This is a genomic window from Franzmannia pantelleriensis (genome assembly GCF_900102875.1).
Taxonomy (GTDB): domain Bacteria; phylum Pseudomonadota; class Gammaproteobacteria; order Pseudomonadales; family Halomonadaceae; genus Franzmannia; species Franzmannia pantelleriensis.
Genome location: NZ_FNGH01000011.1, coordinates 55,364 through 99,963 on the forward strand (window position 1 = coordinate 55,364; position 44,600 = coordinate 99,963).

A 44,600-nucleotide genomic window follows, 5' to 3' on the forward strand; every position below is an offset into this window, starting at 1 on the left:
CCGACCTGCGTCGCGAGGACTTCGTCGGGCGTCGTCGTGAGCGTTTTGACGTCTGCCTGGCACAGCTCGAAGAGGGCAGCTATGCCGCGACCATACGACGTCACTGGCACACCAAGCATGGCCTGGCATCGCCCTTCGTCGACTGGCAGGTGCTCGACGAGACGCTGCTGGAGCGCGCCCTGGCCTGCTTGCCGGCGGCCCACCTCGAACGGCTGTTCGTGCGGCTGCTGGCCGATATCGGCACCAACCGTGCGGGGCTGCCGGACCTGATCCAGTTCCTCCCAGAGGCGACCCAGGGCCCGCGCTATCGACTGATCGAGGTCAAGGGTCCCGGTGATCGCCTGCAGGACAACCAGCGTCGCTGGATGGCCTATTTCCACACCCACGGCATCCCGGCCTCGGTGTGTCGGGTGCGCTGGCAGACACCACCGTGAGCGATGCGCCGGTGGCTAGCCCCTGCTACCGGGTGGCGGTAAGGGCGCTGTGCGACTTCACCGCCCGAGCCGGTGACCTGGACCACCGCTTTACGCCGTCACCCACTGCCCAGCAGGGCATCGAAGGGCACCAGCTGATCGCCGAGCGGCGCGGGGCGGGCTACGAGAGTGAACTGAGTCTGCACGGGGAGGTGGTGGTGCCAGGCGCACGGCTGCTGGTCAGCGGGCGCGCTGACGGGTTCGATCCCTCTGCCGGGCGTCTCGAGGAGGTCAAGACCCACCGCGGCAGCCTGGCGCGGATGGGCGCCAATCAGCGCGCCCTGCACTGGGCTCAGGTCAAGGTCTATGGCGCCCTGCTGTGCCGGGCCCGCCAGCTCGAGCGGGTCGAGCTGGCGCTGGTCTATCTGGATATCGACAGCGGTGCGGAAACCCGCTTCAACGAAGCGGCCACAGCCTGCGAGCTGGAGGCCTTCTTCGTCGACCAGTGCCAACGTTTTCTGGCCTGGGCCGAACAGGAAGCGGATCACCGTCGCCGCCGAGACACAGCCCTGGCCGCGCTGCGTTTTCCCCATGCCGACTTCCGCCGGGGCCAGCGTGAACTGGCCGAAGTGGTGTACAAGGCGGCCGGCACCGGCCGTCAGCTGTTGCTGCAGGCGCCTACCGGGATCGGCAAGACGCTTGGCACGCTGTTCCCGATGCTTGCCGCGATGCCTCGTCAGGCGCTCGATCGGGTGTTCTTCCTGACCATGAAGACCCCGGGGCGGCGCTTGGCGCTCGAGGCGCTGCGGACCCTGGGCGTCAGCGGTACGCCCGAGTCAGCACTGCCGCTGAGGGTACTGGAGCTGGTGGCCCGTGATACCGCCTGCGAGCATCCCGACAAGGCCTGCCACGGCGATGCCTGCCCGCTGGCTCAGGGCTTCTACGACCGCCTGCCGGCGGCGCGCCAGGCGGCGGTGGAGCGTGGCGGTGTGCTCGACCGGGAGGCGCTGCGCGAGCTGGCACGGACGCATGCCATCTGCCCCTACTACCTTGGCCAGGAGCTGGTGCGCTGGTGCGATCTGACGGTAGGCGATGTCAACCACTACTTCGATACCAGTGCGCTGCTGTTTGCGGCCGCCCAGGCACAGGAGTGGCGGGTGGCGGTGCTGGTCGACGAAGCCCATAACCTGGTGGAGCGGGCGCGGGGCATGTATAGCGCCAGCCTCGACCAGCAGCGCTGTAACGCCGTCCAGCGGCGCGCGCCTCCGGCTCTGGCAAGGCCGCTGGGGCGCGTGGCCAGGCAGTGGCGGGCGCTGCTCGCCGCCGACAGCGCGGATCAGGGCGTTGAGGATGAGGCGCCACGCCTGCTCGAGACGCTGCCGGGGGGGCTTATCCAGGCACTGCAGCAGGCGGTCTCGGCGGTCGGCGACTACCTGGCCGAGCATCCTGTTGGCGAGGCCGATGAGCTGCAGGCGTTCATGTTCGAGGCGTTGGCACTCTGCCGGCTGGCGGAGTCCTTCGACGACCACTCGATCTGTACCCTGACCCGCCACGGGCGAGGCCGCGCGACCCTGGCACTGCGTAACCTGATCCCCGCCGACTTCCTGACGCCGCGGCTGGCGGCGAGTCACACCACGGTGCTGTTCTCTGCCACCCTGAGCCCGGCCGACTACTACCGCGACCTGCTGGGGCTGGCGCCCGAGGCGGTATGGTGGGAGGTGGCGTCGCCATTCAGCGGTGCACAGCTCGAGGTGCGCCTGGCGCGTCACCTTTCGACCCGCTGGCGCGACCGTGACCGATCGCTGGATGGCCTGGTGGCCGTGATCGCCGAGCAGTACCACCGTGCACCCGGCAACTACCTGGCGTTCTTCAGCAGCTTTGCGTACTTGGAGTCAGCGCTGACGCGTCTGGCCCACGAGTACCCCGAGATCCCCGTCCGCAGCCAGCGCCGCGGGATGGCTGAGACAGCGCGTCAGGCCTTCGTCGATGACTTCGTCGCCGGCGGTCGCGGGATTGGCTTCGCGGTGCTCGGCGGCGCCTTCGCCGAGGGCATCGACCTGCCTGGAGAACGCCTGGTAGGGGCCTTTATCGCCACCCTCGGCATGCCACCGATCAGCGCGGAGAATGAGATTCTCAAGGCGCGCCTGGATGCGCGCTTCGGTCGAGGCTTCGACTATGCCTATCGCTACCCCGGGCTGACCAAGGTGGTACAGGCCGCCGGCCGGGTGATTCGTGGCCCTGAGGATCGCGGCGTGGTGGTACTGCTCGACGACCGTTTCGGAGAGGCCCGCAACCTGGCGCTGCTGCCGGCCTGGTGGCAGCCGGACGTGGCCTCAATGTCTGCCGCAGTCGCACGGTCCGAGGGGGCGGCTAGCCGGCCTGCGGGGAGAGCTTCGCCTGCAGGCGCTCCAGCACATTCACGCCGATGAACCCGCTCAGTGCGCCGCTCAGGAAGGCGCCGGCCTCGGTGGCCACCACGGCCATGGGCAGTGCCAGATAGCCGACCCCGAGGACCCCGGCGACGTAGGCGATCAGGGCCACGATGATGCCCTCCAGCAGGCGTAGCGGCGTCGGCGCCTTGGGGGCTCCCTTGACGAAGCGGCGGCCGAATCCCCCCAGGGCACCACCCAGCAGGGCGGCGAGGATCGGTCCCCAGGGCACGCGCTGCTGGATGGTCGCTTCTCCTCTCAGGCTGCCGGCCACTGCGCTGACGGTAAGCGGAGCGAGGCCGGAGGAGCGCAGTTCCAGGGATGCCATGGACGCGTCCGGTTCGATCCGCAGCTCGCTGGGATCGGGCGTGGCGGGGCCAGCGACCGTCACGGCCACGCGGGTAGGGCGGGTGGCGCGCAGTGGCTCACCATGGGGCGACACCTGCTCGACGTTGATGGCCATCCGAGCCAGCCCGAGCCCTACCATGCTGGTCGATTGCGGACGGACTTCCAGACGGGGGAGCGCCTCGAGCGCCAGATTGACGTCCGAGAGGGTGGAATTGACCTCCAGGGTGGGGGTCGCCGTCGAGGGCATGAAATCGAGCATCAGGGATTGCTCGTTGGCTAATCCCGGGGCTTCGATCAGCAGGGGAGGCACTACCTCACGGGTGGTGAGGCCGCGCAGCCTCACCCTGATCTCGATGGGTTGCTCGAGAGGCTGATCAGGGGAAAAGTGCTGATCATCCGAGGGATAGACGCCGAAGCTGAGCCGGGTGTGGTAGCTGCCGTTCAACGGGTTCCAGGTCGCGGGAGCCGGGCTGGCCACCACGGTTAGGCGCAGCCAGGTGGACGGTCTGGGGGGCAGCGGCGGCAGCGGCGAGATGCCGAGCCCCGGGGGGATGATGACCTCATCGGTTGCGGAGGTGGCGGGGAGAAAGAGCCCGCCCGGCAGCACCTGCCGTTCTTCGCTGGTGAGCCGGCGGGTCTCGACCTCGTCACCCTTGACCACAAAGGGGGCCTGCGATGGGACACTGAGGCTAATTCGCCCCGATGCTTCGCGTGCCTCGACCTCGGCGTCGATTTCCCGACCGTCGAGATCCAGAACCCTCAGACTCTCGACGCTGCGATCCCAGTCGAATGCCACCCGCTCAACGGATCGGGGCTCCGCTGCCGTCTCGTCGGAGAGGGTGGGCGCCTGGGCCGAGGCGTCGACGGCGAGACCGGACACCAGCAGCAACGCGGGCCAGACGCGGTGGGCATATCGGGGCATGACGGCTCCGCCAGTCAGGTCGGGCAGAGTTTCAGTATAGTCGAGCCCCGGTAGGGGGGATGCCAGCCCCTGGCTACAGGATGTGGCGTTAACGCGCCTCGTGCTGAGAGGGGGCGCCGCGGGCGGGGGTGGCGATATCTTCGTCCGCCTCGTAGAGCGCCTCCAGCTCGCGGGCGGCCTCCTGTACGGTCTGAATCTGCTGCTTCTCGTTGCCAAATACCTCGAGCTGACGCATCAGGGTGCGTTCATCGTGCTCGCGGAAGGTATCAATGGTGTGCTGCGCCTGGTCCTGGGGCAGGCCCAGCTCGATCAGCAGCTCGCGGGTCAGCTCCAGGCTGGACGGCAGCATCTCGCGGATCAGCCGGTGGATGCCGGCGCGCATCAGGCGGTGGGCATGATAGCGATTACGCGCGCGGGCGTAGAGCCGCAGATGCGGGAATTGGCGTCGCACGCGCTCGGCGATACGCATCGACGCCTCGATATCGCCCACCGCAATCACCAGGATGCGCGCCTTGTCGGCGCCGGCAGCGCGCAGCAGGTCACTGCGCGAGGCGTCGCCGAAATAGACCTTGTTGCCGTAGCGACGTACGAAGTCGACCTGGTCGGCGTTGATGTCGAGTACGGTGTAGGGAATCTTCAACCCCTGCAGCACACGGCCCATGATCTGGCCGAAGCGCCCAAATCCGGCGATGATCACCCGCGGCGAGTCGTCGCGCGGGCTATCGTAGGCGGGTCGCGGTTTGGTGGCGTCAAAGCGTGGCCGAAGCCAGCGTACATGGAGCAGAAATAGCAGTGGGGTGGTGGCCATCGACAGCGAGATCACCAGAATCAGCATCTGCACCAGGCCGGCATCGAGCAGTGCCGCGGCGGCCGCGGCGGTCAGCAGCACAAAGGCGAACTCGCCGCCCTGAGAGAGCAGCACACCGAGGTTGCTGGCCTCCTTCCAGGAGGTACCGTAGAGCCGTGCAGCGATAAGCACACTGGCGCCCTTGAGCAGCAGCAGGCCAGCCGTCAGCCCCAGGATGGTCAGCGGCTGCTCGGCGAGCAGGCCGATCTGCGCCATCATCCCCACGGCCATGAAGAACAGCCCCAGCAGCAGCCCGCGGTAGGGTTCGATATCGGCTTCGATGTTGTGGCGATACTCGGAGTCGGCGAGCAGTACCCCGGCGATAAAGGCGCCCAGCGCCATGGATAGTCCGGCCAGTTCCATCAGCAGCGCGGCGCCAATCACCACCAGCAGGGTGGTGCCGGCAAACACCTCGCGGCTCGCAGTACCGGCGGCCATGCGAAACAGCGGCCGTAGCAGCAGCCGACCGCCGACGATCAGCACCGCGAAAGCCGCTGCGGCAAACGCCACCTCGCGCAGTAGGGGAGCGGCGCCATCGGCCAGCAGTGACCCCGCGGCGAGGATCGGGATTGCCGCCAGCACGGGAATGGCCGCCAGATCCTGGAACAGCAGCAGGGCGAAAGCGTTGCGGCCGTGGCGTGTCTGCAGCTCCTTGCGTTCGCCGAGTAGCTGCAGTACCAGCGGAGTGGAACACAGGCCCAGACTGAACCCCACCACCAGCGCGGCGGCCGGCGCCAGCCCTAGCCACCAGCCGCCCAGCGACAGCACCGTGCTGGTCACCGCGACCTGCAGGCTGCCGAAGCCGAACACCGCATGGCGCATTACCTTGAGGCGTGCTGGCTTGAGTTCCAGGCCGATCACGAACAGCAGCAGCACGATGCCTACCTGGGAGAACTGCAGTACGCCCTCGGCGTCAGGCACCAGCGCCAGCACCGAGGGTCCGATGACCACCCCGGCGGCCAGATAGCCGAGCACTTCGCCGAGGCCAAGCCGTTTGAATAGCGGCACGATCAGTACCGCGGCGGCGAGAAATATCAGTACGTTGTAGAGCAGGTCGGTGGCCAAGGTAGCATCCGTTCAGCGGTCAGCAGGGCAAGAGCTACCATGATAACCCGCCAGCGCCGCGTCACCAGATGGTGAGCACACGGCTGTGCAAGTCGGCTCGTCTATGCTTACCATGCACAGGGAAGCCCGTTTAACTGCAAAGGAGAGTGCACTATGGGAATCGAAGTCGGTGGCCTGCTGGGCCTGATCTGGTTGATCATCGTGATATGGGCCGTGGTCAAGGTGGCCAAAAGCTCGGCGGGGCCGGTGTCCAAGCTACTGTGGATCCTGATCCTGCTGTTCTTCCCGCTGATCGGGTTAATCTTCTGGTTGCTGTTGGGGCCCAAGGGGTAGCCTAGCGAGCGGGCGGGTTGGTCGGCCCCCAGAGAGCCTCGCTGGTACTTTTCTCCGCCGTTACCACCCGATTCTTGCCGCGCCGTTTGGCCAGGTACATGGCATCGTCAGCACGTTCGATCAGTTGACGGTGCCCCAAGCCAGGCTGCCAGCGCGCCACGCCAATACTGATCGTGATGCGGCATGCGTGAGTGGGGCAGGGCGTTCGGGCGATGTCGGCACGCAGTCGCTCGGCCATCCCGCGAGCGTGCTCGGCGGTACCTCCCGAGAGAATGACCATGAACTCCTCCCCGCCCCAGCGCCCCCAGCTATCCTGGCGACGTAGGCAGCGTTTTATCAAACTGGCGACGTGGACGATCACGTCGTCGCCCACGCTGTGGCCATAGTGATCGTTGATCGACTTGAAATCATCGATATCCATCAGCAGCAAGAACAACGGATCGCCACGATAGGCGCTTTGCGCCATGGCCTCGGAGAGGGCGACATCCAGGCGATAGCGATTCCAGCAGCCCGTCAGCGGATCGCGGTGAGCCAGTCGTTTCCAGCGGTCATTGGTGCTGATCAGCTTTCGATTGGCGTGCATGATGTCGATGACCGACAGTGCAACCCCGATGTCATCAGCGAGGTCCTGGGCGATTTGCGTATCGCTCGCCAGCCAAGCGGCATGCTGGTGGCTATTGTCGTTCACGGAGGGAGGGGGCGGCTCATTCAGTCTGAAGAGTGCCAGCCAGCCCAGCGTCTTCTCATTGACGGTCATGCGTACGGCAAGCAAGTCGCCATATCTTGAGCGCGGCAACGCTGCCGCCATCTCGTTGGGCAACTCGCTTACACTGGCGGTACGTCTTGTCTGCGGCATCGCATCCAGGGCCGATTTCAGCTGCAACAGCGTCGCTGCCGAGGGCGTCTCCCCACTTGCCACTTGCTGGTCATTCAGCAGCATGACAACGCCCTGGGCATTCATCAGCGAGAGCCAGTGGCCGCCGTGGCGGTTGATCAGCTCGTAGGCATCACGCATCTGGCGTATCTCGCTGATGATGAGGCGGCGCTTGGCCTTGAGCTGTTCGCGGTGACGCTCGTAGTGCAGTGATTTCAAGTAGCGCAAGCGCTGGCCGGCGATATTCAGCATCAAGGTCAACACCTGCCGCGTCTCGAGGGCCAGCCCTACCGTGTGGCATCGCACATAGCCCCAATGGGGTGCGTCGCTGGGGAGGCGCAGCGGGCGATCAGGGCCGATGGCAAGGCTCTCTGGCGTCGCTGTGGACGTCCCCCACGGTGCAGATGCCAAGTGATGAATGAGGTGAGATTGACCGTTCGGGTGGTAGCGATATAACGCCACGGGGTGGCCGGTCAGCTCGGCGAGCAGCTCCCCCAGGCGCTGGAGAATGGCATCCTGTTCGGTTGCCGAGCCGAGCCATGTCAGTTCCGGGAGCAGGGCCGCCAGGTCACCAAGGCGAGGCTGAGGTAGCGAAGGGTCTACACTCATATCCATCCATTCATCCCCCCGGCGCGAAGCCGACACCGCGTTTACCTGTGCATTGGGTACAACGAGCGGATTGAACCAGTAGTTTAATCCTAAATTGAATTGAAGTTCAACCTGGGTTGAACCAATGCTTCACATTCGCGGCATGGATGATAAAAGACGATTTGCCGAGCGGTTGAAGCAGGCCATGCGGGAGGCGGGGTATGATCCCAGGCCTTCAATACTGGAGCGCGAGTTCAATTTGCGCTTCTGGGGAAAGCCCATCACTTTTCAGGGGGTGCGTCGTTGGCTGCGCGGCGAGTCCATGCCGAGCCAGGATAAGCTGATGGTCCTGGCACAGTGGCTGCAGGTGGAGCCGCAGCAGTTACGTTATGGGGCAGCGGACGACCCGGGCGTCGGTGAGCCGCCGGCTGCCTGGAGAGCCGAAATAAGTGATGAGGAACGCGAGCTGTTGGACACCTACCGGGCGCTGCCTGAGCAGCAACGCGATACGCTTCGCGAGGTGGTGACTGCGTTGGCCGTGGCGTCCGGCGTCAAGCCACGCTGATCGGGGTACGGAGGGCCCGGTGGCTAGCGTGGCGGTATCGCTCAGTCGGTCGTGGGCTTCCTGTAATGCCCGGGAATCTTGACGCGTTCGCCATTGGGGAGCTGACGCACGTGGGTAGGAACATAGACGCGTTCGATGATGCTCTTGCTCATGGTGATATGGCCTCCTAACTCAGTCGTGCCCCTCGCTGAGGGCAGTGATCACGATGACTGACAGCCTCGTTAGTCTGCGCCTGAAAGCGGCGATATTTCAATATCCGCTTGCGACACTTGAGACGCATTCGTGACGACCCAGGGCAGTACCTTATGCCGGGTCAGGGGGGCCAGCGCCAGGCCAAGCGCCTGGTGTGGCGTCACCCAGCGCACTTCGGCGATTTCGGCGGCGGGTGTCACGCCACCGGCGATGTCGACCCGGAACAGCTGGGCACGAACGTGCAGGCCGGGCTCATTCGCCGCGGGGGCTTGGTACTCTCCCAGGTAGGCGAGACGCGCTGGTCGCTGTGACAACTCCTCGTAAAGTTCTCGTCTGAGTGCCGCGGCTGCCGACTCGCCGGGTTCGATCTTGCCCCCCGCTTGCATGAAGGCCTGGGTGCCGCGTTTGCGCACCAGCAGCAGGCGTCCCGTATCATCGACGATGATCGCAGCCGCGATATGCAGGGAGCGGGTAGCGCTTACCGGATGCTTCACGGAAGCCCCTCGTCGTTCAATGCAGCGATGACGCGTAGCGCTGGAAGCGCACCGGTGGCCTGTATTTGTCGCTGGGCGACGCCTGACGCGACGGCAGCACTCGCCAGCCGCGCTCGCTGGCCCAGGCCTTGAGCGAGCGGAAATCGATCAGCGGATTGGTGTCGCTGGTATAGGGAGTGGTCGCGGGGAAGGCCAGCGCGATGTAGGTATAGTAGGCGGTCGCGCTTTCCTGCTCGTGGGCCGCCAGGGCGCGGTCCAGCGCGTGTTGCCACTGTCGGGAAACGTCCTGCTCGATTGCCAGAGGTGCGCTCATGGCAGTGCCCTCCATTGGGGTGGTCGGCATTCGTAGGGGCTAACGCATGGTGGTAGGGGCAGAGCAGCCCTCCCCGCGAGGAGGGCGCCTTCACGCTAGGGCTCAATCCCAGCTCAGCGCGCCGCCCACCTGGTACTCGGTGACGCGGGTCTCGAAGAAGTTCTTCTCCTTGCGCAGGTCGATGATCTCGCTCATCCACGGGAAGGGGTTCTTGGCACCGGGGTACTGCTCTTTCAAGCCGATCTGCGCCAGGCGGCGGTTGCAGATGAAGTGCAGGTACTCCTCCATGATCGCCGCGTTCATGCCCAGCACGCCGCGGGGCATGGTGTCGCGGGCGTAGGCGATTTCCAGCTCGGTGCCCTCGATGATCATCTGGGTTACCTCGTCCTGGAACTCGGGTGTCCACAGGTTCGGGTTCTCGATCTTGATCTGGTTGATCATGTCGATGCCGAAGTTCAGGTGCATCGACTCGTCGCGCAGGATGTATTGGAACTGCTCGGCAACGCCGGTCATCTTGTTGCGGCGGCCCATGGAGAGGATCTGGCTGAAGCCGCAGTAGAAGAAGATGCCTTCGGTGACGCAGTAGAAGGCCACCAGATTGCGCAGCAGCTCCTGGTCGGTTTCCGGGGTGCCGGTCTGGAAGTCGGGGCGCGACAGCGACTGGGTGTGCTTGAGGCTCCAGGCCGATTTGGCCGCTACCGAGGGCACTTCGCGGTACATGTTGAAGACCGCGCCCTCGTCCATGCTCAGCGACTCTACGCAGTACTGGTAGGCGTGGGTGTGGATGGCTTCCTCGAAGGCCTGGCGCAGCAGGTACTGGCGGCACTCGGGGTTGGTGATCAGGCGGTAGAGCGCCAGCACCAGGTTGTTGGCGACCAGCGAGTCGGCGGTGGAAAAATAGCCGAGGCTGCGCTCGACGATACGCCGCTCGTCGGCGGTCAGGCCGTCCTGGCTCTTCCACAGCGCGATGTCGGCGTTCATGTTCACTTCCTGGGGCATCCAGTGGTTGGCGCTGCCGTCCAGGTACTTCTGCCAGGCCCACTCGTACTTGAACGGCACCAGCTGGTTCAAGTCGGCGCGGGCGTTGATCATCTGCTTGTCGTCGACCTCGATGCGCGCCGCCCCCATCTCGAGCTCTTCGAGGCCGGCGGCCACGTCGAGCTCATCGAGGGACTTGCGGGCTCGCGCCAAGCGCTCATCGTCTGCAGTCTGGTAGCGATTGCCAGTGCCGCCCTCAGGGGCCTCTTCGGCGCTTGGTTCCGCAGCGGGTTTGGCCGGCGCCGGCTTGGGCGCCGCATACTGCGGGCTGGATTCAGCGACTGCGCTGTCGTCCTCGTGGAATTCGTCCCAGTTCAGCATGTTGTCCTCGTTCCTCGGAATAGATGGAAGAGATGAGAAGGAAGCGCCCTTCGGGCGGAAGAGGGGAGTACCGCCATGCTCTTTCCTCTTCATCGGCGCGCAGCGCCGTCTTCCTTCTTCGCTCTTGGTCGTTACTGGCAGGCTTCGCAGCCTAGCTCGTCGAGATCGCCGGCCGAGGGCGCGCGTGAGCCGCTGCCTGCCTTGCCGCTCAGAAAGTCCTCGACGCCGCGCGGCTCGGCGGTGTCTGACGGGGCGGCGGCCGGCGCGGGTGCCGCTGACGGTGCGCCACTGCCCACGGCGTTGTGGCTGCCGCGCTCGACGGTGGACTTCTCCACCGAGGTGGCGCCCAGGGCACGCAGGTAGTAGGTGGTCTTGAGCCCCAGGTACCAGGCCATGCGATAGGTCACGTCGAGCTTCTTGCCCGAGACCCCCTTGATATACAGGTTCAGTGACTGGGCCTGATCGATCCACTTCTGGCGCCGCGAGGCGGCCTCCACCAGCCACTTGGGCTCGACCTCGAAGGCGGTGGCGTACTTGGCCTTGAGGTCCTCGGGGACCCGCTCAATCGGCTGCACGCTACCGTCGTAGTATTTGAGGTCGTTGATCATCACCTCGTCCCACAGGCCGCGCTCCTTGAGGTCGTTGACCATGTAGGCGTTGACCACGGTGAACTCGCCCGACAGGTTCGATTTCACATAGAGGTTCTGGTAGGTGGGCTCGATCGACTGCGACACGCCGCAGATGTTGGAGATCGTCGCCGTGGGGGCGATCGCCATGACGTTGGAGTTGCGCATGCCCTGCTCGGCGACCTTGGCTCGGATCTGGCTCCAGTCCTGGGTCGTCGAGGTGTCCACGGCGATGTACTTGTCGCCGCGCTCCTGCTTGAGCTTGTCGATGGAGTCGATGGGCAGCACGCCCTGGCTCCACAGCGAGCCCTCGAAGCTCTGGTAGCGGCCGCGTTCGGCGGCCAGATCCGAGGAGGCCTCGATGGCGTGGTAGCTGACCAGCTCCATGGAGCGGTCGGCAAAGGTCACCGCCTCCTCGCTGGCATAGGCGATGCCGTGGGCGTAGAGCGCGTCCTGGAAGCCCATGATGCCGAGCCCCACCGGGCGATGCTTCATGTTCGACTGGCGTGCCTGGGGCACCGCGTAGTAGTTGATGTCGATGACGTTGTCGAGCATGCGCACGGCGGTGCGCACGGTGCGCTTGAGCTTGGCGTCATCGAGCTGGCCGTCGACCACGTGCTGGGCCAGGTTCACCGAGCCCAGGTTGCACACCGCGATCTCGTCGGGGCTGGTGTTGAGGGTGATCTCGGTGCACAGGTTGGAGGAGTGCACCACCCCGGTATGCTGCTGCGGGCTGCGCAGGTTGCAGGGGTCCTTGAAGGTGATCCAGGGGTGGCCGGTCTCGAACAGCATCGAGAGCATCTTGCGCCACAGATCCTTGGCCTTGACGCGCTTGTAGAGCTTGAGCTGGCCGGTGCGGGTCATCTCCTCATACTCTTCGTAGCGCTGTTCGAAGGCGGCGCCGTAGAGGTCGTGGAGATCCGGGCAGGTGGCCGGCGAGAACAGGGTCCACTCCTTGTCGTCGAAGACCCGCTTCATGAACAGGTCCGGCACCCAGTTGGCGGTATTCATGTCGTGGGTGCGGCGGCGATCGTCGCCGGTGTTCTTGCGCAGCTCGAGGAACTCTTCGATGTCGAGGTGCCAGGACTCGAGGTAGGCGCACACCGCGCCCTTGCGCTTGCCACCCTGGTTGACCGCCACGGCGGTGTCGTTGACCACCTTGAGGAAGGGCACCACACCCTGGGATTTGCCGTTGGTCCCCTTGATGTAGGAGCCCAGCGCGCGGACCGGCGTCCAGTCGTTGCCCAGGCCGCCGGCCCACTTGGAGAGCAGGGCGTTGTCGCGGATCGCGCTGTAGATGCTGTCCAGGTCGTCGGGCACCGTGGTCAGGTAGCAGCTGGAGAGCTGGCTGCGCTGGGTGCCGGAGTTGAACAGGGTCGGCGTCGAGGCCATGTAGTCGAAACTGGAGAGCAGCTCGTAGAACTCGATGGCGCGCCCTTCGCGATCATCCTCGTTGAGCGCCAGGCCCATCGCCACGCGCATGAACATCACCTGGGGCAGCTCGTAGCGCACGTCGTCCTTGTGAATGAAGTAGCGGTCGTAGAGGGTCTGCAGGCCGAGATAGGTGAAGGCCATGTCGCGCGTGTGATCCAGCGCGTCGCCGAGGCGCTCGAGGTCGAACTCGGCGAGCCGCTCATCGAGCTGCTCGAAGCCGATGCCGCGCTCGATATAGGCCTTGAAGGCCGGCTTGTAGAGCTCGGCCATCTCCTGGTAGGTAGCCTCCTCGGCGACATCCAGGAACGACAGCGCCTCGCGGCGCAGGTTGTCCTGCAGCAGGCGCGCGGTGACGTAGGTGTAGTTGGGGTCCTTTTCGACCAGGGTGCGCGCGGTCATCATCAGCGCCTGGGAGACGCCGTCGACGGTCACGCCGTCATAGAGATTCTTCAGTGAGTCTTCGACGATCTTGTTGGGATCAACGTTGGCCAGTCCCTCGCAGGCGTCGAACACCAGGGTCTCGACGCGGCCCAGGTCGAGCGGGCGGCGGCTGCCGTCCAGCGCGGTAACGTTGAGGGTCGGGTGGGGCTTCTCGATGTCGCCGCCGGCAGCGGCGCGGGCACGAGCGTGTTCCTCACGATAGAGGACATAGGCGCGGGCCACCTTCTGCTCGCCGGCGCGCATCAGCGCCAGCTCCACCTGGTCCTGAATGTCCTCGATGTGCAGGGTGCCGCCGTCGGGCATGCGGCGCAGGAACGCCTCGCTGATCGCGGCCGAGGCCTGGGCCACGAAGTCGCGCACCCGCGACGAGGCGCCGGCGTTGTCGCCTTCCACGGCGATGAACGCCTTGGTCATTGCCACCGAAATCTTGCTGGCATCGAAAGAGACGACGTCGCCGCCTCGCTTGATCACCCGCAGCTGGTTGGGGGCGGTCACGTTCACCGGCGTCTTGCCGGGAGTCAAAGTGGTATCCATGGCGCCGTGTCGTCCTAGCGGTGGTGGTTGGAAAGCAGCGCGTGGCGCGCCTCGCCGCCCTCGATAAGGCGGGCTTAAACGGGGCACCTGACGCAGTGTCGGTGCAGGTTGACAGTGTAAGGGTGACTTGCTAGGAGCACACTATCTTGTGTTCCTATGGGTCACGAGCACAAGATAGTGTGCCCCTGGGTATTCATCAAGTGGATAAGCTGTGTATATCATGTGGCTCTCCTGGGTGTGAATCGAGGCCCATCGGCAGACCGCATGGCAGAGCGTTTCTTGACCTGGTGCAATGGCCAAAAAGACCTTTCGTGATAGACGCTCGCTGCAAATTCGGTTATTTCGGGTATCCTTGGTTATCATTTACGAATAACAATGTGGCCCTGCAGTGACTCGGTTAAGCCGACGTTGCAGGATGTCGCGATAACGGCGCAGCAGTAACCGGCAGTAGCTGCTTCCCCAACAACGGATGGACAGACGGGATGGAAGAACGCGTGGAGCGCAACGACCAGGATCATGTACTGATCATCGAGGATGACGAACGGCTCGCCGAGCTGACTCGGGACTACCTTGAGGCCAATGGCTTCCAGGTCACGGTGGAGGGCGATGGCGCGCGCGGCGTCGAGCGCATCGTGTCACTGCAGCCGGATCTGGTGATTCTCGATCTAATGCTGCCGGGGGAGGACGGCCTATCGATCTGCCGCCGCGCGCGTACCGACTATGCTGGGCCGATTCTGATGTTGACCGCGCGCACCGATGACATGGATCAAGTGCTGGGGCTGGAGATGGGCGCCGACGACTATGTGCCCAAGCCTGTCCAGCCGCGGGTGCTACTGGCGCGAATGCGTGCCTTGATGCGCCGCACCGACAGCGGTGAGAGCAGCGGCGATGCGCGCCTGACCTTCAATAATCTGGTCGTCGACAGCGCCACCCGCGAAGCCTGGCTGGAGGGGGATCGCATCGATTTGACCAGTGCCGAGTTCGATCTGCTATGGCTGCTGGCCAGCCATGCCGGCCGGGTGCTGACCCGTGAAGAGATCTTTAGCGAGCTGCGCGGCATCAAGTACGACGGCCAGGATCGCTCCATCGATGTGCGGGTGTCGCGGATCCGGCCCAAGATCGGTGACGATCCCAATCATCCGCATCGCATCAAGACGGTGCGCAGCAAGGGCTATCTGTTCGTCAAGGACGGCTGATGCTGCGCTCGCTGTCGGGCAGTACCTTCCTGCGCGTCTATGTGCTGCTGGCGTTGGCGCTGGTGCTGGCATTCGGGCTGGCGCTGGGCGGTTTTACGCTGGTCGATCAGGTGCGCCGCGAGCAGTATCGCGAGCAGCTCGCCGATGCACCGATGCGGCTGCTGTCCCAGCAGCTGAGCGCCGAGGCCGAGGATCAGCGTCGCCAGTGGCTGGCGCGTCGTGGCACCGAACTCAACGTCGAATTCCAACTGCATGATGCCCCCAGTAGCGGTGATCTCGGCTATTTTCAGCGCGCGCGACTGGATGCCGGGCGAGTGCTGATCGACGCTAAGGGTGGCGTCGACTGGCGGCTGTTCATCCAGCTACCCGGTGAGTCGACTACCCTCGAAGCGCGACTCAATGGCATCAGTGAAGCGCAGCTGCGCGGCATGGCGAGCCTGCTCGGCGAGTGGTTGGCCGACCCGCTGTTGCGCCATCAGCGCGTAGCCGAGCTCTCCAGTGAAGCACTCCCGATCACGCTCAACGATGCACCGCCGCGGCGTCTCGACAGCGCTCAGCTGGCGCGACTCGGTGCCGGTGAGGCGATTCTTCACCTGACCCCCGAGGCCTGGAGCCTGACGCTATTCCTGCAGCTCGATAGCGGGCATTCACCGCAGTCGCTGCAGTGGCTAAAGGTGGGCCCGATTCACGCCTTCGAGCCGATGCCGCTGTCGCTGTCGCTGCTGCTGCTGCTGCTGATGCTCGGTGTGCTGGCCGGCATCATCTACCTGATCGTGCGCGGCGTCGAAGCGCGCATGGCACGACTCGAGCTGGCGGCCACGCGCATTGCCGGCGGCCACCTGGACACTCGGGTCAAGGTCGAGAGCAGTGACTTTCTGGGCCGTTTGGGGATGGCCTTCAACGGCATGGCCGCTCAGGTCCAGGCGCTGCTGCGCGCCCAGCAGGAGATGATTCGCGCGGTATCCCATGAGTTGCGCACGCCGGTGGCGCGGATTCGCTTCGCCGTGCAGATGGTCGAGGACATGACCGATGACGATGCGGTACGGCGCCAGCTGTCGGGTATCGATGGTGACATCGAGGAGCTCGACGGCCTGATCGACGAGATACTCACCTACGCGCGACTGGGCAGTGATCAGGCCCACGGCGTCGAGCTGGCCACCGAGCCGCTGGAGTGCCGGGCCATGGTGCAGCGGGTCATCGATGCGCTCGCCGGTTTGCATGGGCATCTACGCCTCGAGCTGGCGCCGGGAGAGGAGTTCGAGATCGAGGCCGAACCGCGCTACCTGCAGCGGGCGCTGCAGAATCTGGTCGCCAACGCCTGCCGGCATGCCGAACGGCGAGTGTTGATCAGCCTGCATAGCGACGCGCGGGCGGTGCGCATCGACGTCGAGGACGATGGCCCCGGGGTGCCGGAGAAAGACCGCCAGGAGATCTTCAAGCCCTTCGCGCGGCTCGACGACAGCCGCACCCGGCGTTCGGGCGGCTACGGCCTGGGGCTGTCGATCGTCCACAAGGTCATGGCCTGGCACGGCGGCAGCGTCATGGTCGATGAGAGCCCGACCCTGGGTGGTGCCCGCTTCAGCCTACTACTGCCGGGAGGTACCTGAGGCGGCGCTTCAGGCCGGCTTGACCCCCTCGAGTACCGCAAACGACGTTTCCCGCGCGGTGCGCAGAAAGTCTTCCATCCACGGCGCGTCGCGGGTCTCCTCGCGGATCGCCGCAAACAGCGTGCTCCACATGCCATCCTCGCCGAGCGCCACGCCGCGCACATAGTCGCGCTCGAGGTACTCGGTGAGTGCCCAGTTGGGCAGCGCGCAGACCCCGCGACCGCTGGCCACCAGCTGCATCATCATGATGGTCAGCTCGGCGGTACGGATCTCTTGTGGTTCGACGCCGGCCGGGTCGAGGAACTGGCTGAAGACATCAAGGCGGGCGTGCTCCACCGGATAGGTGATCAGCGTCTCCTCGGCCAGGTCGTCGGGGGTGATCCAGGCGCGCCCAGCCAGGCGGTGCTGCTTGGCCACCGCCAGCAGGCCCTGATAGCGGAACAGCGGTTCGTAGTGAACGCCGGGCAGCGGCTGTGGGTCAGCGGTGATCACCAGATCGAGTTGCTCGCGGGCCAGCGCCGGCAGCGGGTCAAAGTGATGACCGCCGGGAATATCCACCTCCACCTCCGGCCAGTTGTCACGGAAGTAGTCGATGGTGGGCATCAGCCACTGGAAGCAGCTGTGGCACTCGATGGCCATGTGCAGTCGCCCCTGCTCGTTGCCGGCCAGCCTGGCCAGGTCGCGCTCGGCCATGCGCACCTGAGGCAGGATCTGCTCGGCCAGGGCCAGCAAGCGCTGGCCAGCGCGGGTGAATTCCACCGGCCGTGTCTTGCGCAGGAACAGTGGGCTCCCCAGCCGCTCCTCGAGGTCCTTGAGCTGGTGGGAAAGCGCCGACTGGGTGAGGTGAACCCGCTCAGCGGCTTCCACCAGCGAGCCGGCGTCGCGCAGGGCGATCAGGGTACGGAGATGACGTAACTCGAGCATGATGAATGGGCTTCAAGTTGATGATTAAATAATTTAGTTTGATTCACCCAAGGGTGCCAGCCAGACTGCCTTCACTTCCATGGCGACATCGCCATAAAGCATATCGGTTTATCACCTTAAGGGTTAGCACATGGCACTGGCACATATTCTGGGTTACCCGCGCATCGGCGCCGACCGCGAGCTCAAGCGCGCCACCGAGGCTTATTGGAAAGGCGATCTGGAGCGCCCTGGTTTGGAAGCGGTGGGCCGCGAACTGCGTGCCCGCCACTGGCAGGCGCAGCGCGACGCCGGTCTCGATCTGGTCACAGTGGGCGACTTCGCGTTCTACGACCAGGTTCTCGACGTTTCGCTGCTGCTCGGCGCGGTGCCTCCGCGCTTTGGCGCCGAGCGCGAGGTGGCCGAGGGCGACATCGATCTCGACACCGCTTTTCGCATGGCCCGCGGCCGTGCCCCCAGCGGCGAGCCGGCCGCCGCCTGTGAAATGACCAAGTACTTCGATACCAACTACCACTATCTGGTCCCCGAGCTGCACGACGGACAGCGCTTCCGCCTGGCCAGCCAGCGACTGTTCAGCGAGGTCGACGAGGCCCTGGCCGCCGGCCATGCGGTCAAGGTCAGCCTGCTCGGCCCGCTCAGCTGGCTATGGCTGGGCAAGGTCAAGGGTGACGACGGCCTCGACCGTCTGAGTCTGCTCGATGGGGTGCTGGCGGTCTACGCCGCGGTGCTGGAAGAACTGGCCGCCCAGGGCGTGGAGTGGGTGCAGCTCGACGAGCCGGCGCTGGTACAGGACCTGCCGCAAGCGTGGCGGCAGGCCTTCGAGTCGGCCTATAGCCGCCTGGCCCGCACCCCGGTCAAGGTGCTGCTGGCGACCTACTTCGGTGGGTTGGGGGACAACCTGACGTTGGCCACCGGTCTGGCGGTGGATGGCCTGCATATCGATGCGGTGCGCGCGCCCGAGCAGCTCACCGCGGTGATCGACAATCTGCCCAGCTACAAGGTGCTGTCGGTGGGCGCCATCGATGGCCGCAACATTTGGCGTGCCGACCTGGCGGCGCTGCGCGAGCGGCTGGCGGATGCGCGCATGCGTCTCGGCGAGCGGTTGTGGATTGCACCGAGCTGCTCGCTGCTGCACGTGCCGGTGGACCTCGCGGCCGAGACCGACCTGGATGCCGAGCTCAAGAGCTGGCTGGCCTTCGCCCGTCAGAAACTCGACGAGACCGTTAGCCTGGCACGGCTGCTCGATAACCGACCCACCCCGGATGACCGTGCGCGCCTCGAGGCGGCCACCGCGGCGCTGGACGCCCGCAGCGCCTCGCCGCGTATTCATCGCCCGGCAGTGGCCGAGCGCCTGGCGGCGGTGACGCCCGCCGATGCCGAGCGCGCCAGCCCCTATCCCGAGCGGGCGCACGTTCAGCGCCGGGCCTTCGATCTGCCGCTGTTCCCCACCACGACCATCGGTTCTTTCCCGCAGACCGCCGATATCCGCGCGGCGCGGCGAGCGTTCAAGGCCGGCGAGCTGAGCCAGGCCGATTATACGGCGCGCATGCGCGAGGAGATCGCCTTTGCCGTAGAGCGCCAGAACGCGCTGGGGATCGATGTGCCGGTGCACGGTGAGCCCGAGCGCAACGACATGGTCGAGTACTTCGGGGAGCAGCTCGACGGCTTTGCCTTTACTCGCTTCGGCTGGGTGCAGAGCTACGGCTCGCGCTGCGTCAAGCCACCGGTGATCTACGGTGACGTGGCGCGTCCGCAGCCGATGACGGTGGCCTGGAGCGAGTACGCCCAGTCGCTGACCGACAAGCCGATGAAGGGCATGCTCACCGGCCCGGTGACCATCCTGCAGTGGTCCTTCGTGCGCGACGACCAGCCGCGTGAGCGCACCTGCCGGCAGATCGCCCTGGCGCTGCGCGACGAAGTCGCCGATCTCGAGAGAGCCGGTATCCGTATCATCCAGATCGATGAGCCGGCACTGCGAGAGGGGCTGCCGCTGCGTCAGGCCGAGTGGCAGAGCTATCTCGACTGGGCGGTGACGTCCTTCAAGCTGTCGGCGGCGGTGGCCGAGGACGCGACCCAGATCCACACCCACATGTGCTACTCGGAGTTCAACGACATCATCGCCTCCATCGCCGCACTGGATGCCGATGTGATCACCATCGAGACCTCGCGCTCGGACATGGAGCTGCTGGATGCCTTCCAGGACTTCGCTTATCCCAACGAGATCGGTCCGGGCGTCTACGACATCCACTCGCCGAACATTCCGGATGTCGCCTGGATGGTGCAACTGATGGAGAAGGCGCTGGACAAGATTCCCGCCGAGCGGCTGTGGGTCAATCCGGACTGCGGGCTCAAGACTCGCGGCTGGGCCGAGGTCGAGCCGGCTCTGGCCGGCATGGTCGAGGCGGCCCGCGAGCTGCGCCGCCAGCACGCCTGAGGTGACGGCCCGTCTGGCGCCGGGGCCAAGTGCCCTGGCGCCTGGTATGCTAAGCGCGGACCCAGGATCTGCCCGCCTTGCAAGGAGCCCGTTGATGACATTTTCCCCTTCCTTTCTGCGCGTCGTAGGTATTGCCTCAGGGGCGCTATGGCTAGCCGGCTGTGCCGCCCCTCAGGTCAGTGATGATGCGCCACCAGCGGTGGTCGACAGCACCGCGGCCGAGGCCGTGGCCGGCGACCGGCCAGCGTCCGAGGTGGCGGCCAGCGATCCGGCGCCGCTGCTGCCATCGCTGTTCTTTCCCGGCGACGCCGAGCAGTTCGTCGCCTGGCGCTGCCAGCCGGCTCAGGATCTGGTCTCGGCGTACGCCGACGATGAGCTGCGGCTATGGTCGCGCCAGGGCGCCTACCGTCTGGTACCGGCGGTGGTGGCCAGCGGGGCGCGCTACACGGTCGATGACTTGAGCTTCTGGAACCGTGGCGACGAGGCGGTGGTGGAGAGCGACAACGGACGCTTAGACTGCCAGCAGGACATGACGCGCACCGCCATGACCCGCGCCGACCGCCCCGGGGTGATGTTCCACGGCCGCGGTAATGAACCGGGCTGGATCGTCAGCCTCGATCACGATACCCCACGCCTGTCGCTGCTGCTCGACTACGGCGAGCGCGAGCTGAGGCTGCCCTACCGGGTCACCGTGATGGACAATGCCAACGGCCGGGTACGGCTGGTCAGCGGTGACGCCGAGCAGCCCTTCCTGCTGGAACTGGAAGCCAGGGCTTGCTTCGATGACATGAAGGGCGACCCCTTCCCGGTGCGCGTGACGCTGACCCTCGACGGGCAGACGTATAGGGGCTGTGGGCAAGGCATCGCACCCTAAGAAGCCACTGATTTATTGCTGTGCTCGATATCTTGATCGCCGGCGGTGCCGGTGCGCCGGCCCGGTCGAATCCTCATTGAGCAACCTGTCAACTCCAGTTGCTGTGCGCCGGCGGCGACCAACCTATCTTCGCTCGCGACATAAATCAGCCGGCTCCTTCTATCAGCAGGCGACGTCCTCATGCCAGCGCTCGTCGACCAGCTCGCCGAGGCACAGCGGGGCGTTGGAGTCGAAGATGCGCTGGCCGAGCAGTGCCAGCGCCTCGCCGTTGGCGCGGGGCGGCGTGTCACGCTGCTCGCTGGCCAGCGGATGCCACTGGCCGGCGTCGAGGTCGGCCTCGAGCAAGGTGAAGGTGAAGGGGTGGAAGCCGGGGAAGCCCAGGCGCAGGTCGGTGGCGGTAAGGGTGAGTACGTCATCGATCAGCTCGACGTCATAGCGTAGATAGGGGCCGGCGAACCAGTCGAGGCGCGCGCCGTTGGCGCTGGCCAAGGCCGCCGGCTCCCACTGCGCACCGCGCGAGAAGCGTTCGAACTCGACCGTCGCCGCGCCGTCGAAGACGCTGACCAGCGCTTCGTGCTGGTCGTCGCCGTCGACCACCGTGACTCGCCACAGCAGGGTGTTGAACGGCGTCGGCTGTACCAGCCGCGGCGCCTCCACCAGCCCGCGTTCTGCCAGCGCGGGCCCCAGGCGGTACTCCACCAGGCTCTTGGCGCCGAAGGCGAACACCAGATACAGGCTCGACAGCGCCAGCCCCCAGGCCGGGCCGCGGCGGCCGTTGCCGCTGACCAGTGCGACGATGATGCCGACCAGCAGCGGCAGGGTGTAGAGCGGATCGATGATGAACACGATCGGCCAGGCGCTGGGGCGCACGTCCAGCGGCCACCACAGCTGGGTGCCGTAGGTGGTCAGCGCATCGAGCAGCGGGTGGGTGGTCAGGCACAAGACAAAGAACAGCCACCAGTGGCGCAGTGGAATGTCCCGCGCCGGGGCGAAGCGTGCGGCGAGCAGCGCCATCAGCGTGCCCAAGCCGCTGAGCACGAACAGCGAGTGGCTGAAGCCGCGGTGCTCGGTGTAGTTGGCCACGGCGTCGCCGTAGTCGAGCACTACGTCGAGGTCCGGCAGGGTCCCCAGCGCCGCGCCGATCAGGATAGCCTTGCGTCCAAGCCGGCGACCGAGCACGGCGCCACCTACGGCGGCACCCAGCGCCGCCTGTGTGATCGAATCCATACGCTGATATTTCTCCCTGCATGCCGACGTCGGCGAACGTGACCCGCTGTTATGAGTGGCAATCTGCGATGGGGTTCCCGGCCGTCAGCCAAGGCGGCTGTGCCGCCAGGATACGCGCTTGCACCGGGCAGTCGTCGCGGTGGGCACCGGGCAGGTAGCCGGTGCTCATCAGGAACTCATTGACGATCTCCGGGCCGGTGAAGCGGAAGGTGCGCTTGAATAGCTTGACCCAATCGGCGTGTGGCAGCGGATGGTGGTGGTCGAGCCAGGCCTTGAAGCTGCCGTGGTCGGCCTGCAGGCGCTGTACGACCTGGGCGTTATGAATGGTGGCATCGACCTTCAGGCGGTTGCGGATGATTCCGGCATCACTCAGCAGGCGGTCGCGCTGGGTCTCGTCGTAGGCGGCCACGCGGTGAATGTCGAACCCCTCAAAGGCGCTCTGGAAGGCCGCGCGCTTCTTGAGCACGGTGAGCCACGACAGCCCGGCCTGGTTGATCTCCAGGATCAAACGTTCGAACAGGCTGTCGTCATCGTCGACCGGAAAGCCATATTCGTGGTCATGGTAGGGGCCGTGGAATTCGTGGCCGGGCGCTTGGTCACAGTAGGCGGACATGCTGGTGTATCCTGAGTGTCTGTGGTCGTTATCGTTAGCATCGAGGAGTCGCCATGTCGAGCCTGATTGCCCCTGCGTTGCCCTCCGCCGCCCGCCGCATCCTCGGCATCGGCCTGCTGAGTGTCTTCTCCACCGCGGCCTGGGCAGGCCCGCTGGTCGAAATGTGGAAAGATCCCAACTGCGGCTGCTGCACCGCCTGGGCGGAGCACCTCAAAGAGGCCGGTTTCGAGGTCGAGATGCATGACACCCGTGAGATGCGCGAGGTCAAGATCGAGCACGGCGTTCCCCGCGATCTGGCCTCCTGCCATACGGCGCTGGTCGATGGCTATGTCATCGAAGGCCACGTACCGGCGGCGGACATCCAGCGCCTGCTCGACGAATCGCCCGAGGTCGCCGGCCTGGCGGTACCCGGCATGCCCCACGGCTCGCCAGGCATGGAGACCGGCCGCGTCGACGACTATGCGGTAATGGCCTTCGGTGGCCAGCACGAGGCCCCGCAGGTCTTCCAGGAATATATTCACGACTGATCCCATCCTGCCAAGGAGGCAATCCATGCAATACCTGCACACCATGGTCCGCGTCAGCGACCTCGACGCCTCGCTGCGCTTTTACTGTGATCTGCTCGGTCTCAAGGAGGTGCGGCGCAAGGAGAATGACAAGGGCCGCTTCACCTTGGTGTTCCTCGCCGCCCCCGAGGACGAGGCACGCAGCGCCGAGCTCAAGGCGCCGGAACTGGAGCTGACCTACAACTGGGACCCGGAGGCGTATTCGGGAGGCCGCAACTTCGGCCATCTGGCCTACCGCGTCGACGATATCTATGCCCTGTGTCAGCACCTGCAGGACAACGGCGTGACCATCAACCGCCCGCCGCGTGATGGCCATATGGCGTTCGTCAGGTCGCCGGACGGCATCTCGGTGGAGCTGCTGCAGAAGGGCGATGCCCTTGAGCCTCGCGAGCCCTGGGCGTCGATGGAGAACACCGGCAGCTGGTAATAGCGCGGGGCTGCAGTCTCAATCCGGTCGGTAGGCGGTGCGCCCGCTGCCCAGGAACATGATGGCGGCGGCGCCGAACAGGAACAGGCCCTGCAGCTCCAGTGCCCAGGCGCCGTTGGCCTGGAAGTCGAGCAGCTCGTGGCGGTGCACCAGGAAGATCGCCACCAGCATGTTGCACGTCATCAGTAGGCCGGCGAGGCGCGTCTGCAGGCCGATGATCGCCATCAGCGGGGCGACGATCTCGCCGATCAGTACACCGTAGGCGAGAAAGCTCGGCAGCCCCTGGGCGCTGAGGGCGTTGCCGATCCATGTCAGGCTGCCGGGGTTGGTGAGCTTGGCGATGCCGTGCAGCAGCATCAGGCCGCCTACCGAGAGGCGCAGGAGCAGTTTTCCCAGATCATCATTATGCAGTGCGTGAAGCATGGTCTCTCCGTGAGCAGTGTCGTCCAGCCGCCAATGATACAGGCTGGACTGGCCAAGCGGGTGGGCTTGCGGCACTCTTGTCGCCGGAGTCAATCACCGAGGAACGACGATGCGCAAGAGATGGATTCCCGCGCTACTGGCGATGGTGGTCATGGCAGGCTGTGCCCGATCGCCGGCGCCGGACCCCGAACGGGCCCCTGAGCCGGATACCCGCGCCGAGCAGTCGCCGATGGTCGGAGAGCGCTGGCAGCTGATCCTGCTCGGCACCGCCGAGCGCTGGTCAGGCGAGCAGCGACCCTATATCGAAGTCGAACCCGGCAGCGGTGAGCTACACCTGAGCGGCCACAACGGCTGCAACCAGCTCAGCGGGCGGGTGCGGTTCGACGATGGCAACCGCATTCAGATCCGCGATCTGGCCTCGACGCGTATGGCATGCCCCGACATGGCCGACGCCCAACGTGTCGATGCGCTGCTGGAAAACGCCTATCGCTACCTGATCGATCACGACCGCCTGGTGTTCTTCGGTAGCGACAGCCGCGTGCTGGGGGGCTTTCAGCGCCGCTGATCGGGGATGCCCTGTCGTGGCGCGAACTGAACAACGCCGGCCCCTTGAGGCCGGCGTTGTCGTGCAGTGGGGGATAGGTGCTAGCGGGCGGGCAGTAGCCGGGTCTTCACCGCGACCATGCCACGGGTGATGCCGCGCGCCATGGCCGGCGCCACGGGGGTGCACAGTACCCAGGGCAGGGTGATCAGGCAGATCGCCAGGGCGCCGTTGAAGACGTCGCTGAACCAGTGGGCGCCGCCCAGTACCCGAGGCATGCTCAGCAGGATGGCGGCCAGCGCGCTGACCAGCCCAACCGTGCGCCCGGAAAAGCGCCACAGGAAGGCGGTGAACAGCATCAGCATCAGGCCGTGATCGCCGGGGAAGCTGGTCGCCGAGACGTCCTTGGTGTCGAAACCAACCATCTGGGTGATCAAGTTGACGTCGTCGTAGACCAGGGTCGGGCTATGGCGGTCCCAGGGGATGGCGTAGCGCACCGCCTGGCTGAGGATGCCTGCGGTGAGCAGCATGGTGATGCCGATGCCGCCCCAGCGCAGCAGGCGATGCTCGAGCACGGGGTCACGGCGAATGGCCCATAGGTAAATCGCCAACAGGACCAGGAAGCTAACCAGGTCGAAAAAGCGGTTGTTGATCGCGGCAACGAAGACCACCCAGGCAGTGTTGTCCTCGTGCAGCCAGGCGTTGGTGACGAAGAATACCGCGTCGTCGAGTTCCTCCCAGATCAGCAGGTTGGGCGACCACCAGCTGAGGACCAGGGCGGCGCCGAGCAGGTTGTAGAAGAGGATGCGCAGGGGGTGGAAGGTCGATGGCGGCTGGGTCATGAAAACGTCACGCTGGTGAAAGATTTCCGCCATTCTAGCAGCCACGGCCGTGAATGCGATGAGGCCCCGCGTCGCGGGGCCTCATCTCTACCGGGTCATTCAGCTATTAGGCCGGTAGCAGCTTGGCCTCGCCGAGCGCCTCGCGGATCGCATCCAACGATTCGGGATTACTCAACGCACTGCGGTTCTCGGCCTTGGCGTCGCCCTGCAGCATGCGTGCCACCGCCAGTTCGACCTTCTTGCCGCTGCGGGTATAGGGCACCGCCGGGACGGCGACGATGTGTGCTGGCACATGGCGAGGGCTGGCGTGCTGGCGAATGCGCTGGCGCAGCTGTTTGATCAGCGACTCGTCGAGCACCTGACCGGGCGCCAGGGTCACCAGCAGCACCACTTCCACATCGCCGTCGATGGGGCGGCCCACCACCAGACTGTCGGCCACGGCCTCGACGGTTTCCACCTGACGGTAGATCTCGGCGGTGCCGATGCGCACCCCACCGGGGTTCAAGGTGGCGTCGGAGCGGCCGTAGATCACTGCGCCACCCTCGGGGGTGAAACGCACGAAATCGCCGTGAGCCCAGACACCGGGGAAGCTGGCGAAGTAGGCGTCATGGTAGCGCTGGCCGTCGGCGTCGTCCCAGAAGCTGACCGGCATCGATGGCAGCGGCTGGCGACACACCAGCTCACCGCGAGCGTTGTCGAGGGCCTCGCCGTTGGGGGAGTAGGCCACCGCATCCACCCCCAGGAAGCGGCACTGGATTTCGCCGCGGCGCACCGGTAGTAGCGGGGTGCTGCCGACGAAGCAGCCGCAGATATCGGTGCCGCCGGCGATCGAGCCGAGCAGCAGGTCACCGGAGACATCCCCGTAGACCCAGTCGTAGTCCTCCGGCAGCAGCGGCGAGCCGGTGGAGAAGATCACCCGCAGCGCGCCGAGGTCATGATCGCGCCCCGGCGTCAGCTGCTGTTTGCGGCACTCGGCAAGGAAACGGGCGCTGGTGCCGAAGTGGGTCAGGCGCTCGGCTTCGGCGGTGCGCCACATCAGGTCCATGTCCGGATAGCCCGGTGAGCCGTCGTAGGTCACCAGCGTAGTGCCGGCGAGCAGCGCCGAGGCCTGCCAGTTCCACATCATCCAGCCGCAGGTGGTGAAGTAGAGCAGCCGGTCGCCGGGGCCCAGGTCGCCGTGCAGCATCAGCTCCTTGGCGTGGTTGAGCAGGATGCCGCCGGCGCTGTGGACGATGCACTTGGGTTTACCGGTAGTACCCGAGGAGTAGAGGATGTAGAGCGGATGGTCGGCGGGCAGCGGCGTAAACGACGGCGCGCTGCCGCGGTGGCGGGCCAACGCCACGTCCCAGGCGCTGAAGCGCTTGCCGTTCGGCAGGCCGGTGCCGGGCAGTTGGTCGACCACGATCACCTGGCGCACGCTGGGCAGCCGCTCGGCAAGCTGGGTGACCTGCTCTACGCGCGGGAAGGTCTTGCCGCCGTAGCCGTAGCCGTTCACCGCTACCAGCAGCGCCGGTTCGATCTGACCGAAGCGGTCGACGGTGGCCTCGACGCCGAAGTCCGGCGACGCCGACGACCACACGGCGCCGAGGCTGGCGGCGCCGAGCATGGCCACCAGGGCTTCATAGCCGTTGGCCACCAGGCCGGCGACGCGATCGCCGACCTGCACGCCGTGCTCACGCAGCACGCCCTCGAAGGCGCCCACGTCCTCGTACAGCTCGGCGAAGGTCACGCGCTGCGTGTCACGGCACTCGGCCACAGCCACCACGGCTTCCTGCTGGGCGCGCTCGCCGCGGGCGTGACGCAGCAGGTTGGCGGCGACGTTGAGCCGCGCACCGGGCAGCCACTCGGCGCCGGGCATCTCGCGGCGTCCGAGCATGGCCGTCGGCGGCGTCTCGGCCTCAAGGGCGCAGAACTCCCATACCGAGCGCCAGAAGGCCTCCAGGTCGGTGATCGACCAGGCGTGCAGCGCCTGGTAGTCGGCGAAGTCGCCATAGCCGGCCTTAGCCAGCCAGTCCAGGTAGTGCGCCATCTGGCTGTGCTCGCGCTGAGCCTGGCCCGGCTCCCAGAGGATCTCTGCCGTATCCATGTGCGGGGTGTCTCCTGCTGTCATTGCATGTACCAGCCGTGGCTGACCACCACCGACTGTCCGGTCAGTGCCGCCGACGGGAAGGCCGCCAGATTGACCGCGACCTCACTGATATCTTCAAGCGTAGTGAATTCTCCATCCACGGTGTCCTTGAGCATCACGTCGCGGATCACCTCCTCCTCGCTGATGCCCAGCTCGCGGGCCTGCTCGGGGATCTGCTTCTCCACCAGCGGGGTGCGCACGAAGCCGGGGCAGATCAGATTGGCGCTGACGCCGTGGGCAGCGCCCTCCTTGGCCACCGCCCGGCACAGACCGAGCATGCCGTGCTTGGCCGCCACATAGGGCGCCTTGAGCGGCGAGGCCAGTTTGCTGTGAACCGAGCCGATATACAGGATGCTGCCACCGCCCTGCTGCTGGTACATCTGGCGCAGGCTGGCGCGGGTGGTCAGGAAGGCGCCGTCGAGGTGGACACTGGTGACCTTGCGCCAGTTGGCGAGGCTCAGCTTGTCCAGCGCTTCGATATGCTGGATGCCGGCGTTGGCCACCGCCACGTCGATGCGTCCCCAGGCCTCCACCACCTTGGCGAAGCCAGCGTCCACCGCGGCCTCGTCGGTGACGTCGATGGCCACGGCCATCGCCTCGCCGCCAGTGTCGCGGATGCCCGATGCGGCGCGCTCGGCGGCGTCGAGGTCGAGGTCGCTGATGGCGACCTTGGCGCCCTCGCGGGCGAAGCCCTGGGCGATGGCCAGGCCGATGCCACCGGCGGCGCCGGTGATCAGGGCAATCTTGTCAGTCATGCGCATGAGGATGTCTCCAGAGTATGAGGGCGGTCAGCGGCCACCGTAGACTTCACCGGGCAGCCAGGTAGCCAGGCCCGAGAACCAGAACACCAGCAGCAACCCGAGCAGTTGAATGGCGACGAAGGGGGCCACGCCGACGTAGATATCGCGGGTGGTAACGCCGGGCGGGCACACGCCCTTGATGTAGAACAGCGCGAAGCCCACCGGCGGCGTCAGAAACGAGGTCTGCAGGCAGATCGCAAACAGGATCGCAAACCATACCGGGTCGACCCCAAGGCTGAACACCACCGGCGCCACTAGCGGCAGGATGATCAGGGTGATCTCCACCCAATCGAGGAAGAACCCGAGCAGGAATACCACCGCCAGCACGGTGAGCACGATGCCGGTCTCGCCAAACGGTAGCCCGGTGAGCGCGAAGCGCACCACGTCGTCGCCGCCCAGCCCGCGCAGCACCGCGGCAAAGATCGTCGCACCGATGAAGATAGCGAAGATGAAGGCGGTGGTACGGCTGGTCTGGTAGAGCGCCTTGCGCACTGCGGTCAGCGTCAGACGGCGGTTGAGCAAGGCCAGCAGCATGGCCCCGAGTGCGCCGACGGCCGACGCCTCGGTGGTAGTCGCGAAGCCGGTGAAGATCGAGCCGAGCACGGCCAGGATCAGCCCCAGCGGCGGCAGTACCGCCCAGAACACCTGCACGAAGGCGCGGGCGTTCAGTGGCTCGCGATCCTTGGGCGCCGGGGCCAAGTCTTTCTTGATATAGGCGGCGATGACGATATAGGCGATGTACATCAGGCCGAGCATGATGCCGGGAATCAGCGCGCCCATGAACAGCCGGCCCACAGAGGCATCCGAGGTGCCCAGACGGTCGGCCATCAGCACCAGCATGATGCTGGGCGGCACCAGAATCCCCAGGGTGCCCACCGAGCAGGCGGTACCCACCGCCAGCGACTTGTTGTACTGGGCGCGCATCATCGGCCCCAGCGATAGCATGCCAAGCAGCACCACCGAGGCGCCGACGATGCCGGTGGAGGCGGCCAGCAGCACGCCGACGATCACCACGGTGACGGCGTAGCCGCCGCGCAGGCCGCCGAGCACCTTGACCAGCGAGTTCATCAGCCGTTCGGCGATCCCCGAGCGGTCGAGCATGATGCCCATGAAGATGAATAGCGGCAGCGCCACCATCAGCTCATTGGCGACGATGCCGTAGATGCGCCGGTCGAGCACGCCGATGGTGCCGCCCCAGCTGAACCACAGGTCGGCGTCGAAGAACTCCACCAGCACATGGCCGAGCACGGCGAAGGCGAAGCCGATGCCGGCCAGCGCCCAGGCCACCGGGAAGCCCAGCAGCAGCAGGCTCATGAAGCTGGCGAACATCGCCAGTACGAGAATTTCTTCCAATCCCATGATCAACCTCGTGATTCAGTCAGAAGGGCGCTGGTCGCGCTCGGCGGGGCTCAGGAAGCGCCGCGGATAGCCGAACAGCAGCGTGCTGCAGCGCAGCGCGCGGGATACGATGGCGATGGCCACCAGACTCAGGCCGATGGGAATCACGGTCTTGATGATGAATCGATAGGGCAGGCCGCTGGGGGCCTGGGAGCGTTCACCGCGCTCAAAGGAGCGGTAGCCGTACTGATAGAGCTCGACCAGCACGATATAAAGAATGGGCAGCAGCAGGATCACGATGGCCAGCAGTTCGATCCACGCCTGGGTGCGCAGCGTCATTTTCTCGCGGATCACGTCGACCCGCACATGGTCGTCGGTGACCACGGCATAGGCCAGGGTCAGCACCATGGCGGCACCAAAGAAGTGCCAGGACAGCTCTTCCAGAGCGATCGAGCCGCGGTCGAGGATGAAGCGGTTGACCACATTGGTGATCACCACCGCCAGGGTCGCCAGCCATAGCCAGGAAGCGGCCTTACCCAACTGCAGTATGGTGCTATCGAGCAGGTGGCTGATGCGATTGGTGGGCAGGTCGAGGCAGGCGTGTTCGCCGTCGCCTGACCCCTGTTGACGAGCGCTCATCGGGTCACTCCGTGGCGAAAGGGGCAAGCACGAACCACCGGTCGCAAGCGACCGGTGGCGGTATCACAGGCGTGGATCAGTCACTACCGATCTCTTCCGGCGCGTAGTAGGAGCGCGGCAGGTGGCCCTTGACGTGCCAGTTGCCGTGCAGGCGCATGAAGTCCTGCTGGCTCTCGAGCACGCGACCGAACATCTCGTCCTCGGCGGCGATCTCCTCCTGCACCTCGTTGGTTACCCGGCGCAGTTCATGGAGGATCTCATCCGGCAGCACCTGAGCGTTGACGCCCTCCTCCTCGAAGTCGCGCAGTGCCTTGGGCGTCTCGATCTCGCTCTCCGAATAGCCGTACAGGGTGGCGGCGCGGCAGCCCATGTCGATCTGCGCGCGGGTCTGCGGCTCGAGGGACTCCCAGCTGTCCTTGTTGACCAGCAGGTGGGCGGTGGTGAAGGTCTGGTGCCAGCCTGGCATGACGTAGTTCTGAACGATCTCCTGCATGCCCAGGATACGGTCCACGGCGGGCGCCGAGAACTCCATGGCGTCGATGGTGCCGCGCTCCATGGCCTGATAGAGCTCGCCGCCCGGAATCATGGTCACCGAGGCGCCGAGGCGCTCCATTACCTGGCCGCCGATGCCGGCGAAACGGATCCTCAGACCGTCGATCTGGTCGAGGCTCTCGAGAGGTTCGGCGAACCAGCCGGCGGCCTCGGGGCCGATCATGCTGCACAGCAGCGGGTGGACGTTGTAGTCGTCGTAGATCTCTTCGAGCAGTTCGCGACCGCCGCCGAAGTAGTGCCAGGCCAGGTAGGCCGGCGGCTCCATGCCGAACGGTGCGCCGGCGAACAGCGGCAGCGAGGGGATGCTGCCCTGGTCGTAGCCGACCCAGGTGAAGCCGGCATCGTAGCGGCCTTCGGACACGGCATCGAGAATCTCGAACGGCGGGATCAGCTCACCCGGCTCGTAGTAGCGCAGGTTGATGTTGCCGCCGGAGACTTCGTCGAGGGATTCGCTGAGGTAGCGCACCGGCGTACTCAGACCCACCAGGTGTGATGGGAAGGCGATCGGCACCTGCCAGCGCACGCGTTCCTGGGCCTGGGCGCTGCTCAGTCCGGCGCCCACCAGCACGGCGGCGGTGGTGACACCAAGGGCGATGGGACGAACTAGCGAAGTGAGAGGGCGATTGAACGACATGATAGCTCCTGATTGGCTTCGTTATTCTTGGTCAACAACGCCGCAGGGCGACGCTTGCCAAAAACACTGCAGACTTCATGCCAGTAATCAGGAATATCGGATAAACAAGGGGTTACGAGATTTCGTCAGCGTTCGTCAAGGGTGGTATGTCTGGATTTTCGGACGCTATTTGGCTTTAGTAGAAGATAAAGTGTCCGTATTATCAGTCATGTGTCCGTGTTTTCGGACGTTTCGGCCAGCTTGGCGAGCTTCTCATACAGCACCGAGCGGGGGATGCCGAGCAGCCGGGCGGCTTGGGCCTTGTTGCCGCCGCTGGCGGTGAGGGCGTTATGGATGGCGCTGCGCTCGGCGTCGCGCACCGCCTCCTGCAGCGGACGCACCGGCGCGTTGGGCACCCCGGGCCGGCGGCCGCGACGAGCCGGGGCGGGAAGCGCGGTCAGCAGCTGCGGTACATCGATCACACTGCACTCCTCGTTGAGGGCCAGGGTCTGCTCCAGGGTGTTGCGCAGCTCGCGGATATTGCCGGGCCAGTCGTGCTGGCGCAGCACGCCGATCGCCTCGGCGGTGATCTCGGCGCGCGGCTCGCCGCTCTCGGCGGCCAGCTTCTCGAGGATGGTGTCGCACAGGATGCCCAGGTCGACCAGCCGCTCGCGCAGGGTCGGCACGCGGATGCTGAGCACATTGAGGCGATAGTAGAGGTCGGCCCGAAAGCTGCCCTCGGCGACCATCTCCTCGAGATTGCGGCTGGTCGCGGCGATCACCCGCACGTTGACCGGGTTGACTTCGTTGGAGCCCAGCGGTTCCACCTCGCCCTCTTGAAGGGCGCGCAACAGTTTGGCCTGCAGGTGGCCCGGCATGTCGCCGACTTCGTCGAGGAACAGGGTGCCACCGTCGGCGAGCTGGAACTTGCCCTGGCGCAGGCGCTTGTCGGCCCCGGTATAGGCCCCCGGGGCCACGCCAAAGAACTCGGCCTCGAGCAGATTGTCGGGGATGGCGGCCACATTGACCGCCACGAAGGGGCGCCCGGCGCGGGGTGAGCCGGCATGGATGGCCTGGGCCAGCACCTCCTTGCCGGTACCGGTCTCACCGAGCAGCAGTACCGGCGTATTGCGCGCCGCGGCCAGGCGGGCGCGGCGCTTGACCTCCAGCACCACGGCGCTGGCACCGACGAAGTCGGCCATCTCGTAGCGCGCACCGCGCTTGGCCAGGGCTCGCTTGGCGGCGGCCAGGTCGCTCTGCAGGCGACGATACTTGCTGACCAGCGGCGTCAGCGGCTGCAGGTCGTCGTAGAGCACGAAGGCCACCGCGCCCTGCACCTCGCTGCCGCCATCGTTGAAGACCGGCAGGCGCATCACCACCAGCTGCTGGCCGCGGTACTCCATGATATCCAGCAGCAGTGGCCGCCCTGAGCGCACCACCTCGGGCATGCGAGTGGCGGGGATCACCTCGGCCACCGGACGCCCGATCACCGCTTCGGGATCCTCGATACCCAGCAGCCGGCAGTAGCTGTCGTTGATCCAGGTCAGGCGACTCTCGGCGTCCACCGAGATCGCTCCGGCGCTGGCCTGCTCGAAGACCGGGAACAGCGCGCTGATCGACTCCAGCGTCAGGCCGCGGTCGACGCCCCCAGGGAAGGGCGAACGACCGAAGCCTTTGCTGCCGGCGGGCGCCATCTCAGAGCGCGGCGATCTTGTCGCGCTGTTCGACCAGCAGCCGGCGCGCGGCCTGGAAGTCAGCCAGCTTGCCGCGCTCCTTGTCGACCACCGCTTCCGGGGCCTTGGCGATGAAGCTCTCGTTGCCAAGCTTCTTCTCGATGCCGCCGATCAGCTTGTCCTGCTTGTCGATTTCCTTGGCCAGGCGGGCGAGCTCGGCCTCCTTGTCGATCAGGTCGGCCATCGGCACCAGCACTTCCATTTCGCCGACCAGCTGGGTGGCCGAAAGCGGCGCTGAGCGCGGGTCGTCGAGCCAGGTGATGCTCTCCAGTTTGGCCAGTTTGGCGAGGAACGGGCGGTTGGCGTCGAGACGCTCGCGGTCGGCGTCGCTGCCCTTGGTCAGCAGCACGTCGAGCGGCTTGCCCGGGGCGATGTTCATCTCGGCGCGGATATTGCGCACCGCCACGATCACGCCCTTGAGCCACTCGATGTCGCGGGTCGCCTGGGCGTCGACTTTGCTCTCTTCCGGCTGCGGCCAGGGCTGGTTCATGATTGACTCGCTGCCGTCGCCGGTGGCCTTGCCGGCCAGCGGCGCCACCCGCTGCCAGATCTCCTCGGAGATGTAGGGCATCATCGGGTGGGCCAGGCGCAGGATCGCCTCGAGAACGCGCACCAGGGTGCGCCGGGTGCCGCGCTTGGCCTCGGAGGCCGCTGCGTCATCCCACAGCACCGGCTTGGAGAGCTCCAGGTACCAGTCGCAGTACTCGTTCCAGACGAAGTCGTAGAGCGCCTGGGAGGCATGGTCGAAGCGGAACTCGTCCATCGCCTTGGTGACCTGGGTCTCGGTCTGCTGCAGTCGCGAGACGATCCAGCGGTCGGCCAGCGACAGCTCGACGTCGCCACCGGCTGCGCCGCAGTCCTCACCCTCGGCGTTCATCAGCACATAGCGCGAGGCGTTCCACAGCTTGTTGCAGAAGTTGCGGTAGCCGTCGAGGCGGCCCATGTCGAACTTGATGTCGCGCCCGGTGGTGGCCTGGGAGAGAAAGGTAAAGCGCAGCGCGTCGGTGCCGTGGGGTTCGATGCCCTCGGGGAACTCGGCGCGGGTCGCCTTGGTGATCGCCTTGGCCTTCTGCGGCTGCATCATGTTGCCGGTGCGCTTCTCGAGCAAGTCATCCAGGGTGATGCCGTCGATCAGATCGATGGGGTCGAGCACGTTGCCCTTCGACTTGGACATCTTCTGGCCCTGGCCGTCGCGCACCAGGCCGTGGACGTAGACCTGCTTGAACGGTACCTCGCCGGTGAACTTGAGGGTCAGCATGATCATCCGCGCGACCCAGAAGAAGATGATGTCGAAACCGGTGACCAGCACGCTGGAGGGGTGGAAGGTCGCCAGTTCCGGCGTCTTCTCCGGCCAGCCGAGGGTGCCGAAGGTCCACAGGCCCGAGCTGAACCAGGTGTCGAGCACGTCGTCGTCCTGGGTCAGGGCAACATCGGCGGGAAGGCCATGTTCCTGCCGTGCCTCGTCTTCGCTGCGGGCAACGTAGACGTTGCCCTCGCTGTCGTACCAGGCGGGAATGCGATGGCCCCACCACAGCTGGCGCGAGATGCACCAGTCCTGGAGGTCGCGCATCCAGGCGAAGTACATGTTCTCGTAGTTCTTGGGCACGAACTGGATATCGCCTTTTTCCACCGCCTCGATGGCCGGCTTGGCCAGGCTCTCCACGGCGACGAACCACTGGTCGGTGAGCAGCGGCTCGATGACGTCACCGGAGCGGTCGCCGTAGGGCAGGGTGTTGTTGACGGTCTCGATCTGCTCGAGCAACCCGGCGGCCTCCATATCGGCGACGATGCGCGTTCGCGCCTCGAAGCGGTCGAGGCCGGCGTAGGCCTGGGGTAGGCTCGGGTCGATCTCGGGCAGCGGCCGGCCCTGGATGTCGAAGGCCTCGGCCTGGGCAAGGATCGCTGCATCCTGGGTGAAGACGTTGATCAGCGGCAGCCCCTGGCGGCGGCCCACCTCGTAGTCATTGAAGTCGTGGGCCGGAGTGATCTTCACGCAGCCGGAACCCTTCTCCATGTCGGCGTGCTCGTCGGCGACGATGGGGATGCGCCGCCCGACCAGCGGCAGTTCGATGTACTTGCCCACCAGCGAGGCGTAGCGCGGGTCCTCGGGATTGACCGCCACGCCGGTGTCGCCAAGCATCGTCTCGGGGCGGGTGGTGGCGACGACCAGGTGGTCCTTGCCGGCATCGGTGGTGACGCCGTCGGCCAGCGGATAGCGGAAGTGCCAGAACTGGCCCTGTTGGTCGCGGTTTTCCACTTCGAGGTCGGAGATCGCGGTGTGCAGGGTGGGGTCCCAGTTGACCAGCCGCTTGCCGCGGTAGATCAGGTCCTCTTCATAGAGGCGCACGAAGGTCTCCTGGACCGCCTTGTAGAAGCCGTCGTCCATGGTGAAACGCTCGCGGCTCCAGTCGACGCTGGCGCCCATGCGGCGCAGCTGGCGGGTGATATGACCGCCGGATTCGTGCTTCCACTCCCACACCTTGTCGATAAAGGCGTCGCGGCCCAGGTCGTGGCGGGTCTTGCCCTCTTCGGCGGCGACCTTGCGCTCCACCAGCATCTGGGTGGCGATACCGGCGTGGTCGGTGCCCACCTGCCACAGTGTGTTGTGGCCCTGCATCCGCCGCCAGCGGATCAGGGTGTCCATGATGGTGTCCTGGAAGGCGTGCCCCATATGCAGGCTGCCGGTGACGTTGGGCGGCGGGATCATGATGGAGTAGGGCTCGCCTTGGCCGGACGGCGCGAAGCGGCCGTCGGCTTCCCAGCGCTGGTACCAGCGGGATTCGATCTGCTCGGGTTGGTAGGTCTTGTCCATGGGGCGTTCCGGGTCCAGAAATGGTCGCCGCCGGGGCGTGGCGCCGGGCGGCAGGAAATCGTCGAGGCGTGCGAAAAATGGCCACGATTATAGCGCGATGATGCGCTGGGCGTCAGCCTGGTGCCTGAGGTAAGCATGTTGTTAAGGAGGAGGCTAGGCGCTATCAAGTCATGGTTATGATGTGTCCAATCCGTAACAAGCTATCCTGGCGCGAAGTAAATTTAGGCAATTTCTTGCCCGGCGGGCAAAATCTTGCTCGCCCTGGGCAAGATTTTGCCTAATTCCGCTTAACTTTAGTGTGGTAAAAATCTATAAGACTCTGAATATATTGGATTATCAGTTTTTTGGCATAAAGGCTGCCCTATAAGAAGCGTCCGCCGGACGTTTTCAACCAACAGGAGCAGAACCATGCCTACACCGTGTTACATCAGCATCGAAGGCCAGACCCAGGGCAACATCACCGCTGGCGCCTTCACCCCCGACTCCGTCGGCAACATCTACGTCGAAGGCCACGAAGACGAGATGCTGGTCCAGGAATTCAAGCACGTCGTGACCGTGCCCACCGACCCGCAGTCCGGCCAGCCCTCCGGCCAGCGTGCCCACAAGCCATTCATCTTCACCGTAGCCCTCAACAAGGCCGTGCCGCTGATGTACAACGCCCTGGCCTCCGGTGAGATGCTGCCCAAGGTCGAGCTGAAGTGGTACCGCACCTCGGTGGAAGGCAAGCAGGAGCACTTCTTCACCACCAGCCTGACCGATGCCACCATCGTCGACATCAACCTGCGCATGCCCCACGCCCAGGACGCCAACAGCGCTGAGTTCACTCAGCTGATGGACGTCTCGCTCTCCTACCGCAAGATCGACTGGGAGCACACCGTGGCCGGCACCTCAGGCTCTGACGACTGGCGCGCCCCGCTCGAGTCGTAAGCCTCGAGGGCATGGCGGGGCTCACCCGATGGCTCGCAACCCGGGCCCCGCCATGCCTTGCCGATGAGCCAGGTTTTGTTCGAAAACTCGACGAGCGCAGCCAGTTTTCGTGCAAGACCTGATGCCAGGGCTCGCAGAGAGTCCTGGCATCAGCATATGTAAGCGATTGCCCATACGCCGTATCAGTGATCGACGACAGTTGCCCCGGGCCGCTTGCGTGCTGCCCGGTGAACGGTAACCTGCCGGGTGGCACGGCGCGCCGGCTGACACCTCATCACTCGCCTGGAGGGACCCATGGCCCACGCCACCGGACTGCAGTTCACCCTGGCCCTGGCCAGCGACGACGCCCTCGACCTGGCGGTGATCGACTTCACCCTCGAGGAGTCGCTCTCGGCGCCGTTCCGCCTTGAGGTCGATGTTGCCAGCCGCGACCCGGACCTCAGCCCCGCGGCCTTCCTCGACCGCGAGCTGACCCTGACCCTCTGGCAGGACGGCGAAGCGCTGCGCCGCGTGCACGGCATCGCCGCCGAGTTCAGCCGCGGCGACCGCGGCCATCGCCGCACCTTCTACACGCTGGTGATCCGCCCCGCGCTGTGGCGCCTCTCGCTGCGCCACAACGCACGCATCTTCCAGCAGGTCTCGCCGCTGACCATCATCAACACCCTGTGTGAGGAGCGCGGCATCACCGACGTCGCCTTCGCCGTCACCCGCGAGCCCGAAGAGCGCGAGTACTGCGTGCAGTACCGCGAGACCGACCTGGCCTTTATCCAGCGCCTGGCCGCCGAAGAGGGGCTCTTCTACTTCCATGAGTTCGAAGACCAGGTTGGCGGCGCCCACCGCCTGGTGTTCGCCGACGACCCGCAGCTGCTAACCCAGCTGGGCGAGCGCCGCTACCACAGCCGCGCCGGCGGCACCCCGCCGACCCGCCATGTGCGCAAGCTCAAGCAGGTCGCCCGGGTCGCCCCGGCCAGCGCCACCCTCAAGGACTACTCCTTCAAGCAGCCGGCCTATTCACAGCTTCATGAACACACCGCGGCTGACCTTGAGAACCACGCCCAACGAGACGACTACGAACACTACGACTACCCCGGGCGCTACAAGCAGGACGCCTCCGGCGAGCCCTTCACCAAGATCCGCCTCGAAGCGCTGCGCCACGACGCCCTGACCGCCGAAGCCAACAGCGACCTCCCCGAGCTCGCCCCCGGGGCCACGTTCACCCTCAGCGACCACGACGCCGACAGTCTCAACCGCGACTGGCAGGTGGTACGGGTCACCCACCGCGGCGAACAGCCCCAGGCCCTGGAAGAGGACGGCGTCACCCAGTCGGATAGTGCTGGCCTGCGGGGGCGGGCAGGCTCGGAAGCCATGACCCGCTACCATAACGACGTCGTCCTCACCCCCGGCGACGCCGCCTGGCGGCCCGAGCCCGACCCCAAGCCCCGCGTCGACGGCCCCCAGGTCGCCTTCGTGGTCGGCCCCAAGGGCGAAGAGATCCACTGCGACGAACACGGCCGGGTCAAGGTGCAGTTCCCCTGGGACCGCTACGCCGAACCTAACGACACCGCCAGCTGCTGGATCCGCGTCGCCCAGGGCTGGGCCGGCGGCGGCTACGGCAGCATCGCCATCCCGCGGATCGGCCACGAGGTGATCGTCAGCTTCCTGGAAGGCGACCCGGATCAGCCGCTGATCACCGGGCGCACCTACCACGCGGTCAACACCCCGCCCTACGCGCTGCCCGAGCACAAGACGCGCACCGTGATCCGCACCCAGAGCCACCAGGGTGACGGCTTCAACGAGCTGCGCTTCGAAGACCAGGCCGACCAGGAGCAGATCTGGCTCCACGCCCAGAAAGACCTGGAACTGCTCACCAACAACGACCGCACCGAGGCAATCGGCAACGACAGCAACCTCAGCATTCGTAATGACCGCATTGGTGAGATCGACAACGACGACCACCACAGCGTCCACGGCCAGCGCCACGAGCACACCCAGGGCAGCCAGCACCTGATCGTCCAGGGCACCCTGCACGTCGAGGCCGGCCAGGCCTGGCTCACCGAGAGCGGCCGCGAACTGCACATCAAGGCCGGCCACAAGGTCGTGCTCGACGCCGGCAGCGAACTCACCCTCAACGCCGGCGGCAGCTTCCTCAAGCTCGACGGCGGCGGCGTCACCATCAGCGGCCCCAGCGTCAAGATCAACGCCGGCGGCAGCCCCGCTGCGGGCTCAGGCCAAGCCGCCGAAGCACCGCTGCTGCCGGGAAGAGCGGTGGCGGAGGCGCATGAGGCGATACCGCCCGTTACACATCAAGCGCTGCTGGAAGCCTCGGCAGTAGAGGCCAGTATTATTCAGCTATGCCAGAAGCAAACCGATGGCAGTTGTCCGCTGGCAGATTGTCCCTGCCTCGGAAGGGGCGGCTGATGCGTTATACACAGAGGCTGCCGGAGCAGAAGGAGCGGCGTTACTGGTTAATCGATCCCGCCCGCCTTCCTGAAGGTGAAGTGTTGCGATGTTTCTATGCCACGACGCATCAGCCCATGTTTCGCTGGCTCTATGACGGCACGGCTTTTCAAGCGGTGCGAGATAGCGGCCCGGTACTGTTGGATATCACCCAGGACGATAGTGTCTGGCAGCAATTCAGCACTGAATGGACGGGGCAGGTCGCGTCGGTAGTGATCGACACGTCTGAGTCGCTGAATGACCTGCAGCAGCGTTTGTCCGCCCACTTGACCATCGACACGCCTGGGAAGGGCAAGGGGCTATTACGCTTTCACGAGCCTGCCGCCTTGCATCTCTTGCTGGGGGAAGCGTTACTCTCCCCGCCCAACCGCATGGCCTTGATGGGGGGAGATGTCTGCTGGACTTGGCCGCTCTGTCGGTATGAGGAGAGCATCGTCCTCGAGCGACATATCTCGCCCAGAAGCACTAATGCTACGCTCGGCGGGGCACTACGGCTAGATGTTGATACTCAGCAGCGGCTCTCGGGGGTGAGCCAGTTCTCCCGGTTGATGCCTGTGCTGGGGGAGGCCATTCAGCGTTTCGATCTGATGCAGACTGACGTAGGGATCACATCTCTCTGGCGAGCACTAGAGTGCTACTGGTGCGCCACCTGGCAAGACCGACTGCCACGTAGGCAAGCCGTGGAAATGGTACAAGGCATGCTGTTGCGGAGTGGCACACTCGAACGGCTCATCGAGGAATTGGTCGCGTCTTCAAAGGATGCCTCTCCTCTCAATGCGAAGACACGGTAAAGGACACGGGAATGTCACAGAATCATGCGTGCAGCCCCCGGGCGATCTATCTGGAAATCACCGGTCCCCATGCCGATAACGAACAGAATGAGTACTGGCTTTACCGGGGTGACACCGCAGAGGAGCGTTTGGAAGAGGGTGACGCCTCGGAAGGACGCTTTGGGCCCATTGTCGAGACACGCCAGGAGTACTTCGAGGATGAACTGGCGAGTTGTCGTCTAGTACAGAAGATCGGCGACATCGAAGTGGCGCTACTGGAGCAGCAGGAGATCTCGCAATGCGGCTTGATCCCCAAGCAGCGCTCTTTTCAGCACAACCTGATGGTCTCGACCGTGCCAATGCTCTACCTCGATCATCAGGAGTTGGCAGCGGGGCCATGCCGCGGTGGTTTTATTTATGTCTTCCTCAATGGTCGCCTTATCCGCGAACTGGTGGTATCCAGTGCCCAGGATGAGACACCACAATTCTCCGACAGCGATATTGCCGCCTATCGTGCGCAAGACGATGTACCTACGGTCCGTGAATTTACGGGGCCGCTCCTGTCACACCTTCACCTGCCACTCAAGCTCAACGGTGACATGGCCAAGGTGCGATTGGCCTTCTCCGATCACCCCTGGCCATGGGCGCATATCCAACAGCTGGAAGCCAATCCAGGGCTGATCGAGAAGCGCTGCCAAGCCCTGGCACTCAACGAATCCTCTGTCGACACCATGCTTCAGGGGCAAATGCGCAACCTCTACGAGCATGGTCTGCGGGTCGGACGCGATCACTGTGCAGGAAAAGCGCTACTGGACTGGCTTCCTCCCATGCGACCCCGCGATGCTGTTTACGAACAGGCGTGGGGCAGCCCCCGGGATTATCTCGAGGATCCCTCTGCCGAAGGCTGGGCCGCGCTAGTCGACCAACTCGCAGCCGAGCGAGCCTTCTTCGATTCCGATGAGCAGGAGGCGACGCTGCCGGATATCGACATGGAGCGCAGGCAGCGTGACTTCTCACCGGCACTGCGTGGCACCTTGTTGCATCAGTGGTGCAACCCCCTGCGTCCCGATGATGAGCAGGCCGAAGAGGCGAAGCTGGCACTGATCCAGGCGCCTGCCGCCATGGGCGACTGCTTGGCTCAGCTGCGTGATCAGCAGCTCTGCTGTCTTTTCCTGCGCGATCCCAAGCAGGCGGCGGAACACCTCATGGCGGATATCCAAGCCACCACCGAACTATTGATGGTGCTGGCCGAGAGCATGAAGTATCACGCCCATGGGGCGGCGGCGGAACTGGTGCTTGCCAACTGTTTCATGGCCGAGGGGCCGGAGGGCGAAAGCAATCCACGCTATCTCGACCAGTGGACGGATCGTCGCCTCGACCGTAGCCGGGAAAGCCTGTTCGCGCGCCTGACCAAGACCGAAGAGCGTCGCCTCGCTCGCCTACGTCGCGATACCGCATTAGCCGCCCTGGCCGACATGATGGACGACACCACGCCAGGTGCTCTTGTCCACGCCCTGCGCGATGCCATGCTGTTCGACGACATCAACCTGCTCGAGCCCTATGTCATCCTCGCCCGTGGCATCGATATGCTGCTCAATGGGCTGCAGCCCTTCGACCCCAAGGGCACCACCGACGAGCTTGCCGAGTATCGATCATCCGATCGCTGCCGAGCCACTCTCGATGCCCTCTACGGTGGGCAGCATCTTGGTTCTACACTGTTATTCGATGCGCGTTTTTGCCGAGCGGATGGCTGGGGGGAGGCCTATGCACGGGACTTGGCCCGGATAACCCAGGCTTCGCAACAGATACTCGCCCAGGAAGCGAACGCTGCCACCATGACGGCGGATGACATGCTGGCGTTGCAGCACCAACTGGTCGAGGAGAATAACCCCGCGGCGGACTCTATGCGCCGGCTGTTGAATGGCGCCGATGCCGTGGTTATCCACACCCTACCGCCGTTGATCGCCGCGATTCCATGGCTAAAGCTTGGCCAGACCATGAGTGTGGATATCGCCACGGACTATGCCGATCTCAAGGGGGCGCTGGGGGGCGGGTTTCCGATCAGGGTCGAGCTGCAGGACGGTGGGATCGTCTGGCTCAGGCCTCGTGAGTTCCAGGTGGTGACTGCCGAAATGGCGGAGGCCAGCGCAGCCCTGCAGGCCACTGCCACATCCAACGTACTGGGCGGCAATGCCGTCTCGTCGTCTGGAACGCAGACCGTGCGTGTCACGGGGCATGAAACGAGCGAATGGCGCTTCCATGCGGCAAGAACCGGCTATACGGCGTTCTGGGCGGTTTTGGCGGTGCTAGAGGTAGGCAATGCCCTTGCCGCTGGAGAAACCGCCCTTACAGACTTAAGCGCCCGATCTAGTACAGGTGTTGTGAGCTCTGCTTTTGATGCAGCATTGTTGACTGCGCAAGGGCTTAAACTGGCCAATAGCCAATGGGGCTGGTCGGTTAGAATCAATAATGCCCTTGATATGTTCTATGTCAGATCCAGTGTTTGGCAGGAAACCATGGACGATGCGGCTAAAGTACGTGGTTTCTTAACGCTGGGTGCTGGCTTATTGACTACCAGTCTGGTGGCCAACGACGCCTATCAATTGGCCCAGCGCGGCGAGCGCCGTGCCGCCCGCTGGACCGCAGCCCAAGCCACCGCCATGGGAGTGGCCACCTGGTCTGGGTCGGGTTTTGGGGCTGCCGCCCATCGTGTATCCAAAGCTCAACTGGTGCGCTATCAGTTGCTCAATCGTGCTCTGGGTTGGGTCGGTACGCCAAGGCCTGTGCCGATCACAGTGATTAGCCTCGCCGCCTCGGTCTTCTTTCAGTATCTGGCGACCAATAATCGCGACGATGGCTTCTCACTCTGGGTGCAGTACGGCCCCTTCGGTAGCCGCAGGGATGAGCTGGAGGCGCGGGTGACCCAGCTCGCAGCGCGAGAGGGCGACAAGGATGCCGCAACCATTCATGACTACCTGGCACAGCTTAGAGGGGCCAGCCCTCACCAGGCCTATCTCTACCTGCTGCAGGGGCTGCATGACACCTATGCAGAACTGGTGCCTCCCCAAGGGTTGATCGAGCGGACGCCGCGCTTTGCCGACTGCGAGTTTGCGGTCAAGTTCAGCTGTGCTGGCTTGCGCTATGGAGAGTTCCAGCTTCCTCCTTTGGGCGTCAGCGCCGACTATCTGGCACCGGTCCCCGATAGGGGCCACACCTTCCAGTATTACCCCGTTGTAAAAGGGCAACGGTTGCTGGCCCATGCCGAGGCGAGGGACCCTGAAGATAGGGCTATCCGTTATCTAGGCATTCGCCTACCCCGCGAATGGCAACGCCTGGGTATCCCCACGACTCACCTTGGCGTGGACGCCAGCTGGCTGCGTGATAGTCATGGCCGCTTCCAGCATGAGCCCGACTACCAGCTCGAATATCATCGCGAGGCTAACCTGGTACGCCTCCACCTTGACGATCTCACCGGGCAAGGCACCATACAATATTGGGATCGGGTCGCTAGGGCCTATCACTCTATCGAGGATGAAATGACCTTTACCACGCACCCCTCGTCGCTGACCTGGGTATGGAACCGGCAGGGAGGCCGTCGATGAGCACGATAGAGACCGACGGCTATGCGGAGACCGCCTACCGCGCCGACGCCATCCCCGAGCAGAGCTATGCCCCCAAGAACGAGATGCTGCGCGGGCGCATCCTCGAAACCCGCCTGCCTTGGGGGAGCTATGTAGGTGTCAACCCCACCACTTACCAGTACTCGGAAAGCTGGTTCCGGGAGTACCAATATATCGGCGAGGATTATCACGATTACACCATGATCAATGAGATGCGTTGGTCAAAGCGGGTTGATGAAGATGTCAACGACCTCTACCGTATTGCTAGATTCTTTTTTGTCATTTTCTCCCACGGCTTTAGTTTTATAGGAGGGGGAGGGTGGTTTATTTTTGGTGTGATGGCTATTTGTACTCTGCTATTCATATTTGCAGCTGATACTTTACTTCAAGCATTTGCTCCACTAGCTGCTGTAACTGCAGTTTGTGGCGTTGCAACCCTCCTTCGTCAGCTTTGGGAAAAGCATTCAATTAAGTTCTATAAAAGCAACCGTAACTGGTCAAATTATTACGCTTTCTGCCGACGTACTGGCATGGTTAAAACGGATATCGGCGACTTTCCTTTCTACGAGTTCGATGCTTATATCGAAATGAGGGTAGGCACCCAAGGCTCGCAGTTTCATTCCTTCAAGCTTATCCATCGCTACCCCCATCGTAGTCGACTACCGCATACCAAGCACCCGTTGGAATTCAGCTTTGCTGTGGATGGCAGTATCGCCCAGCTCTACGCCGCCTGGGATATGCTGCAGCGCTATATGGATGTCTC

Annotated in this window: 34 protein-coding genes and 1 pseudogene (1 of these 35 cut by a window edge); 16 read left to right on the forward strand and 19 right to left on the reverse strand. The window is 64.9% G+C overall.

The window, feature by feature from the left end:
- Both BLT16_RS14410 and BLT16_RS14415 read left to right on the forward strand, forming a co-directional pair.
- Positions 1-434, forward strand: the final stretch of a protein-coding gene (locus BLT16_RS14410) for a VRR-NUC domain-containing protein (protein WP_089659214.1). The gene continues 1,276 nt to the left of window position 1, outside the view; 434 of the gene's 1,710 nt are visible here — the last part of the coding sequence; its start codon lies off the left edge, out of view; it ends in the stop codon at positions 432-434.
- Positions 431-2,842, forward strand: coding sequence for an ATP-dependent DNA helicase (locus BLT16_RS14415; RefSeq protein ID WP_245701689.1), 2,412 nt, complete (start codon positions 431-433; stop codon positions 2,840-2,842). Before BLT16_RS14410 ends, BLT16_RS14415 begins: the two co-directional genes overlap by 4 nt.
- Here the strand turns inward: BLT16_RS14415 and BLT16_RS14420 are convergent.
- Both BLT16_RS14420 and BLT16_RS14425 read right to left on the reverse strand, forming a co-directional pair.
- Positions 2,784-4,112, reverse strand: a complete 1,329-nt coding sequence (locus BLT16_RS14420) for a YrzE family protein (protein WP_089659215.1) — start codon at positions 4,110-4,112, stop codon at positions 2,784-2,786. The genes BLT16_RS14415 and BLT16_RS14420 overlap by 59 nt on opposite strands.
- Before the next feature lie 88 nt (positions 4,113-4,200).
- Entirely contained in the window at positions 4,201-6,024 is a 1,824-nt protein-coding gene (locus BLT16_RS14425; protein WP_089659216.1) for a monovalent cation:proton antiporter-2 (CPA2) family protein, read from the reverse strand.
- A 153-nt stretch (positions 6,025-6,177) separates the two neighbouring features.
- Here BLT16_RS14425 and BLT16_RS14430 point away from each other — a divergent pair, with 153 nt between their 5' ends.
- Positions 6,178-6,357, forward strand: coding sequence for a PLDc N-terminal domain-containing protein (locus BLT16_RS14430; RefSeq protein ID WP_089659217.1), 180 nt, complete (start codon positions 6,178-6,180; stop codon positions 6,355-6,357).
- A gap of 1 nt (position 6,358) precedes the next feature.
- Here BLT16_RS14430 and BLT16_RS14435 read toward each other — a convergent pair whose 3' ends face one another.
- The gene (locus BLT16_RS14435) at positions 6,359-7,840 is read right to left on the reverse strand and encodes a GGDEF domain-containing protein (RefSeq protein WP_176817245.1); all 1,482 of its coding nucleotides are present in this window, start codon (positions 7,838-7,840) and stop codon (positions 6,359-6,361) included.
- Between the two features lie 124 nt (positions 7,841-7,964).
- Here BLT16_RS14435 and BLT16_RS14440 point away from each other — a divergent pair, with 124 nt between their 5' ends.
- Positions 7,965-8,384: a transcriptional regulator gene (locus BLT16_RS14440; protein ID WP_245701691.1), complete on the forward strand. Its 420-nt coding sequence runs from the start codon at positions 7,965-7,967 to the stop codon at positions 8,382-8,384.
- 221 nt (positions 8,385-8,605) lie between these two features.
- Here BLT16_RS14440 and BLT16_RS14445 read toward each other — a convergent pair whose 3' ends face one another.
- The 4 genes from BLT16_RS14445 to BLT16_RS14460 all read right to left on the reverse strand — a co-directional run bounded on the left by BLT16_RS14445 (position 8,606) and on the right by BLT16_RS14460 (position 13,777).
- Positions 8,606-9,070, reverse strand: a complete 465-nt coding sequence (locus BLT16_RS14445; RefSeq protein ID WP_089659219.1) for an NUDIX hydrolase — start codon at positions 9,068-9,070, stop codon at positions 8,606-8,608.
- A 16-nt stretch (positions 9,071-9,086) separates the two neighbouring features.
- Positions 9,087-9,383, reverse strand: a complete 297-nt coding sequence (locus BLT16_RS14450) for a hypothetical protein (RefSeq protein WP_245701692.1) — start codon at positions 9,381-9,383, stop codon at positions 9,087-9,089.
- A 102-nt stretch (positions 9,384-9,485) separates the two neighbouring features.
- Positions 9,486-10,742, reverse strand: coding sequence for a ribonucleotide-diphosphate reductase subunit beta (locus BLT16_RS14455; protein WP_089659221.1), 1,257 nt, complete (start codon positions 10,740-10,742; stop codon positions 9,486-9,488).
- A 131-nt stretch (positions 10,743-10,873) separates the two neighbouring features.
- On the reverse strand, positions 10,874-13,777 hold the full coding sequence (locus BLT16_RS14460) for a ribonucleoside-diphosphate reductase subunit alpha (RefSeq protein WP_089659222.1): 2,904 nt from the start codon (positions 13,775-13,777) through the stop codon (positions 10,874-10,876).
- Positions 13,778-14,259: 482 nt separating this feature from the next.
- Between BLT16_RS14460 and BLT16_RS14465 the strand changes: the two genes are divergently transcribed.
- A complete protein-coding gene (locus BLT16_RS14465) occupies positions 14,260-14,973 on the forward strand; it encodes a winged helix-turn-helix domain-containing protein (RefSeq protein WP_089659223.1) in 714 nt (237 codons plus the stop codon).
- Positions 14,973-16,580 (forward strand): ATP-binding protein, encoded by a 1,608-nt coding sequence (locus BLT16_RS14470; RefSeq protein WP_089659224.1) that lies wholly within the window; start codon positions 14,973-14,975, stop codon positions 16,578-16,580. Before BLT16_RS14465 ends, BLT16_RS14470 begins: the two co-directional genes overlap by 1 nt.
- A gap of 9 nt (positions 16,581-16,589) precedes the next feature.
- Here the strand turns inward: BLT16_RS14470 and BLT16_RS14475 are convergent, their stop codons facing one another.
- Positions 16,590-17,504, reverse strand: coding sequence for a LysR family transcriptional regulator (locus tag BLT16_RS14475; protein ID WP_089659225.1), 915 nt, complete (start codon positions 17,502-17,504; stop codon positions 16,590-16,592).
- A gap of 130 nt (positions 17,505-17,634) precedes the next feature.
- On the opposite strand from BLT16_RS14475, the gene metE reads away from it, so the two are divergent.
- Entirely contained in the window at positions 17,635-19,935 is a 2,301-nt protein-coding gene (metE, locus tag BLT16_RS14480) for a 5-methyltetrahydropteroyltriglutamate--homocysteine S-methyltransferase (RefSeq protein WP_089659226.1), read from the forward strand.
- A 94-nt stretch (positions 19,936-20,029) separates the two neighbouring features.
- A complete protein-coding gene (locus BLT16_RS14485) occupies positions 20,030-20,809 on the forward strand; it encodes an MliC family protein (RefSeq protein ID WP_089659227.1) in 780 nt (259 codons plus the stop codon).
- Positions 20,810-20,971: 162 nt separating this feature from the next.
- On the opposite strand, the gene BLT16_RS14490 is transcribed toward BLT16_RS14485, so the two are convergent.
- Both BLT16_RS14490 and BLT16_RS14495 read right to left on the reverse strand, forming a co-directional pair.
- Positions 20,972-22,036: a metal-dependent hydrolase gene (locus BLT16_RS14490; RefSeq protein WP_089659228.1), complete on the reverse strand. Its 1,065-nt coding sequence runs from the start codon at positions 22,034-22,036 to the stop codon at positions 20,972-20,974.
- Between the two features lie 49 nt (positions 22,037-22,085).
- A complete protein-coding gene (locus BLT16_RS14495) occupies positions 22,086-22,649 on the reverse strand; it encodes a DNA-3-methyladenine glycosylase I (protein ID WP_089659229.1) in 564 nt (187 codons plus the stop codon).
- 53 nt (positions 22,650-22,702) lie between these two features.
- Between BLT16_RS14495 and BLT16_RS14500 the strand changes: the two genes are divergently transcribed.
- Positions 22,703-23,176, forward strand: coding sequence for a DUF411 domain-containing protein (locus BLT16_RS14500; RefSeq protein ID WP_089659230.1), 474 nt, complete (start codon positions 22,703-22,705; stop codon positions 23,174-23,176).
- Positions 23,177-23,201: 25 nt separating this feature from the next.
- The gene (locus BLT16_RS14505; protein WP_089659231.1) at positions 23,202-23,642 is read left to right on the forward strand and encodes a VOC family protein; all 441 of its coding nucleotides are present in this window, start codon (positions 23,202-23,204) and stop codon (positions 23,640-23,642) included.
- Positions 23,643-23,660: 18 nt separating this feature from the next.
- Here the strand turns inward: BLT16_RS14505 and BLT16_RS14510 are convergent, their stop codons facing one another.
- The gene (locus tag BLT16_RS14510) at positions 23,661-24,065 is read right to left on the reverse strand and encodes a DoxX family protein (RefSeq protein ID WP_089659232.1); all 405 of its coding nucleotides are present in this window, start codon (positions 24,063-24,065) and stop codon (positions 23,661-23,663) included.
- A gap of 109 nt (positions 24,066-24,174) precedes the next feature.
- Between BLT16_RS14510 and BLT16_RS14515 the strand changes: the two genes are divergently transcribed.
- Complete coding sequence (locus BLT16_RS14515) at positions 24,175-24,630, forward strand: META domain-containing protein (protein ID WP_176817246.1); 456 nt, start codon at positions 24,175-24,177, stop codon at positions 24,628-24,630.
- Positions 24,631-24,710: 80 nt separating this feature from the next.
- On the opposite strand, the gene BLT16_RS14520 is transcribed toward BLT16_RS14515, so the two are convergent.
- The 8 genes from BLT16_RS14520 to BLT16_RS14555 all read right to left on the reverse strand — a co-directional run bounded on the left by BLT16_RS14520 (position 24,711) and on the right by BLT16_RS14555 (position 36,063).
- Positions 24,711-25,448 (reverse strand): phosphatase PAP2 family protein, encoded by a 738-nt coding sequence (locus tag BLT16_RS14520; protein WP_245701693.1) that lies wholly within the window; start codon positions 25,446-25,448, stop codon positions 24,711-24,713.
- Positions 25,449-25,554: 106 nt separating this feature from the next.
- Complete coding sequence (locus BLT16_RS14525) at positions 25,555-27,534, reverse strand: acetoacetate--CoA ligase (RefSeq protein WP_089659234.1); 1,980 nt, start codon at positions 27,532-27,534, stop codon at positions 25,555-25,557.
- Between the two features lie 20 nt (positions 27,535-27,554).
- Positions 27,555-28,337, reverse strand: a complete 783-nt coding sequence (locus BLT16_RS14530) for a 3-hydroxybutyrate dehydrogenase (RefSeq protein ID WP_089659235.1) — start codon at positions 28,335-28,337, stop codon at positions 27,555-27,557.
- A 27-nt stretch (positions 28,338-28,364) separates the two neighbouring features.
- Positions 28,365-29,735 carry a TRAP transporter large permease gene (locus BLT16_RS14535; protein WP_089659236.1) on the reverse strand — a complete coding sequence of 457 codons (1,371 nt, stop codon included), beginning with the start codon at positions 29,733-29,735 and terminating at the stop codon, positions 28,365-28,367.
- A gap of 15 nt (positions 29,736-29,750) precedes the next feature.
- Entirely contained in the window at positions 29,751-30,353 is a 603-nt protein-coding gene (locus tag BLT16_RS14540; RefSeq protein WP_089659237.1) for a TRAP transporter small permease subunit, read from the reverse strand.
- 76 nt (positions 30,354-30,429) lie between these two features.
- A complete protein-coding gene (locus BLT16_RS14545) occupies positions 30,430-31,539 on the reverse strand; it encodes a TRAP transporter substrate-binding protein (protein WP_089659238.1) in 1,110 nt (369 codons plus the stop codon).
- Positions 31,540-31,745: 206 nt separating this feature from the next.
- Positions 31,746-33,212 (reverse strand): sigma-54 interaction domain-containing protein, encoded by a 1,467-nt coding sequence (locus BLT16_RS14550; RefSeq protein WP_089659239.1) that lies wholly within the window; start codon positions 33,210-33,212, stop codon positions 31,746-31,748.
- Between the two features lies 1 nt (position 33,213).
- On the reverse strand, positions 33,214-36,063 hold the full coding sequence (locus BLT16_RS14555; protein WP_089659240.1) for a valine--tRNA ligase: 2,850 nt from the start codon (positions 36,061-36,063) through the stop codon (positions 33,214-33,216).
- Between the two features lie 408 nt (positions 36,064-36,471).
- Between BLT16_RS14555 and BLT16_RS14560 the strand changes: the two genes are divergently transcribed.
- The 5 genes and pseudogenes from BLT16_RS14560 to BLT16_RS20850 form a co-directional block, all read left to right on the forward strand.
- Positions 36,472-36,990: an Hcp family type VI secretion system effector gene (locus tag BLT16_RS14560; protein WP_076748652.1), complete on the forward strand. Its 519-nt coding sequence runs from the start codon at positions 36,472-36,474 to the stop codon at positions 36,988-36,990.
- Between the two features lie 294 nt (positions 36,991-37,284).
- Positions 37,285-39,408, forward strand: a complete 2,124-nt coding sequence (locus BLT16_RS14565; protein ID WP_089659241.1) for a type VI secretion system Vgr family protein — start codon at positions 37,285-37,287, stop codon at positions 39,406-39,408.
- On the forward strand, positions 39,408-40,238 hold the full coding sequence (locus tag BLT16_RS14570) for a DUF4123 domain-containing protein (protein WP_176817247.1): 831 nt from the start codon (positions 39,408-39,410) through the stop codon (positions 40,236-40,238). Before BLT16_RS14565 ends, BLT16_RS14570 begins: the two co-directional genes overlap by 1 nt.
- 11 nt (positions 40,239-40,249) lie before the next feature.
- A complete protein-coding gene (locus BLT16_RS14575) occupies positions 40,250-43,819 on the forward strand; it encodes a hypothetical protein (protein ID WP_089659243.1) in 3,570 nt (1,189 codons plus the stop codon).
- A pseudogene (locus BLT16_RS20850) lies at positions 43,816-44,600 on the forward strand (hypothetical protein); the annotation flags it as partial. The gene BLT16_RS14575 and the pseudogene BLT16_RS20850, both read left to right, overlap by 4 nt.

Coding starts and splice junctions, on each gene's coding strand:
- BLT16_RS14420 (WP_089659215.1), bottom strand. CDS start 4,112: ATGCCCCGATATGCCCACCGCGTCTGGCCCGCGTTGCTGCTGGTGTCC.
- BLT16_RS14430 (WP_089659217.1), top strand. CDS start 6,178: ATGGGAATCGAAGTCGGTGGCCTGCTGGGCCTGATCTGGTTGATCATC.
- BLT16_RS14435 (WP_176817245.1), bottom strand. CDS start 7,840: ATGAGTGTAGACCCTTCGCTACCTCAGCCTCGCCTTGGTGACCTGGCG.
- BLT16_RS14440 (WP_245701691.1), top strand. CDS start 7,965: ATGCTTCACATTCGCGGCATGGATGATAAAAGACGATTTGCCGAGCGG.
- BLT16_RS14450 (WP_245701692.1), bottom strand. CDS start 9,383: ATGAGCGCACCTCTGGCAATCGAGCAGGACGTTTCCCGACAGTGGCAA.
- BLT16_RS14455 (WP_089659221.1), bottom strand. CDS start 10,742: ATGCTGAACTGGGACGAATTCCACGAGGACGACAGCGCAGTCGCTGAA.
- BLT16_RS14460 (WP_089659222.1), bottom strand. CDS start 13,777: ATGGATACCACTTTGACTCCCGGCAAGACGCCGGTGAACGTGACCGCC.
- BLT16_RS14465 (WP_089659223.1), top strand. CDS start 14,260: ATGGAAGAACGCGTGGAGCGCAACGACCAGGATCATGTACTGATCATC.
- BLT16_RS14470 (WP_089659224.1), top strand. CDS start 14,973: ATGCTGCGCTCGCTGTCGGGCAGTACCTTCCTGCGCGTCTATGTGCTG.
- BLT16_RS14475 (WP_089659225.1), bottom strand. CDS start 17,504: ATGCTCGAGTTACGTCATCTCCGTACCCTGATCGCCCTGCGCGACGCC.
- metE (WP_089659226.1), top strand. CDS start 17,635: ATGGCACTGGCACATATTCTGGGTTACCCGCGCATCGGCGCCGACCGC.
- BLT16_RS14485 (WP_089659227.1), top strand. CDS start 20,030: ATGACATTTTCCCCTTCCTTTCTGCGCGTCGTAGGTATTGCCTCAGGG.
- BLT16_RS14490 (WP_089659228.1), bottom strand. CDS start 22,036: ATGGATTCGATCACACAGGCGGCGCTGGGTGCCGCCGTAGGTGGCGCC.
- BLT16_RS14495 (WP_089659229.1), bottom strand. CDS start 22,649: ATGTCCGCCTACTGTGACCAAGCGCCCGGCCACGAATTCCACGGCCCC.
- BLT16_RS14500 (WP_089659230.1), top strand. CDS start 22,703: ATGTCGAGCCTGATTGCCCCTGCGTTGCCCTCCGCCGCCCGCCGCATC.
- BLT16_RS14505 (WP_089659231.1), top strand. CDS start 23,202: ATGCAATACCTGCACACCATGGTCCGCGTCAGCGACCTCGACGCCTCG.
- BLT16_RS14510 (WP_089659232.1), bottom strand. CDS start 24,065: ATGCTTCACGCACTGCATAATGATGATCTGGGAAAACTGCTCCTGCGC.
- BLT16_RS14515 (WP_176817246.1), top strand. CDS start 24,175: ATGCGCAAGAGATGGATTCCCGCGCTACTGGCGATGGTGGTCATGGCA.
- BLT16_RS14520 (WP_245701693.1), bottom strand. CDS start 25,448: ATGACCCAGCCGCCATCGACCTTCCACCCCCTGCGCATCCTCTTCTAC.
- BLT16_RS14525 (WP_089659234.1), bottom strand. CDS start 27,534: ATGGATACGGCAGAGATCCTCTGGGAGCCGGGCCAGGCTCAGCGCGAG.
- BLT16_RS14530 (WP_089659235.1), bottom strand. CDS start 28,337: ATGCGCATGACTGACAAGATTGCCCTGATCACCGGCGCCGCCGGTGGC.
- BLT16_RS14535 (WP_089659236.1), bottom strand. CDS start 29,735: ATGGGATTGGAAGAAATTCTCGTACTGGCGATGTTCGCCAGCTTCATG.
- BLT16_RS14540 (WP_089659237.1), bottom strand. CDS start 30,353: ATGAGCGCTCGTCAACAGGGGTCAGGCGACGGCGAACACGCCTGCCTC.
- BLT16_RS14545 (WP_089659238.1), bottom strand. CDS start 31,539: ATGTCGTTCAATCGCCCTCTCACTTCGCTAGTTCGTCCCATCGCCCTT.
- BLT16_RS14550 (WP_089659239.1), bottom strand. CDS start 33,212: ATGGCGCCCGCCGGCAGCAAAGGCTTCGGTCGTTCGCCCTTCCCTGGG.
- BLT16_RS14555 (WP_089659240.1), bottom strand. CDS start 36,063: ATGGACAAGACCTACCAACCCGAGCAGATCGAATCCCGCTGGTACCAG.
- BLT16_RS14560 (WP_076748652.1), top strand. CDS start 36,472: ATGCCTACACCGTGTTACATCAGCATCGAAGGCCAGACCCAGGGCAAC.
- BLT16_RS14565 (WP_089659241.1), top strand. CDS start 37,285: ATGGCCCACGCCACCGGACTGCAGTTCACCCTGGCCCTGGCCAGCGAC.
- BLT16_RS14570 (WP_176817247.1), top strand. CDS start 39,408: ATGCGTTATACACAGAGGCTGCCGGAGCAGAAGGAGCGGCGTTACTGG.
- BLT16_RS14575 (WP_089659243.1), top strand. CDS start 40,250: ATGTCACAGAATCATGCGTGCAGCCCCCGGGCGATCTATCTGGAAATC.